We start from the raw sequence: 44,098 nt of genomic DNA, 5'->3' as shown, positions 1-44,098 counted from the left end.
CTCTCCCACGGGAAGAGGGAGTGAAAACCACAGCCGACCTTTCACCCCCGCCCCTCCGGGGAGAGGGAGGGGTGAGGGGCCGCCAAAGTCACCGCCGAATCATTAAAAGTAATAGCTGCTGGCGCTTATCCCGCCTGCGTTGGAGCCACAAATGAAGCAAGAAACCCAAGCCCATATCCACCCCCTGGCGCAGTTTGCTGCCACCTTGCAATGGAGCGATGTGCCCGCACCCGTGCAGCGCCGCGCCGAAGACCTGTGGGTGGACTGGTTCGGTTCCGTGCTGGCTGGCTGCAAGGCCCGCCCCGTAGCCAGCATCACGCGCTTTGCCTTGTCGCAGGGGCCCGCCAGCGGCCCGTCCGAGGTGATCGGCCACGGCGTCAGCACCAGCCCCATGATGGCCGCGCTGGCCAACGCCGCGGCCAGCCATGTGGCCGAGCAGGATGACGTGCACAACGGCTCAGTGTTCCACCCGGCGGCCGTGGTCTTCCCGCCCGCGCTGGCAGTGGCGCAAAGCATCGGCGCCAGCGGCGCGCAGCTGATGGCGGCCTGCGTGGCGGGCTACGAGGTGGGCATCCGCGTGGGCGAGTTTCTGGGCCGCAGCCACTACAAAATCTTCCACACCACCGCCACGGCGGGCACGCTGGCCGCGGCCGCTGCCGTGGGCCGTCTGCTGGAGCTGACGCCCGCGCAGATGCAGCACGCCTTTGGCTCGGCAGGCACGCAGTCGGCAGGGCTGTGGGAGTTCTTGCGTACCGCCGCCGACAGCAAGCAGCTGCACACCGCGCACGCCGCCGCCGCGGGGCTGACGGCGGCCTACCTGGCCAGGGATGGCTTTACCGGCGCGCAGGACATCTTCACCGGCCCGCAGGGCATGGCCGCAGGCATGTCCACCGACTCCAGCCCCGCCAGGCTGACGGACGGTCTGGGCACCCGCTGGGCCACGGCCGAGACATCGTTCAAGTGGCATGCCTCGTGCCGCCACACACACCCCGCGGCCGATGCGCTCTTGCAGGTGCTGCAGCAGCACGGCCTGCAGATCAGCGACATCGCACAGGTGACCTGCCATGTGCACCAGGGCGCCATCGACGTGCTGGGGCCGGTGGTCTCGCCCAGCACGGTGCACCAGAGCAAGTTCTCGATGGGCACGGTGCTGGCGCTGGCCGCGCGCTTTGGCCATGCGGGTCTGACCGAATTCGACGAGCAGTTTCTGGCGCCCGACACAGTGGCCCTGCGCGACAGGGTGCGCATGGCGCTGGACGCCGAGGTGGACGCCGCCTACCCACAGCGCTGGATCGGCAAGGTCACCGTGCAAACGACCGACGGCCGCAGCTTGCACGGCCGCGTGGACGAGCCCAAGGGCGACCCGGGCAACACCCTGTCGCGCGACGAGCTCACTGCCAAGGCGCTGCGCCTGGCGGCCTATGGCGGCGCGGTACCTGCCGCACAGGCCCAGGCTGCCGTGCAGCGCCTGTGGCAGGTGCAGGACTGGCCGCGCACGCAGCAATTGCTGGCCTGAGAGACTGATGGGTAATTGCCTCCCAGCCTCTGAGACGCTGGCGCAACTCCCCATAACCCCCATACCTGCGCGCGCCCCGACCCCGTAAGCTACGCGGGGCGCAGAACGGGCGCCCGTTCATCACAAACACCAAGCAGGAGACAGACCCCCCATGACAGCACGCTTCACCCCGACTTCCCGCCGCGCCGCATTCGGCGCCATCGCCGCCGCCTGCGCGGCACTGGCCCTGAGCGGCAACGCCCTGGCCAACACCTGGCCCGAGAAAACCGTCACCCTGGTCGTGCCCTACAGCGCCGGGGGCCCCACCGACGTGGTGGCGCGCCTGCTGGCCGTGCCCATGGGCCAGTCGCTGGGCCAGACGGTGGTGGTCGAAAACACCGTGGGCGCGGGCGGCACCATTGCACCAGCCCGCGTGGCCAAGGCGAAGAACGACGGCTACACCATCCTGATCCACCACATGGGCATGGCCACCGCCCCGGCGCTGTACAAGAAGCTGCCCTATGACCCGCTCAAGGACTTTGAATACATCGGCCAGGTGCTGGATGTGCCCATGACGCTGCTGTCACGCAAGGACTTTCCGGCCAGCAACTTCCAGGAACTGCAGGACTACGTCAAGAAGAACCCGGACAAGGTGTCGCTGGCCAACGCCGGCATTGGCGCCGTGTCGCAGCTGTGCGGCATGCTGTTCATGCACCAGCTGGGCGTGAAGCTGACCACCGTGCCCTACAAGGGCGCCGGCCCGGCCATGAACGACCTGATGGGCGGCCAGGTGGACCTGCTGTGCGACCAGACCACGCAGACCGCCCCCGTGATCCAGGACGGCAAGCGCGCCAAGGTGTTCGGCGTGACCACGCCGCAGCGCCTGTCGTCCATGCCGGACATCCCCACGCTGGATGAGCAGGGCCTCAAGGGCTTTGACGTGAAGGTGTGGCACGGCATGTATGCGCCCAAGGGCACGCCCAGGGATGTGATCGCCAAAATCAACAAGGCGCTGAACGTGGCGATCAAGGACGAGAACGTGAAAAAGCGCATCGCCGAGCTGAGCTCCGACCTCGTCTCGCCCGAAAAAGCCACGCCCGAAGGCCTGCGCAAGCACCTGGAAGTCGAGGTGGCGCGCTGGGACAAGGTGATCAAGGCGGCAGGCGTATCGGCCGAGTGAAGTGAAACAACCCCCTGAGGCGCTACGCGCCTTCCCCCTTCTCTCGCATCGCTTCGCGCTGCGGGAAGGGGGACGCAGCCAGCGCGGCGGGGCGGCCCTTGCGCGGCTGCCCTGGTGTGGGTTGCGCCAGTTTTAAGCGATGCAGGCGACACGCAGCGCAATGGAAAACCAACACATTGAGAAGAAAGCATCCATGTCCGATCCACTGCAGCAGGCCTGCTCCTTCCTCTTCGTTCCCCTGCGGGAAGGGGGACGCAGCCAGCGCGGCGGGGCGGCCCTTGCGCGGCTGCCCTGGTGTGGGTTGCGCCAGTTTTAAGCGATGCAGACGACACGCAGCGCAATGGAAAACCAACACATTGAGAAGAAAGCATTCATGTCCGATCCAGTGCAGCAGGGCTGCTCTTTCCTGTTCGTTCCCGCCACCCAGCCCGAGCGGCTGCCCAAGGCCCTGGCCAGCGGCGCCGACATGGTGATTGCCGACTGGGAAGACGCCGTGGCCCCCGCCGACAAGGAGCGCGCCCGCGCCGCCTTGCTGGCGGCCGTGGCCGCGCTGGCACACGCGCAGCGCGCGCGCCTGCTGGTGCGCATCAACAGCGAGGGTTCGCCCTGGTTTGAGGCCGATCTGCAAGCCCTGGCGCAACTGTCCGCTCTAGGACTGGCGGGCGCCGTGGTGCCCAAGGCCGAAAGCGCGGCCACCCTGCAGACGGTGGCGCAGGCCGCGGGCAGCCGCGCTGCGCTGGTGCCGCTGGTAGAAAGCGTGGCCGGTCTGGCCGCCGCCGACGCCCTGGCTGCCGCGCCGCAGGTGGCGCGCCTGGCGTTTGGCCACCTGGACTTTCAGGTGGATGCGGGCATGGCCTGCGCCCAAGACGAACAAGAGCTGCTGCCCGTGCGCATGGCGCTGGTGCTGGCCTCGCGCCGCGCCAACCTGGCCGCGCCCATCGACGGCGTGACGGTGGACACGCGCAACCCCGAGCGCATGGCAAGCGACGCCGCGCGCGCGCGGCGCATGGGCTTTGGCGGCAAGCTGTGCATCCACCCGGCGCAGGTGCCAGTGCTGCACGCCGCCTTTGACCCTGATGAAGCCGCCGTGGCCCACGCGCAGCGCGTGCAGCAGGCACTGCAGCAGGCAGGCGGCGGCGTGTGCGTGCTGGACGGGCGCATGGTCGATGCGCCGGTACTGGCGCAGGCGCAGCACACCCTGCAGCGCCATGCGCGCGCGCAGCAGCGCCTGGCCGTTACCGACTAACATGCCGCCCACCGCACACCGCACCTGCTTCGCTGACGGGCGGTGCGGGTGCCGCAATCGCCGCCCTTTGCCAACACCGACCCCACCGCGTTCGTGACACCCTCCCGCACCCGACCCCTATGGGTGATGCTGCTGGCCCTGCTGTCGGGCTTTGCGCTCAGCCAGGCTTACCGCACTACCACCGCCATCGTGGCCCAGGGCCTGCAGGTCGACTTTGGGCTGCAGGCCTCGTCGCTGGGGGCCTTTGCCGGCTTGTTCGGCTTGTCTTTTGGCATCGCGCAACTGCTGATGGGCATTGCGCTGGACCGCTACGGCCTGCGCCGCACCGTGCTGGCGGCCGCGCCGGTGGGCATTGCCGGCGCGGCCCTGTCGGCACTGGCGCCCAGCCAGGGCTGGCTGATGGCCGGGCAGGTGTTGATCGGCGTGGGCTATTCCCCCGCCTTCGTGGCCTGCACGCTGTTCATTGCACGCCATTTCGCGGCCGACCGCTTTGCCTTTTTCTCGGGCGTGAGCATGGGCGTGGGCGGGCTGGGCCTGCTGTTTACCGGCACGCCGCTGGCCTGGGTGGTGCAGCACTGGGGCTGGCGCACGGGCTTTGGGCTGCTGGCGGGCCTGAGCGTGCTGTCGTGGCTGGTGATCTACCGCGTGGTGCACGAGCCCGCCGACACCCAGGCCCTCCACCGCCCTGCCAGCAGCTGGGGCGAGGCACTGGCGGGCATGGGGCGACTGTTCACATTGCCGCACACCTGGGGCATCGTGATTCTGGGCATGTCGTGCTATGCGGCTTTTTTGTCGCTGCGCGGGCTGTGGCTGGGGCCGCTGCTCATCGACCGCCACGGCTTTTCGCTGGTGGACAGCGGCAACGTGGCGCTGGCGCTGTCGCTCATTGCCTTGTTCACGCCGGCCGCGTTTGGCCGCCTTGATCCCGGCGCGCGGCGCCGCCGCGCCTGGGTGGAGCGGGCATCGCTGCTGATGGCCGCCTTGTTTGCCACGATGGCCCTGGTGCACGACGCCAACGTCACCGTGGTGCTGATGATTGCGATGGGGCTGCTGTCGGGCTACAGCATCTTGCAGTACGCCGACGTGCGCTCGTCCTACCCCGCAGAACTGACAGGGCGTGCCCTGTCGCTCTACACCATGGCCATGTTTCTGGGCGTGGCCTTCATGCAATCGCTGACCGGGGCCGTGGCCGCATGGGCCGCAGGCGCGGGGCTGGAGCCCTACAGCGCCGTGCTGCTGACCATTGCCGCCTGGCTGGCGCTGGCCTCGCTGGCCTTTCGGTGGCTGCCCGAGTCACCGCTGCTGCGCCAGGACTGAGCGCCCCCGCCCTCAGCGTGAGCGCCAGACAGCCGGTGCGCCGGACTGGCCCAGGCGCTCCATCACCTCCCGGGTGTGCGCACCGGATGCGCAGGCATCGCCGGGCGCGTAGGCCACGCCGTCAAAGCGCGGCGCTGGTGCGGCCTGCAGCACGCCCTGGCGCTCGGCATACACGCCGCGCGCCTGCATGTGCGGGTGCGCTGCGGCCTCCACGGGGCTGAGCACGGCGCCAAAACAGGCGTCGGTGGGCTCCAGCAGCGCCTGCCAGTGCGCGCGCGGCTGCGCCAGAAACAGCGCCGCCAGCCGCGATCGGCGCACCGGCCAGGCAGCCTTGTCCCACTGCGGGCCGGTGAAGTCCGGATCGGCATCCAGCCCCAGCAGCTGCAGCAGCAGGGCGTAGAACTGCGGCTCCAGCGCACCCACGGTGATGTGGTGGCCGTCGGCGCACACGTAGGTGTCGTAGAAAGGCGCGCTGTCGTGGATGCTCTGGCCGCGCGCGTCGCCCACCAGGCCGCTTTGGCGCGCGCTCAGCATCAGGTTCAGCATGTGGGCGGCACCATCGACGATGGCCGCATCCACCACCGTGCCGCGGCCCGTGGCGCGCGCCTGCACGATGCCCGACAGCAGCCCCGTCATCAGGTACAGGGCGCCGCCGCCGATGTCACCCAGCACGGCAAAGGGCGACACCGGCCGCGCGTCCGCCGGGCTGCAGCCCCACAGCGCGCCGCTGACGGCGGCGTAGTTGGTGTCATGCCCGGCGCGCGGCGCCAGCGGCCCGCTCTGGCCCCAGCCGGTCATGCGCCCGTAAACCAGGCGCGGGTTGACGCGCAGGCACTCCTCAGGCCCCAGGCCCAGGCGCTCCATCACACCGGGGCGCATGCCCTCGATCAGCGCATCGGCCTCGGCCACCAGGGCCAGCACCAGCTGGCGGCCCTGCTCGGTCTTGAGGTCGGCAAACACCGAGCGCTTGCCGCGGTTGAGCAGCGCACCGGTGGTTTCGCGGCCCTGGGTTTCGCGCACCACGCTGATCACGTCCGCCCCCAGATCGGCCAGATGCATGGCGCAAAAGGGGCCGGGCCCCAGGCCGCCAATCTCCAGCACGCGCACGCTGTCCAGTACCTTCATGATGTCTCCTTGGTTCATGGTTGTTATGGCTTCAGGTCAGGCCCGAGGCACCGAGCACGCTCTCCACCGAGCGCACCAGCGTGCGCAGCCGCGGGCCCAGGTCTGTCTCCAGCCGGGCGTACATGGGGCTGAACACCGGCACCGATACGGCAAACACCCACAGCTCGCCGTCCAGCGGCTGCGACATGGGCACGGCAATCGATTCGATCTCGCGGTGCAGGTCGCCGTGGCTGCGGCAAAAGCCGTGGCGGGCGAAGTCCTCGCGCGCGTTCTCCAGGCGCTGCTGCAGCCACGCGGCGCGCTGCGGGTCACGCTGCTGCAGGTCTTGCAGGTAGGCCTTGCGATCATCGTCTGCCATGCCCAGCAGGTAGGCGCGGCCCGTGGCCGTGCGCGACAGCGAGGTGGACACGCCGATTTCCTGGCGGAACACCGTGTTGCCCATGCCGTTGGCCAGCTCCACCAGGCACAGCTGGCGCTTGTGGCCCACCACGATCTGCACCTGCCCTTCGGTCAGGTCGGCCAGCGCCTGCATGTGCGGGCGCGCAAACTGGCGCAGCGCCATGCGCGACAGCACGGGCGACGACAACTGCAGCAGGCCCAGGCCCGGCACGTATTTGGACAGGCGCTCCGAATAGCGCAGCAGGCCCAGCTCGCACAGCGTATCCGTCAGGCGAAACAGCGTGGGCTTCGGTAACCCGGTCAAGTCCATCAGCTCCTTGGCGCTGAGTTCCTGCGTCTTGTTGGAAAAGCAGCGCAATATGGAAACGCCACGCACCAGCGCGCTGACCAGTTTGCCGTCCGGATCTGCGTTCACGTTCACATCGACCTCAAAAAAGCGGCGATTTTCACCTGCCGTCGTGTCACGCGGTGGGCCACTGGAAGGGCATGGGCCTTTTCTCCAGAAAGCAGCGCACCGCCTCGCGGTGCTCGGGCGTGCCCATGGCCAGGGCCTGGGCGTTGGCCTCCTGCTCCAGCAGCGAGGGCAGGTCGCTCGCGGCCAACGCGAGCGATCGCTTGATCAGGCTCAGCGCCACGGGCGACGCGCCCACAAAGCTGCGCGCAATGGCCTGGGCGCGGGCCTGTAGCGCATCGGGCTCGACCAGCTCGGTGGCAATGCCCAGCTGCAGCGCCTCCTGCGCCGTCACCTCGCGGCCCGACAGCATCAGCTCGCGCGCGCGCTGCACGCCCACCACGCGCGGCAGGGTGTAGAACGCCGCGCAGTCCGGCACCACGCCCACGCGGATGAACGACATGGCAAAGCGCGCGCGGGTGCTGGCAATGATGAAGTCTGCCGCCAGCGCCAGGCTGAAGCCCGCGCCATAGGCCGCGCCATCGACGGCGGCGATCACCGGCTTGTCCAGCAGCATCAAATCTTTGAGCCAGTCGTGCAGGCTGGTCAGGCGCCGGCGCCAGCCGCCGTTGTCCAGGCCGCTGGCCGCTATGTTGCCCAGGTCGCCGCCAGAGCAAAAGTGCTCGCCCGCGCCCGTCAGCACCAGAGAGCGGATTGCAGGGTCGGCCTGCACCTGGCGCACCACTTCGGCCATTTCCACGCGCATGGCGGGGTCGAAGGCGTTGCGCTTGGCGGGGTTGTCCAGCACCAGCATGGCCACGCCGTCCTGCACGTCGAAGGCGATGCGCTCAAAAGATTGGCTCATGCCGCGCTCCGGGGCACGTAGGACGAGCGCATGTCGCGCCCGCCGCGCAGCGACGAGCCGCCGTCCACGGGGATGACGGCGCCCGTCACATAGCCCGCCTGCGGCGACGACAAAAACAGCGCCATGTGGGCAATGTCTTCCAGCGTGCCCATGCGCTGCAGCGGCACGCTGGCCACGGCATTGGCCAGCGCCTCGGGCGTGGGCGCCAGGCGGCGCATGCCCTCGGTGTCGCCGATCGGGCCGGGCGCGATGGCGTTCACGCGCACGCCCGCCTCGCCCCATTCCATGGCCAGCACGCGCGTCATCATGTCGATGCCGGCCTTGGCCGCGCAGGCATGCACCTGGTACATGGTGGGGTTGACGCCCTGCGGTGCCGAGATGTTGATGACGCTGGCGCCGGGCTTTTTCAGCAGCGGATAGGCCAGCCGCAGCACGTGGAAGGTGCCGTTCAGGTCGATGTCCACCACGGTCTTGAAACCGTTGGGCGACAGGTCGGCCGCGGGCGCGATGAAGTTGCCCGCTGCGCCGGAGATCAACACGTCGATCTCGCCAAACTGCGCGTGCGACCGGCGCAGCGCGGCCTCCACCGCCGCCGGGTCGCGCACGTCGGCGCTGATGCCCAGCGCCTGCGCGCCCAGCGCGCGCAGCGTGTCTGCCGCCTGCTGCACCTTGTCGGGCGAGCGGCTCATCACCGTCACGTTGGCACCAGCGCGCGCGAATGCCTGGGCAATGCCCAGGTTGATACCGCTGCTGCCGCCAGCCACGAAGACATGGCAGCCGGCAAAGGAAGGGCTTTCAGACATGGTCAGGTTCTTTCTGCGCCGCCTCTTGCGGCGGGCGCCAGTGGATTTGTCCGGTTGCGGATTGGGGGTAGTTCTTGGATGAGGGTGACCCTGTGCAGTGGCTGACCAGCGTCTCAGCCCACCTGCCGCGCCTGCCCGTCCCAGAAGCGGGCGCGCAAGGCTTTCTTGTCGATCTTGCCCAGCGGGGTCACGGGCAGCTGCGGCTCCAGCCACAGCTGCTTGGGCGTGTGCAGCGCACCCTTGCGCGCATGCACGAAGTCCATCAATGCCTGGGGCGTTGCGCTGGCGCCGGGCTTGAGCACCACCAGCGCGGCCACGGCCTCGCCCCATTTCGCATCGGGCATGGCGATGACGGCCGATTGCGCAACGGCGGGGTGCAGCGCCAGACAGGCCTCGACCTCGCTGGAATAGACATTGAAGCCGCCGGTGATGACCATGTCCTTGGCGCGATCGACCAGGTAGAGGTAGCCGCTCTCGTCGCGGCGCGCCATGTCGCCGGTGTGCAGCCAGTCGCCGGCAAAGGCTTCCTGCGTGGCTTCGGGGCGGTTCAGATAGCCCTCCATCACCAGCGGGCTGCGCACGCACAGCTCGCCCACTTCGCCCGTGGGCACCTCCTGCCCCTGCGCGTCCAGCAGCCGCACCTGGTTGCCCGGCAGCGGCCGCCCGCAGGACTGCAGGCGCTCCGCCAGGTCGTGCTCGTCCTTGCGCAGGTAGCTGATGGTCATGGGTGCTTCGGCCTGGCCATACAGCTGACCAAAGACGGGGCCAAAGCGCTCAATGGCCTCGGCCAGCCGCGCCGGTGCCATGGGCGACGCACCGTACAGCACATAGCGCAGGCTGGAGCGGTCCCAGCCGTCCAGCCCGGGATGGTCGAGCAGCCCGTAAATCTGCGTGGGCACCAGGAAAGTGGCCGTGATGCGGTGCTGCTGCACCGCCTGCAAAAAACGCTCGGGCTGGTAGCCGTCCAGCAGCACCAGCGTGCCGCCGCGCAGCAGCGTGGGCAGCACCATCGCGCCACCGGCGTGCGAGATCGGCGTGGCAATCAGAAAGCGCAGCTCCTCGGGCCATTCCCAGCAGGCCAGCTGCTGCAGCGTCATCGTGAGCGTGGTGCGGTGGCGGTGCACGACCCCCTTGGGCCGCCCGGTGGTGCCGCCGGTGTAGGTGATGCGGAAGATGTCCCCGGGCTGCGAGGCGATGGGCAGACCCGCGCCGCTGTGCGCTTCGCTGGCGGCGATCAGATCCTCTCCTGCATCGGACGGGCCCAGGCTGAGCACCCGGCGCAGCGGCGTTCCGTCCTGCTGCGCCCTGTGCTGCAGCGCCAGGCCGCGTTCCGCATAGCGCGGATCGACCACCAGGGCGGCAATGCCGGCGTCTTGCAGCACAAAGGCCTGGTCGTCCAGCGCGCCCAGCGGGTGCAGCGACGTCTGGCGCAGGCCCAGCCAGGCGCAGGCGATCAGCACCACCAGCGCCTCGGGCCGGTTGCCGGTAAGGATGGCCAGCCCGTCCTGGTGCCGCAGTCCCAGCGCCTGCAGGGCGCGTGCCATGCGGTGCGCGCGCTGGCGCAGCCCGGCATAGGTCCAGTGGCTGCCATCCGGCAACACCAGGGCCACGCGCTCCGGGAATTGTTCAAACGCCGCGCGGTAGGTCTCGGCCACCGTGGCGCCGGTGTGCAGTGCGGTCAAGGGTGTGTCCTCAATCCAGCTGCAGCTTCTGGCTGCGGATCAGATCGCCCCAGTCCTGGCGGTCGCGCTCCACCATTTGCGAGAACTGCTCGGGCGCCATGCCGCCGGGGCGGCCGCCCAGCTCGCGGTAGCGCTTGACCACGGCAGGGTCTTGCAGCACGGCGATGAGGTTGTCGGTGAGTTTTTTCACGACGGCTGGCGGCGTCTTGGCGGGCACGAAGAAGCCCATCCAGCCCACCTTGTCGAAGTCCTTCATGCCCAGCTCGGTCATGGTGGGCACGTCGGGCAGCTCGGGCTCGCGCTGGGCGCCGGTCACGGCCAGCGCGCGCAGCTTGCCGTCCTTGACGTGGCCCAGCGAGCCCGTGAGGTTGTCGAACATGAACTGCGTCTCGCCGCCCACGATGGCCAGGGTGGCCGGCGCCGAGCCCTTGTAGGGCACATGCACCACATCGACGCCCGCGCTCTGGCGCAGCAGCTCGCCCATCAGGTGGGTGGTCTGGCCCACGCCCGCCGACGAAAACGCCAGCTTGCCCGGCTCGCGCCTGGCGGCGGCGACGAGTTCCTTCAGGCTCTTGATGGGCGACTTGACCGGCACGACCAGCACATTGGCGAACGAGATCATGTCGGTCAGCGCAATGAAGTCCTCGGCCTTGTAGGGCAGCTTCTGGTAGGCGGTGTAGTTGATGGCATTGGAGCCGGTGTTGCCCACCAGCACGGTGTAGCCGTCCGCTGGAGCGCGCGCCACGATGCTGCTGCCCAGCGAGCCGCCCGCGCCCGGCTTGTTGTCCACGACGATGGGCTGGCCCAGCCGCTCGCTGAGCTTTTGCGCCATGAAGCGCACAGGCGTGTCCGTGGTGCCGCCGGCCGCGCCGGGCACGACGAAGGTGATGGGGCGCGTGGGCCAGGCTGCGTCGGCCCGCGCGGGCTGCGACGCCGTCAGGGCGGCCAGGCCCAGCAAGGTGGTGGCGCCCGCGAGGCGCAGCGCGTGGCGGCGGTGAGGGAAGGGCATGGTCTTGTCTCCTGGGGTCCTTGCGGCACTGCGGCCGCTTTTGCTATGAATTAAATAGCTGGTTGCGCTGGATGGATGGGCGTCAACGCCTCTTTTCCCATCAAACGCCCTTCCACACCGGCGCGCGCTTTTCCGCGAAGGCGGCAGCGCCCTCGCGCGCGTCCTGCGACGTGAACACCGGCGTGGTGATGGCGGCCTGGCGCTCGAACATCTCGGCCTGGGTCCAGTCGGCGGACTCCTGCGCCACGCGCTTGCTGGCAATCAGCGCCAGCGGGCCGTTGGCGGCCACGGCCTGGGCCAGCTCCAGCGCGGCGTCCAGCGCCTGGCCCTGCTCGACCAGGCGGTTGACCAGGCCGTGGGCATGGGCGCGGTCGGCGCCGAACATGTCGCCCGTCAGGATGGCTTCCATGGCGACGTGATAAGGCAGGCGCCTGGGCAGGCGCAGCAGCCCGCCAGCGGCGGCGGCCAGGCCGCGCTTGACCTCGGGCAGGCCAAACTTGGCCGTCTTGGCGGCAACGATCAGGTCGCAGGCCAGCACCACTTCAAAGCCTCCCGCCAGCGCATAGCCTTCAACGGCGGCAATCAGGGGCTTGCGCGGGGGCTTTTGCGTGATGCCGCAAAAGCCACGCCCTTCGATGGTGGGGCGCTTGCCCTGCAAAAAGCCCTTCAGGTCCATGCCCGCGCAAAACGTGCCGCCCGCGCCGGTGACGATGCCCACCTGCAGGGCCGGGTTGCTGTCCAGTTCATCCAGCGCCGCCGCCATGGCCTGGGCCATCTCCAGCGTGGCGGCGTTGCGCGCCTCGGGGTTGCTCAGCGTCATGATCTGCACGTTGCCGCGCACTTCGACCAGTACCGTGGAACTCATAAAAATCCTTTCAGTTGTTTGCCGCGTTGCAGGACTCGCGACCTTTGAAACTGGCGCCACCCAGACCAGGGCAGCAAGCCAAGGGCCGCCCCGCAGCGAGGGCTGCGTCCCCCCTCCCACGCGAAGCGTGAAGAGAGGGGGGAAGCGGCGTAGCCGCTCAGGGGGTGTCACCTCGGCGCCATGCGAATGGCCCCATCCAGCCGGATGGTTTCGCCATTCAGCATGGGGTTCTCCAGGATGTGCAGCGCGGTCAGCGCGTATTCGCTCGGGTGGCCCAGGCGCGCGGGGTGGGGCACGGAGGCGCCCAGCGACTGGCGCACGGCCTCGGGCAGCTTGGCCAGGATGGGCGTGTCGAACAGCCCTGGCGCGATGGTGCACACGCGGATCAGCTTGGATGCCAGGTCGCGCGCGGCCACGATGGTCATGCCGATCACGCCGGCCTTGGACGAGGCGTACGGAATCTGCCCGATCTGCCCCTCGTAACCCGCCACCGACGCGGTGAGCACGCAGGCGCCGCGCTCGCCATCAATCGGCTCGTTCTTGGCCATGCTCACAGCCGCCAGGCGCAGCGTGTTGAAGCTGCCGATCTGGTTCACGCGGATGATGTTGGTGTATTTCTCCAGCGAGCCGGGGCTGCCGTCTTTTTCGATGAGGCGCACCGGGCCGCCGATGCCCGCGCAATGCACCAGCGCGCGGAAGTTGCCGAAGGCCTCGGCCGCGGCAATGGCTTGCTGCATCTGCGCCTCATCGGCCACGTCGGCCTTCACATAGCGCAGGCGGCCGGGGTACTTTTGCTCCATCGCGGCGCCGCGTTCGTCGTTCAGGTCCACGGCGACGACTTGAAGGCCGCGCTCCAGCAGCGCGACGGCAGAGGCCTCGCCCAAGCCCGAGACTCCGCCGGTGACGAGGGCGGTCATTCCTTGTTGCAGCTTCATGCTTCTTTCCTCATTTTGGCTTCCAGCACCCGTCTATCAAGCGCTAGCAGCTATCAAATCAATAGTTACAGACGTTCGATGATGGTGGCGTTGGCCATGCCGCCGGCCTCGCACATGGACTGCAGGCCGTAGCGCTGGCCGCTGTCTTCCAGCGCGTGCAGCATGGTGGTCATCAGGCGGATGCCCGATGCACCCAGCGGGTGGCCCAGGGCGATGGCGCCGCCGCGCGGGTTCAGGCGTTCGCCGTCGGCCTTCAGCTCTTTTTGCCAGGCCATGGGCACGCTGGCAAAGGCCTCGTTGATCTCGTAGTGCTGGATGTCGTCCAGCGTCATCTTGGCCTTGGCCAGCACGCGCTGCGTGGCGGGGATGGGGGCCGTCAGCATGTACAGCGGGTCGTCGCCCACCACGTCAAAGGCCACGAAGCGGGCACGCGGGCGCAGGCCCAGTTGCAGCGCGCGCTGCTCACTCATGATGAGCATGGCGCTGGCGCCGTCGGTCATCTGCGACGCATTGCCGGCCGTGGTGCTCCACTGGATCTGCGGAAAGCGCGCCGACAGTTCCTGGCTCTCGAACACCGCCTTCAGGCCAGCCAGCTTTTCCTCCGTGGTGCCGGCGCGGATGGTTTCGTCCTGCAGCACGCGGCCGGCGGGCGTGTCGATGCCGACGATTTCACGGGCAAAGCCGCCGCCGGACTGCGCGGCGTGGGCGCGCTGGTGCGAGCGCGCGGCGTAGGCGTCCAGCTCGGTGCGCGACAGCCCCCACTTGGCGGCCACCAGGTCGGCCGACACGCCCTGGCCCACCAGGCCGGGGGCGTAGCGCGCGTCCATGCGCTCGCCGGTGATGTTCTTGCCCTGGCGCGAGCTGCCCATGGGCACGCGGCTCATGGACTCGACGCCGCAGGCGATCACGATGTCCTGCGTGCCCGCCATGATGGCCTGGGCCGCAAAGTGCACCGCCTGCTGGCTGGAGCCGCACTTGCGGTCGATGGTGGTGGACGGCACATGCGCGGGCAGCCCGGCGGCCAGCCAGGCCATGCGCCCGGGGGTGCCCGCCTGTTCGCCCGACTGGCTGACGCAGCCGCAGATCACGTCCTCGACCAGTCCGGGGTCGATCCTGTTGCGGGCCACCAGCTGCTCCAGCACCTGCGACAGCAGATCCACCGGGTGCACCTGGGCCAGTGCGCCGTCGGGTTTGGCCCGGGCCATGGGGCTGCGGATGGCATCGACGATGACGGGATTTTTCATGTTTACTCCAGAGGTTTTATGGAACCAATGATCCATTAAAACTACTTTTGCACGGGTTAGTTTGTGCTGAAGAGCGTGTTTACCCGGTGCTTACTGCGCTGTTCACCTGAAAAAATCCCATCGAGCCTTTGTTTTATGAGACAGAAATACCATCCATGGTGACCCGTCGCGCGCTTGCCGCCGATCGTGTCCCCGGCGATGCACCAAGGAGCAACGGGTGACAGGTACGCAGGATTTCTTTGGCCGGGCGGCAGCCGCCCCCGACCGCACGGTGCTGGTGATGGCCGAGACGGGCGAGCGCCACACCGCGGGCCAGGTGGCGCACAGCGCGCTGCGCATGGCGCAGTGGCTCCATGCCCAGGGGCTGCAGGCGGGCGAGCGCTTTGCGGTGGTGCTGGAAAACCGGGTGGAGATTCTGGCGCTGGCGCTGGCGGCGCGGCAGGCCGGGCTGTATGCCGCCGTGCTCAGCACGCACCTGACGCCGGCCGAGGTGGCCTACATCGTGCAGGACTGCGGGGCGCGGCTGGTGGTGGCGTCTGCCAAGACGCTGGGGCAGCTGGAGCAATCGCAGGAGGCCCGCCCACTGCCCTGCTGGACGGTGGACGAGGCCACGCCGCAGGCCGCGTCGCTGCCCGCCGCGCTGCAGGCCCTGCCCGCAGGGCAGGTGAGCTTTGCCGACCGCCCCATGGGCCGCGACCTGCTGTATTCATCCGGCACCACGGGCCGCCCCAAGGGCGTGCTCAAACCCCTGTGGCCCGCCGAGCTGCGCGGCCAGACCGACCCCGAAGCCCTGGGCACGGCGCGCCTCATGGGCGTGGGCGAGGACACGGTGTATCTGTCGCCCGCGCCGCTGTACCACGCGGCGCCGCTGCGCTACACGCTGCGCGTGCTGGAGCTGGGCGGGCAGGCCGTGATCATGGAGCGCTTTGACGCCGAGGCCGCGCTGGCGCTCATCGAGCGCTACCGCGTCACCCACAGCCAGTGGGTGCCCACGATGTTCGCGCGCATGCTCAAGCTGCCCGAAGAGGTGCGCCGGCGCTACGACCTCTCCAGCCACCGCGTGGCCATCCATGCCGCGGCGCCCTGCCCGGTGGACGTCAAGCGCGCCATGCTCGACTGGTGGGGCGACATCCTGCTGGAGTACTACGCCGGCTCCGAGGGCTGCGGCACCACGATGATCAACTCAAGCGAATGGCGCCAGCGCCCCGGCTCGGTCGGACGGCCCACCACGGGGCGGCTGCACATCGTGGGCGACGACGGGCAGGAGCTGCCCGCGGGCGAGATCGGGCAGGTGTATTTCTCGGGCGGCGGGCAGTTCAGCTACCTCAACGACGAAGAGAAGACGCGCCAGGCCATCAACGAGCGCGGCTGGATCACCTATGGCGACATCGGCCATGTGGACGCCGAAGGCTATCTGTACCTGAGCGACCGGCGCGCGGATTTGATCTTGTCCGGCGGCGTGAACCTGTACCCGCAAGAAATTGAAAACGCCCTGGCGCGCCACCCCGGCGTGCAGGAAGTGGCCGTGGTGGGCGTGCCCCACCCCGACTTTGGCGAGGTGCCGCTGGCAGCCGTGGTGCTGCGCCCGGGCGCCGATGAATCGCCGCAGACGGCCCGCGCCATTGCCGAGCAGGCCGCCGAGGTGCTGGCACGCATGAAGCTGCCCCAGCGCATGGTGTTTGTCGATGCGCTGCCGCGCCTGGAGACCGGCAAGCTGCTGCGCCGCAAGCTCAAAGAACGTTTTCGCGACGAGCCCCAGGCGGGCTTTGCCCTGAGAAGCTCCTGAAACCATAGCTGCAAGCGCACGCAATACCTGCGCCAGAGACCGATTTGACCCTTATCTTCTTACCCCGAGAACCTGACCATGCAAGACCTGATCCAGCGCACCGTTTACCGTGAAGACCATGAACATTTCCGCGAGCAGGTGCGGCGCTTTTTCGAGAAGGAAGTCGTGCCCTTCCATGCCGAGTGGGAGCGCCAGGGCATCGTGCCCAAGGAGGTGTGGCGCAAGGCCGGCCGCGAAGGCCTGCTCAACACCATGCTGCCCGAGCCCTACGGCGGCGGCGGCGACTTCGGCCATGCAGCGGTGCTGATCGAGGAAGTGGGCCGCACCAACGCCACGGGCCTGGGCTTTCCGCTGCACTCGGACATCGTCGCGCCCTACATCAACACCTATGGCACCAAGGCGCAAAAAGACCGCTGGCTGCCCCGGATGGCCGCGGGCGAGCTGATTGGCGCCATTGCCATGACCGAGCCCGGCGCGGGCAGCGACCTGAAGTCAGTGCGCACCACGGCCACGCTGGTCAAGAGCAGCGAGGGCGGCCATTACGTCATCAACGGCAGCAAGACCTTCATCACCAACGGCATCAATTCCGAGCTGGTCATCGTGGTCGCCAAGACCGCGCCCGAGCTGGGCGCCAAGGGCGTGTCGCTGATCGTGGTGGAAGAAGGCACGCCCGGCTTCAGCAAGGGCCGCAAGCTGGAGAAGATCGGCCTGATGGCGCAGGACACCTCCGAGCTGTTCTTTGACAACGTCCGGGTGCCGGTGGACAACCTGCTGGGCGAGCCCAACATGGGCTTCAAGTACCTGATGCACGAGCTGGCGCAAGAGCGCCTGGTGGTGGCGGTGCGCGCTGCCAGCTGCATCGAGACCTTTTTGCAAAAGACGATCGACTACACCCGCGAGCGCAAGGCCTTCGGCCAGCCGGTGTTCGATTTTCAAAACAGCCGCTTCAAGCTGGCCGAGGCCAAGGCGCAGGCCACCATGCTGCGCGTGTTTGTCGATGACTGCATCGCGCTGCACATGAAGCGCGAGTTGTCGCCCGAGCGCGCCGCCATGGTCAAGCTCAACGCCACGGCACTGCAAAACCGCCTGCTGGACGAGTTTTTGCAGCTGCACGGCGGCTACGGCTACATGACCGAATACCAGGTGGGCCGCGCCTGGACCGACGCGCGCATTGGCCGCATCTATGGCGGCAGCGACGAGATCATGAAAGAAATCATCGCGCGCACGCTGTAGTCCGAGCGCTTCCATTCCTGCATAAAACCCAAGGAGACACCACCATGGCATTCACCCGCCGCAAGACCCTCACCCACCTGTTGCCCCTGATCGCCCTGACCGCCACCTGCGGCATGGGCAGCGCACAGGCGCAAGGCGACTACCCCAGCAAGCCCATCCGCATCGTCGTGCCCTACCCCGCCGGCGGCGGCACCGACACCATCACCCGCCTGATCGGCGTGCAGCTGTCGCAGCGCCTGGGCCAGCCCGTGGTGGTCGAAAACAAGCCCGGCGCCAGCGGCATCCTGGGCAACGACACCGTGGCCAAGGCGCCGGGCGACGGCTACACCGTGCTCATGGGCATCACCGCCGTGGTGCAGGTGCCGGCGCTGTACAAGAAAGTGCCCTACAAGCTGTCGGACCTGACGCCGGTGTCGCAGGTGGCCAAGTCGGCCGACCTGCTGATGGTGCCGCGCAGCTCGGGCGTGACCACGCTGCAGCAGTTCGTGGACAAGGCCAGGGCGGCGCCCGGCACGCTCAACTTCGGCAGCTACGGCAACGCCACCACATCGCACATGAACGGCGAGCGCTTCAAGCAAAAAGCCGGCATCGACATCACCCACATCCCCTACCAGGGCTCGGGCCCGGAAGTGCAAGCCCTGCTGGGCGGGCAGCTGTCGCTGGCCTTCGTGGATGTCACTGCCGCCTATCCGCACATCAAGTCGGACAAGGTCAACATCCTGGCCATCACCGGCGCCCACCGCCACCCGGCGCTGCCGCAGGTGCCCACCATGACCGAAGCAGGCTACCCCGCCCTGGCAGCCAACGGCTGGTTTGGCGTGTTTGTGCCTGCCAGCACGCCCCGGGCCATCGTGGACAAGCTGAGTGCCGAGGTGGCATCCATCGTCAAGTCCCCCGAAGTGAGCAAGCGCCTGACCGACATGGGCCTGGTCCCCGTGGGCTCGCTGCCCGACGAATTCAAGGCCGAGGTGGAAAAAGACGCCGCCCACTGGAAGTCCGTGGCCGAGGCCACCAAGATTTCGATGGACTGAGAGGCCGGGAGTCTTTTGCCCATGCCCGCCTTGCGCGCCTTTCGTGCACGGGCAAACAACTATCAGCCTTTGAGCGCCATCGCACGCTTCACCCAATAACCCAACAGGAGACAAGCGATGACACAGGACATGCACGCCACCCAATGGAGCCGCCGCCAGTGGCTGGCCGTGGCCGCCAGCGCGGCAGCCGCCGGCCCGCTGGGCGCGCACGCGCAGGCGGCCCCCGCCGCCAGCTTTGCCACCCGCCCCGTGCGGGTGGTGGTGCCCTTTGCCGCAGGCGGCGCCACCGACGTCATCGCCCGCGTGCTGGGCGAGCGCATGGCGCAGCGCTTTGGCCAGTCGGTGGTGGTGGACAACAAGCCCGGCGCCGCCGGCCTGATCGCCGGCGAGGCGGTGGTCAAGGCGCCCGCAGACGGCATGACGGCGCTGCTGGGTACCACCTCGTCGATGCTGACCAACAAATACCTGTACAAAAAGACGCCCTACGACCCGCTGACCGACCTCACCCCTTTGGTGCGCGTGTGCCTGGCGCCCATCGTGCTGGTAGTCACAGCCGACACTCCGGCCCAGAGCCTGCAGGAGTTCATGGCCTGGGCGCGCGCCAGCAAAGGCCGGCTGACCTATGGCTCGTACGGCATCGGCTCGCACGGGCAACTGGCCTGCACCACACTCAGCGAAGTGGCGGGCGCCGACATGACGCATGTGGCCTACAAGGGCGAGGCGCCCATGGTGCAGGACTTGCTGGGCGGGCAGGTCAGGATCGGCATGGGCAGCCTGCTGTCGCTCAAGGCCCATATCGACAGCGGCAAGCTGCGCGCCCTGGCCGTGACCGGCCCGCGCCGCGTGCCCCTGGCGCCCGACACACCCACCTTTGCCGAGGCCGGCTACCCGCAGGATGCGCTGTCGCTGGTCGGCTGGCTGGCGATTGCCGGCCCCAGGGGCCTGCCCACCGACGTGGCCCGCCAGTGGGCCGCTGCCGCCAACCATGCCGTGGCCAGCCGCGAGGGTATGGCGCGCATCATCGCCGCGGGCTTCGTGCCGGTGGATGACGACACCCCCGAGAAATTCGCCCGGCTGTGGGCGCAGGAGGCACCCATCTGGGGCCGCCTGCTGCAGGCCGCGGGCGTGCAGCCCAGCTGAGCCGTGTGAAAAAAAGAAACCCACCGAGGTTACGGTGGGCTTTTGCGGCCGTTTCAGGCGACCAAGGCCTACGCCCCGGTTGCTGCTGGCTGGCGTGCAATCAGCTTGAAGCTGCCGGTCGCCAGCGCCACCAGGGTGCCGTCTTCGGCGCGCACCTCGCCACGCGCAAAGCTGATGGAGCGCCCGCGCCGCTCGCAACGCGCGGTGGCAATCAAATCACCGGTCCCTGCGGCGACGTAGTGCAGCGTCAGGTCGATGGTGGCCACGCCATAGGCGGCGGGGTCGTGCGCGCGCGCCGCCGCCGCCAGGGTGCAGTCGAGCAGCGTGGCGATGGAGCCCCCATGCACTTCGCCGCGGCTATTGGCCTGGTCGCGCTGGAAGCCCATGCGCACCTGCGCCATGTCGTTGCCTATGCGCTCGCCGCGCAGCGTCATGGCGCGCGCCATGGCCATGGGCAGGCCAAAAAACATATCGGGGGCCTCGCCGGCGAAGGGGCTCAGGGGGATGTCGGGGGTGGGAGCGTGAATTTTCATGTTTGCATGCGAAAGAAAGTTGCGCGTCAGAAATGTACGGCGCGCGCGGCCCGGCAGTGGATTCCCGCGAAGGCGGGGATCCACTGCCCCCGCAACGCAAGAACGATGAGGTGAGCCACCAGCCCTCGCCTCATAGCGCCGCAAGGCCATCCTGCACAAACTGCTCGCGCAGCTGGCGCTTGAGCACCTTGCCGATCTCGCTGCGCGGCAGGCGCTCCACCAGTTGCACCGCCGCCACGCGCTGGGTCTTGCCTACGCGGGTATTGAGCCAGTCGCGCAGCTCGGCGGCTGCGGGCAGCTGGCCCGGCCGCGCCACCACGTAGGCCACGGGGGTCTCGCCCCATTGTTCGCTGGGCACGCCGATCACCGCGCATTCGGCCACCTGGGGGTGCTGGCAAAGCACGCTCTCGATGTCGCTCGGATAGACGTTGAAGCCGCCGGTGATGATCATGTCCTTCTTGCGGTCGCCCAGCACGATGAAGCCGTCCGCATCCAGCCGGCCCACGTCGCCGCTGCGGATGAAGCGCTTGCCCTGGGCGTCGAACCATTCGGCCTCGCGCGTCTTGCCTTCCAGGCGGTAGTAGCCGCTCATCATGCCGGCCGAATGGCCCACGATCTCGCCTTGCTCGCCCGCGGGCAGCTCGCGCCCCTGCTCGTCGATGAAGCGCATGTCGGCGCCTTCGGCGGGGCGGCCCACGGTGTGCAGCTTGGTCGGATGATCGTGGCAGTGCAGCTCGCAGCGCACGCCGCCCTCGGTCATGCCGTAGTACTCGATGAGCCGGCCCGGCCAGCGCCGCAGCACCTCGGCCTTGAGCGCGGCGCTGAAGGGCGCGCTGGTGCAGAACTTGTGCTGCAGCCGGCTCAGGTTGGTGCGGTCAAAGTCGGGGCAGGCCATCAGGCGCTGGTATTGCACGGGCACCAGCATGGTGTGGGTGGCGCCGTGCTGCTCGGCCAGCTGCAGGTACTGCGCGGCGTCAAACTTGCGCATCAGCACCAGCGTGCCGCCCAGCGCCAGCGTGGGCAGGGCCGCCACCAGCGTGGTGTTGGAATACAGCGGCGTGGCGCACAGCGATACCGCATCGGGCCCGTAGCCGTTGGTGACGGCGCGGCGCACATGCGACCAGCGCATGGCCCAGGACTGCACGATGCCCTTGGGCACGCCAGTGGTGCCTGATGAATAGATCACGTTGAACGGCCAGTCGGGTTGCGGCGCGATGGTGGCGGGCGCCGCATCGCCCGCGGCCAGCCATTGCGACCAGGGCTCGCCGGCCTCGGGCGCATCGTCCAGCGCCACGCAGCGCAGCGCCGCCCCCGCTCCCACCCCGGCATGCAACGGCCATTGCGCGGCCACCTCGCGGTCGCGCAGCACCAGGCGCGCGCCGCAGTTGTCCAGCATGGCGCTCAGGTGCCCGGCCGTGGCCGAGGGCGCCAGCGGTGCCACGGCTGCGCCAGCGCGCAGCGCGCCAAGGTAGGCCAGCACATATCCGACAGAGGTGCCGGCGCAGATCGCCACCACATCGCCAGGCCCCAGGCCACCCTGCTGCAGGCTGCGGGCCACGCGGTTCATGCCCGCGTGCAGCGCGGCGTAGTCCAGGCGGTGCGTGTCCAGAATCAAGGCGGTATGGCGGGGGCGGTGCGCGGCTTGCTGCGCAATCAGTTCGGGCAGCGAGCCAAAGGGCTGGGCCAGCAGGTGTTCGATGTCGTGGAGCATGGAATCCAAAAATGCAGTGCAAAGGCGGGACGGCGCGTGCGCCCGTCCCGTCAGGGTTTATTCAAGCGACAGGCCGGCGGCCTTGACGATCTGCGCCCAGCTCCTGCGCTCCTGGGCAATGAAGGCGTCGTACTCGGCCGGGGTCTCGCCGCCGGGCACGCCGCCCAGGTCGGCGAAGCGCTGGCGCACCTCGGGCGTTTCCATGGCCTTGCGCGCCGCCTGCTGCAGCCGATCGACCACCGCATCGGGCGTGCCGGCAGGCGCCAGCAGGCCGAACCAGGCCGTCACCTGCATGGGCACGCCGGCCTCGGTCATGGTGGGCACGTCGGGCAGCTGGGCTGATCGCGTGCTGCTGGTGATGGCCAGCGCGCGGAACTTGCCGGACTTGATGTGCGGCATGGAGCTGGGCAGGTTGTCGATCATGAAGTCCACCTGCTGCCCCAGCAGCGCCGTCACGGCCGGGGCCGCGCCGGGAAAGGGCACCAGGGTGACGTCGATGCCGGCCTTCTGGCGGAACATCTCGGACGACATGTGCGGCGACTGCCCCACGCCCGAGGTGGACACGTTCAGCCGGCGCGTCTTGGCCAGGGCCACCAGGTCCCGCACGCTGCGCACGGGCGAGTCGGCATGCACCACCAGGATGTTGGGCACCGAGATCACGTTGGTGATGCCGCGCAGGTCGCTCTCTTTGTAGCTGAGCTGCTTGTACAGGCTGAAGTTGATGGCCACCGGGCCGATGTTGCCCATCAGCAGCGTGTAGCCGTCGGGCCTGGCGCGCGCCACCTGCGCGGTGCCGATGCTGCCGCCGCCACCGCCCTTGTTCTCGACGACGATGGCGGCGCCCAGGTCCTTGCCCATCTTCTCGGCCAGCACCCGCGCCGCTATGTCGGTGGTGCCGCCCGCGGCAGCGGGCACGACGATGGTGATGGGCCGATCGGGCCAGGCGGCCCAGGTGGTCAGGGGCAGTGCGGCCAGGCAAAGAGACAGGGACAGCAGGCGACGGCGCATGGGCATGGCGGTTCTCGGAGGTGAACAAAACAGGGTCACCACGATAAGAGGCCTTGCGCGCCGGGCACTCAGGGTTTCAGGGTAGATGCGCTTTGCGATTTGACAACCCGCACTTAGCCAGGCTGAAAGAGCAGCCGCGCTATGCAGCCGCAGCCGGCGCGCCCGGCGGCGCTGGCTGCACGCGCAGCGCCAGGCAAAAAGGCTGCACGCAGGCCGCGCGGCCCTGGTAGGGACAGCCGGGCGTGCGGCACAGCGAATCGCCCCGGCGGTGTGCGTCGTCCTCTTCCTCGGCACGCCACTGGCCGCTGGCCTGCAGCGCCGCCATGGCCAGCCAGGGGTCGGCTCGCACCTGCAGTGGCTCGCGCCCGTAAACCACGGCGGCTGCGGCAGAACCGGGCAAGGGCGCCAGCTCCAGCGACAGCAGCGCGCTGGTGCGCTGGCCCGCAGCGCCCGGGCTTTGCAGCACCAGCGCAAACACGCCCGGCGCCAGCGCCTGCATCGGGCCGGCAAAGCCCGCCGTCAGGCCCGCGGGCGCGCCTGGCACCGGCGGGGCTGCAGGCATGGCCGGCGCAACGGCCGCGGCGGGCGCGCCGAATGCCGCGGACCCGGACGGCAGGCGCAGCGTCAGCGTGAAGCCGCGCACACCGTCGGGCGTGTGCAGGCTGCCCTGGGCCACGCGCCAGATCTGCAGTGCGGGCATGGCAGGGCTGGCCGTGCCGCCTGCGCCTTGCGCGCCGCCCGCATCACCCGTATCGCCCGGCAAACCGGTACCGGGCGGCCAGGGCTGCGCCACCAGCACACGCGGCGCAGGGCCGGTGGACGCAGCCACCTGCTGCACCAGGGCATTGAACAGGCGCAGCAGCGGCGCATCGACGCCCTGGGCCGGCCACTGAACGGCAACGCCGCCAGCGCGCGCAGGAGCGCCACCGCCATCGCTTGCAGCCGGCCCCGGGGCCTGGGCTGGCATCGGCACCGGGGCTGATGCCAGCGCGTGCGGGCCGATCACGCCCGATGCGGCCCTGGCCGTCCCCGCCGATGCGGTCGCCAGTGCCGAAGTTGACAGGGCCGTTGCGACTTGCGCCTGCGCGGACAGGGTCAGGCGCTCACCCGGCGCTGCCGCTGCAGCACCGGGCGGCTGGGGCGATGCGCCTACCGGGTGCGCAGGCCCGCTCGCATCTGCGAGCGCCGTACCCGGCGCGGCCAGCAGCCAGTTCTGCTGCTGCAGCGCAGCCTCGGCCCGCACGCGTGCAACGGGGGCGTGCGGCGGACGAGGCGGGTCAATGGATGAAGCCATGGCGCACCCAGTGTCGCAGAGCCGCACCGGGCGCGAAATCCAGCTTCATATTTGCCAGAGTTTGATCTGGCGCAAGACCCCCTCACGCAAGAGCACAGTAGTGACAGTTATAAGACTTCTCGGGCGCTGAACAGGGAAATTGACCTCATTCATTGCGTTTACCAATCGAAACGCTTTTTAATGAATAACTGCACTATTTAGCGCTTGTCTACATTCTGGCGCTGGCGCGCGCAACCCAACACAGGCAGGGGCCTGCCCTGCTTTCACCCCCCAGTACATGATGCACCCCGCACACCACCAAGAATTGCGTCAGTCGCTCGGCTGGCTTTTCGTGCTGCTGGCCGGGCTGTGCCTGGTCTGGGCGCTGCCTGCTCCCAGTGCCGCACGCGGCCTGGCGGGTTACCTGCCGCTGCACACGATGCTGGAGGTTCTCTCCATCTCCATGGCGGCCATGGTGTTCGGCATTGCCTGGGTGACGCAGCAGTACCGCCCCAACGGGCGGGCGCTGATCCTGGGGCTGGGCCTGATGGGCGTGGGCCTGCTGGATTTGACCCACGCCCTGTCCTACGACGGCATGCCCGCCTTCATCACACCCAGCGGGCCCGAGAAGGCCATCAACTTCTGGCTGGCCGCCCGCCTGATGGCGGCCCTGGCCTTGCTGGGCGCCGCACTATGGCCGCGCGACTGGAACGGCCGCCTGGGGCCGCTGGCGCGCCGCGGCGGGCTGGCGGGCGTGTTGCTGACCGTGGGCGCTGTGCACTACGTGCTGCTGTTTCAGTCGCAATGGATGCCCCGCACCTTCATCGCCGGCGAGGGCCTGACAGACTTCAAAATCAACTTTGAATACGGCCTGATTGCCCTGTACCTGGCAGCGGGCCTGGGTTTTCTGACCCACCTGCGCCAGTCGCGCGAGTTTGGCCTGGTGCGCCTGGCGCTGGCTGCCTTCACCCTGGCTGCGGGCGAGTTTTTCTTCACGCTCTACGCCAACGTGACCGACCTGTACAACCTGGCCGGCCATTTGTACAAGTTCATCGCCTGCTGGTTTTTGTACCGGGGGCTGTTCGTGGAGACGGTGCATACCCCCTACCATGAACTGCGCGTCGCCGAGGCCCGCCAGCGTGCCACGCTGGACACGCTGCCCGATCTGCTGTTCGAGCTGAACCGCCAGGGCGTTTACCTGTCGATACACACCAACGAGCCCTCGACCCTTGCGGCGCCAGCCGCCGAGCTGCTGGGCAAATCGGTGGGGCAGATCATGCCCGCCGACAGCGCCGCCACCTGCATGCAGGCGCTGGCCGAGGCCGAGCGCAGCGGATCGGCGCGCGGCCAGCGCATCAGCCTGCAGCTGGCGACAGGGCTGCATCACTTCGAGCTGGCGGTCTCCAAAAAACCCGGCCTTGCAGGCCACGAAGACACCTACCTGATGCTGGCGCGCAACATCACTGCCACGGTGCTGGGCGAGCAGCGCATCCGCTTCGAGTCCCGCCTGAACGCCGCACTGCTGGACTTGCAGCAGCTCGACACCCACGCGCTGGAGGCAGACTTTCTGCGCCGGGGCGTGGAGCATGCCGCGCAGCTGACGGACAGCGCGATCTCGGTGATCTACCTGGTACAGGAAGGCGAGGACGGCAGCGAGATGGCCAGCTGCTCGGCCAGCGCCGCATGCGGCGACTGCGGGCCGTGCCAGTCCACCCTCTGGTCGCAGGCCCTGCGCGAGCGCCGCCCCGTGGTGCTGAATCAGATCGCCGCCTCGGCGTGCGGCGGCCAACCCCAGGCCCCGGAGGACCTGCAACGCCTGGTCAGCCTGCCCGTGGTGGCTGGCGGCAAAGTGCGCATGCTGCTGGGCGTAGCCAACAAGGCCAAAGACTATAGCGACCAGGATCTGCAGGCGCTGCAGACGCTGGCCGATGCCATTTGGCAGCGCACCATCCAGCGCCGCCAGGAGGCAGTGATCCACCGGCTGTCCGAGGCGCTGGAGCAAAGCCCGCACCAGGTGGTCATTACCGATGTGAAGGGCAGCGTCATTTACGTCAACCGGGCCTTCAGCAAGGTCAGCGGCTACACCGCGCAAGAAATCCTGGGGCAAAACCCCCGGATGCTGCAGTCCGGCCTGACACCCAGGAGCATCTATGAAGACATGTGGGGCAAGCTGCCCCAGGGCCAGCCCTGGCAGGGCGAACTGATCAACCGCCGCAAGAATGGCCAGGTCTACACCGAAAGCGCCTCGCTCTACCCGATACGCGATGCGGCGGGACGGGTGACGCATTACGTTGCCCACAAGGAAGACATCACCCCCCAGCGCGAAGCCGAAGAGCGCATCCGTGCGCTGTCCGACTACGACACGCTGACGAGCCTGCTCAACAAGAAAGCCTTTGACGAGCAGCTGGATGCCGCCATCGAAGCCGCCAGCGCTGTGCAGGGCAGGCTCTCGGTGGTGTGGATGGATCTGGACAACTTCAAGGTCATCAACGAAACCATGGGCCACCGGGCGGGCGACGAGCTGCTGGTGGCGCTAGCCAAGCGCCTGCGCAGTTGCATGGGCCCAAAGATCGCGCTGGCGCGCTACTCTGGCGACACCTTCGCGGCCATCGTGCCCGATGCGGATCAGGCTTCGGTGGCGCTGCTGGCGCAGGACGCACTGGCGCAACTGCAAACGCCGCTGGCGGTGCAGGGCAATCAGGTGTCGGTCAGCGCATCCGCAGGCATTGCCGTGTACCCGGGCGATGCCGAAGCCGCCAGCACCCTGGCGGCAGCCGCAGAGGTGGCCATGTACCGCGTCAAGCAGGACGGACGCAACGCGCTGCGCTTTTTCGCGCCCGAGATGCAGGCGCACTCGCAACGCTCGCTGGAGCTGGCGGCCGGCCTCAAGGACGCGGTGCGCAAGGGCGAGCTGTTTCTGGTCTACCAGCCGCAGCGTGCGCTGACCACCGGCGAGCTGGTGGGCGCCGAAGCGCTGCTGCGCTGGCACCACCCCAAGTGGGGCCTGGTGTCGCCGGCCGAATTCATACCGATCGCCGAGCAAAACGGCACCATCGTATCCATCGACATGTGGGTGGTGGAGCATGCCGCCCGCCAGCTGCGCCAATGGGACGACGCCGGCCTGCCGCCGCTGGTGATGGCGGTCAACGTATCGGCGGCGCAGTTTGCCCGGCCCCAGCTGGTCGAAGACCTGCAGGCCATCATGCAGCGCGTGGGCGTGTCGCCCCAGCGCATCGAGGTGGAGCTGACGGAGGCCGTGGCCCTGAAGAACCCCGTGCTGGCCGAGTCCACCCTGCGCGGCCTGCACCAGGTGGGCTTCAGGGTGTCGCTGGACGACTTCGGCACGGGCTATTCGTCCATGAGCTACCTCAAGCGCTACGCCATCGACACACTCAAGATCGACCAGTCGTTCGTGCGCGAGCTGGCCGACGAGGCCAGCAACCAGGCCATTGTGAAGGCCATCATCAAAATGGCGCAAAGCCTGCACATGACGACGATTGCCGAAGGCGTGGAAACCGCCGAACAGGCCACCCTGCTGGACACCTTTGGCTGCGACCACATGCAGGGCTACTGGTACAGCCGCCCGCTGGAGCCTGCCGCCTTCGAGGACTTTGCGCGCAGCAACGCCATGCCCGCCAAGGACGACGACGCGCTCGCCCTGGCGATCTGATAGCCCGGCCGCACTAAGCGCCCGGCGCCCCTGCGCCGCACACCCGCAGCACCTCTTCGCCGTAGGCCTGCAGCTTCTTCGCTCCCATGCCGCTGATGCCCTGCAGGTCTTGCAGTGTGGCCGGGGCGCGCTCGGCAATCGCCGCCAGCGTGGCGTCGTGAAAGATCACATAAGCCGGAAGGTTGTGCTCTCGCGCCACCTCGGCGCGCCAGGCCTTCAGGTTGATGAAGCGCACCTGCGCCTGCTGCCCCAGGCTGGCGGCGGCCGCGGGCGGCGCGCTGGTGCGGCGCGACTTTCTGGCTGCAGCCGCTGCCGTGGCCTCGCGCAGCAGCACGCGCTGCTCGCCACGCAGCACGGGGCGCGAGCCAGCCGTCAGCGCCAGCGTGTCAAAACTGTGCCCGCCCTCCGTCGCTACCTTGTGCAGGCCCACGGCGCCAGCAGCCAGCAGCTGGCGCAGCACGCCGCGCAATTGCGCCTCGGTGTAATCCTTGCCCAGGCCAAAGGTGGACAGCTTTTCATGGCCGAACTGCGTGACCTTGTCCGTCACCTTGCCGCGCACGATGTCCAGGATGTGGCCCGTGCCGAAAGTCAGCCTACTGGCCTCGTGCACGCGATAGATGGTCGATAGCAGCTTGCGCGCGGCGTCGGTGCCGTCCCACACCGCGGGCGGATTCAGGCAGTTGTCACAATTTCCGCAGGGTTGTGAGGCCTCGCCAAAGTACGCCAGCAGCCGCACGCGCCGGCAGTCGGTGGCCTCGGCCAGGCCCAGCAGCGCATCCAGCTTGCCGCGCATCACGGCCTTGAAATCCTCGGCCGCGGGGCTCTCGTCGATCATGCGGCGCTGGTTCACCACGTCCTGCAGGCCATAGGCCATCCAGGCGTCGGCGGGCAGACCATCACGGCCGGCGCGGCCCGTTTCCTGGTAGTAGCCCTCGATGTTCTTGGGCATGTCCACATGGGCGACAAAGCGCACGTCCGGCTTGTCGATGCCCATGCCAAACGCAATGGTCGCCACCATCACGATGCCGTCCTCGCGCAAAAAACGGTCCTGGTGGCGCTGGCGCACCTCGGGTGGCAGGCCCGCGTGGTAGGGCAGCGCATTCAGGCCAGCCTGGCACAGCGTGTCGGCCAGCTCCTCCACGCGCTTGCGCGACTGGCAATACACCACGCCCGCATCCTCCGGGTGCTCGCGCTCGATGAAGCGCAGCAACTGCGTGGTGGCATCCTTTTTTTCCTCGATGCGGTAGCGGATGTTGGGCCGGTCAAAGCTGCTGACGAACTGCCGGGCGTCTTGCAACTGCAGGCGCTCGACGATGTCGGCGCGCGTGAGCGCATCGGCCGTGGCCGTCAGCGCAATGCGCGGCACGCCGGCGTAGCGCTGGTGCAGCACCGTCAGCTGGCGGTACTCGGGCCGAAAGTCGTGGCCCCACTGGCTCACGCAATGCGCCTCGTCGATGGCAAACAGGCTCAGCTGCCCGCGCGCATGCAGGTCGTCGAGCAGGCCCAGAAAGCGCTCGGTCGTCACGCGCTCGGGCGCGGCGTACAGCAGCGTGATCTCACCACGCGCCAGGCGCCGCTCGACGTCCAGCGTCTGCTGCCAGTCGAGCGTGGAGTTGAGAAACGCCGCATCCACCCCCGCCTCGTGCAACGCGCCCACCTGGTCGTGCATCAACGCAATCAGCGGCGAGACCACCACCGTCACACCCCGCCCCGCATCGCGCCGAACGATGGCCGGCACCTGGTAGCACAGGCTTTTGCCGCCGCCCGTGGGCATCAGCACCAGCGCATCGCCGCCGTCGATCACATGGTCAACGATGGCCTGCTGCGGGCCACGGAACTGCTCGTAGCCAAAGACATCGTGCAGGACGAAATGGGCGGGGGACAAGCTGGATGACTCTCTTTTGGATAGCTGCTGGCGCTTATTCAATAGACGCTGGATACGCTTTCTGCCGATGAAACGCGGTCATGCGGATCGCCCGGACATGGCGCAAAGCCCGTTATTGTGCGCCTGCCACCGGGGCTGGCCCCGGCTTCCTACAATCGCCCCCATGACCCTGCCCCACTACACCCGCGCGCAAGCGCTGCCCGCCATGCTTGAGCAGCGCATCGTCATCCTGGACGGTGCCATGGGCACGATGATTCAACGCTTTCGGCTGACCGAGGCCCACTACCGGGGCGAGCGTTTCAAGGACTTTGCGCGCGACGTGAAGGGCAACAACGAGTTGCTGAGCCTGACGCGCCCCGACGTGATTCGCGACATTCACGAGGGCTATCTGGCCGCCGGCGCCGACCTGATCGAGACCAACACCTTTGGCGCCACCACCATCGCGCAGGACGACTACGGCATGGCCGATCTGGCCTACGAGATGAACCTGCAAAGCGCCCGGCTGGCGCGCGCGGCCTGCGACAAGTTCAGCACGCCCGACCAGCCGCGCTTTGTGGCGGGCGCTCTGGGCCCCACGCCCAAGACGGCCAGCATCAGCCCCGACGTGAACGACCCCGGCGCGCGCAACATCAGCTTCGAGCAGCTGCGCGCGGCCTACCTGCAGCAGACGCTGGCGCTGATCGAGGGCGGCGCCGACGTGCTGCTGGTGGAGACGATTTTTGACACCCTCAACGCCAAGGCGGCGCTGTTTGCGATTGACGAGGCGTTCGAGCAGACCGGCGAATGCCTGCCCATCATGATCAGCGGCACCGTGACCGATGCGTCGGGCCGCATCCTGAGCGGGCAGACCGTAACCGCCTTCTGGCACAGCGTGCGCCATGCCAACCCGCTGTCGGTGGGCCTGAACTGCGCGCTGGGCGCGGCGCTGATGCGCCCCTACATCCAGGAGCTGGCCCGCGCCGCGCCCGACACCTTCATCAGCTGCTACCCCAACGCCGGCCTGCCCAACCCGATGAGCGACACCGGCTTTGACGAAACGCCTGAGGTGACCAGCCGCCTGGTGCACGAGTTTGCGGCCGAGGGGCTGGTCAACATCGTGGGCGGCTGCTGCGGCACCACGCCCGACCACATCGGCGCCATTGCCCGCGCCGTGGCGCCGGTGGGCGCGCGGCGGCTGTTTCAGGCCGAAGCGGCCTGAGGGCCAGGCGCCCGCGTCCAGTCATCGCAATGGAATGGACATGGCCCCATGCGACAGCCTGAGCACCAACTGACCGCCGCACGCCCCACGGCAGCAGCGCTGGCCGTCTGCCTGGCACTGTGCGGCTGCGCTGCACCGAACCCGACCCCTTCGTCAGCGACCGAATCACCCCCCGCCGCAGACGCCCGCGCCCGCTACGACGCCGACCTGCAGGCCTGCCGCAGTCGCGCCCAGCAGGTGGGCGTGCTGACCGAGGCGCTGGACGCCGTGGTGCAGGGCGCTCTGGTGGCGGGCTTTCTGGCGTGGGGGCTGGCGCGCAGCGACACCGGCGTGCGCGACTGGGCGCTGGCGGGCGGTGCGATGGCTGGCGCGTCCCAGGGGCTGCAGGCACTGGAGCGGCGGCGCCAGCTGGTTGCGCAGTGCATGGCGGGCTTGGGCCACCGGCTCGCGCCGCCGGCCACCGCTGCCTATGCGCCCCAAACCTTGCCGCACGGGTATGCCGCCCCGCCAGCCGCAACGCGGCCTGTCGGTGCCGACGCCTTCAGCGCCGAGCGCCTGGCGCGCGCGCAGGCCTGCCACGCCCAGCCGGTGGCCACGCTGGCGGCCAAGGGGCCAGGCTTTGAGACTTACACCGTGCCTTGCAGCAACGGCGACGCGCTGGCCGTTCGCTGCGAGTTCGGCAATTGCCGCGTGTTGCGCTGATTTGCTACTTTATTAATAGCATTTGGCGCTTGATTTAATGGGGCCAGGTGCTAAAAAAGCCCCATTTTTTGGGTGCTGCAGGCATTTGCAGCACTTGGCGGGCGTGCCAAAGCGTATCGACAGCCGTCTGCAGGCAAAAAATCACAATAAAAACCGCCTCCAGCCCTTATCAATAAAGCGCTGACAGCTATGCTTACAGTAGCAACGCAGTCCCGATCGCGCTGCGCCACAATGCGGCATGCTCACTTTTCAAGACATCCAGCAAGCCGCCGATCGCCTGCACGGTCAGTTGCTGCACACGCCCTGCCTGGAGTCGCGCACGCTGTCGCAGATCGTGGGCGCGCAGGTGTTCCTCAAGTTTGAGAACCTGCAGTTCACCGCCTCGTTCAAAGAGCGCGGCGCCTGCAACAAGCTGAGCCTGCTGACGCCGCAAGAGCGCGCGCGCGGCGTGGTCGCCATGAGCGCGGGCAACCATGCCCAGGGCGTGGCCTACCACGCGCAGCGACTGGGGCTGCGGGCGGTGATCGTCATGCCGCGCTTTGCGCCCGCGGTGAAGGTGGACCGCACCCGCGGCTTTGGCGCAGAGGTGGTGCTGCACGGCGACACGCTGGAAGAAGCCCGCGCGCACGCCTACCAGCTGGCCGATGCGCAGGGCCTGACCTTTGTGCACCCGTATGACGACGAGGCCGTGGCCGCCGGCCAGGGCACGCTGGTGCTGGAGATGCTGGCCGCCCAGCCCGACCTGGATGCGCTGGTGGTGTCGGTGGGCGGCGGCGGACTGCTGGCGGGCATGGCCACGGCGGCGCGCGCCATCAAGCCGGGCATCGAAATCGTGGGCGTGCAGACGACGCGGTTTCCGGCAATGGTCAATGCCATCAAGGGCACGCACCACGCGCAGGGCACGTCATCGATTGCCGAGGGCATTGCCGTGGGGCAGCCGGGGCAGATGACGCGGCAGATCATTGCCCGCCTGGTGGACGACCTGCTGCTGGTCGATGAGGGCGACATCGAGCAGGCGGTGCTGATGCTGCTGGAGATTGAAAAAACCCTGGTCGAGGGCGCGGGCGCCGCCGGGCTGGCGGCGCTGGTGCGCCACCCCGGGCGCTTTGCCGGCAAAAAGGTGGGGCTGGTGCTCAGTGGCGGCAATATCGACCCGCTGCTGCTCGCGGCCATCATCGAGCGCGGCATGGTGCGCTCGGGACGGCTGGCGCGCATCACCGTCAGCGCGCGCGATGTGCCCGGCATGCTGGCGCGCATCACGGCCATCGTGGCCGAGACGGGCGCCAACATCGAAGAGGTGCACCACCAGCGCGCCTTCACCCTGCTGGCGGCGCAGAACGTGGAGATCGAGCTGGTGCTGCAAACCCGCGGCCAGGCGCATGTGCAGCAGGTGCTGGACATGCTGCACGCGGCGCAGATGCAGGCGCAGCTGCGCTAGTGCAGCGCGGCGCGCTGGCATCGCAGCCGCCACGCATGCGGGTTATGCCCGTGCCCGCGGCCGCGGCGCTGTGGCTAAACTTTGGCGCATCACAGGCAACCGCCACCACAGGAGACCCGCCCCATGGCCCATGACCACCACATTGCCCCCAACGCCGCCGACGTCGAGGCCGCCCAGGCCACCGACGCCGCCGAATCCGTGGTGCACCTGATCCCCGTGGTGATTCCGGCGGTGGGTGCGGCGATGATGTTTCTGCTGGCTTTCATTGCCGTGCATATGGCTTGAACGTAGCAGCACGCCTGCGCCCCCCGATGACCTGCAAGCCCCGCCCCGGCGGGGCTTGTTTTTTTGGCAATCCGGCAGCCGCTTGCGCCACAGCGACCGCAAAGGCCTCCTGCACCACCGCAGCATAAGCCGCATAACCTCATGCGTCTTTTGCATTATTTTGCCCACTGACGGAAAGACAAACCGGGGGCATCTTCATAGAATCGTCACTTTTGCCGGGTTGCCCGGGTGCCATTGCCAGCGCCCCCAACCCCGGCTCACGCAAACCCAGCTGTTTTTTCAAAGACAAGGCAGCCTCTTGCCGCGCAGACGCGTTGCACTGCGCACCGGCCCGCCGTCTTTCAAAAGACTGTTTTTTCAACTTCAAAGCGCCCTCCGATGAACGCACCCACCATGCAAGGCCTGAACATTCAGGCGCCCGCTTACGTCAAAAACGCCCGGCTGATCGCCTGGGTGGCCGAGATGGCTGCTCTATGCAAGCCCGACAGCATCTACTGGTGCGACGGCTCGCAGCAAGAGTACGACCGCCTGTGCCAGCAGTTGGTCGATGCCGGCACTTTCAAGAAACTCAACCCCGCCAAGCGCCCGGGCAGCTTTCTGGCCTGGTCCGACCCGTCGGACGTGGCCCGCGTGGAAGACCGCACCTACATCTGCTCCGAGAAGCAGGAAGACGCAGGCCCGACCAACAACTGGATGGCCCCTGCCGAGATGCGCGCCACCCTGCAGCCGCTGTTTGACGGCTGCATGCGCGGGCGCACCATGTACGTGGTGCCCTTCAGCATGGGCCCGCTGGGCAGCCACATTGCCCACATCGGCGTGGAGCTGACAGACAGCGCCTACGTGGCCGTGAACCAGAAGCTGATGACCCGCATGGGCAAGGCCGTGTACGACGTGCTGGGCACCGACGGCGATTTCGTGCCCTGCATGCACACCGTGGGCGCGCCGCTGCAGCCCGGCGAGAAGGATGCCACCAGCTGGCCCTGCAACCCCAAGGTCAAGTACATCGTCCACTACCCCGAGACGCGCGAGATCTGGTCCTACGGCTCGGGCTACGGCGGCAACGCGCTGCTGGGCAAGAAATGCCTGGCGCTGCGCATCGCCTCCACCATGGGCCGCGCGGCCTCGCAGGAACCCGCTGGCAACCCGGGCTGGCTGGCCGAGCACATGCTCATCCTGGGCGTGACCAGCCCGCAGGGCAAGAAGTACCACGTCGCAGCCGCCTTCCCCAGCGCCTGCGGCAAGACCAATTTCTCCATGCTGGTGCCGCCCGAAGCCGGCTTTGCGGGCTGGAAGGTGACCACCATCGGTGACGACATCGCCTGGATCAAGCCCCACGCCGACGGCAAGATGTACGCCATCAACCCCGAAGCCGGCTACTTTGGCGTGGCTCCCGGCACCAACATGCACACCAACCCCAACTGCATGCGCAGCCTGGACAAGGACGTGATCTTCACCAACGTCGCTCTGACCGACGACGGCGACGTGTGGTGGGAAGGCATGGAGAAAGACCACGGCGGCGCGCTGCCCGACCACCTGATCGACTGGCAAGGCAAGGACTGGACGCCGCAAATCGCCAAGGAAACCGGCGCCAAGGCCGCGCACCCCAACTCGCGCTTCACCGTGGCCGCCACCAACAACCCGGCCCTGGACCCCGAGTGGGACAACCCCGCTGGCGTGCCCATCGACGCCTTCATCTTCGGCGGCCGCCGCTCCACCACCGTGCCGCTGGTGACCGAGGCGCGCAACTGGACGGAAGGCGTCTATATGGCCGCCACGATGGGCTCCGAGACCACCGCCGCCGCCTTTGGCGCGCAGGGCGTGGTGCGCCGCGACCCGTTCGCCATGCTGCCGTTCTGCGGCTACAACATGAGCGACTACTTCCAGCACTGGCTGAACATCGGGCGCAATCTCGAAAGCACAGGCCACAGCCTGCCCAAGGTCTTTTGCGTGAACTGGTTCCGCAAGGACGAAGGCGGCAAATTTGTCTGGCCCGGCTACGGCGACAACATGCGCGTGCTCAAGTGGATGCTGGACCGCATCGAGGGCCAGGCCCAGGGCCAGGAGACGATGTTCGGCGTGGCCCCGCAATATGCCGAGATCAACTGGACCGGCCTGTCGTTCAGCGCCGACCAGTTCAACACGGTGACCAGCATCGACAAGGCCGCCTGGACCGAAGAGCTGAAGCTGCACGCCGAGCACTTCGACAAGCTGGCCTACCACCTGCCGCAAGAGTTGCTGGCCACCAAGGCCGCACTGGAAAAGCGTCTGGCTGCCGCCTGAGTCTGACGCCGCGCACCGCGGGCGGCATCAGTCGCCCGCAGGTCACGCAGCCCCCGGCCCCGCAGCCACCCCCCCGTGGCGCGGGGTTTTTTCTTGTGTGACCAGCATGGGCGCACCGCAACAAAAAGGGCACCCGAAGGTGCCCTGGCGTTCCGGGGTGCCCGGCAAGCGGGCGCCGGTTCAGGCGTAGCGGCGCATGTCCTCGACGGCAATGCCGTTCATGGCGCGGCTCAGGTCAGCCATGACGCGGGCATCGTGCAGGGCGGCGTTCCAGGTCTTCTCGTCGTCGGCCTCTCGCTGGCGTGCCTGCATCCAGGCCCGGCGTGCGGTGCGCAGCGCCACCACCGCATTCCTGGCTGGCGCGGACAGCAGCGCCGGGGCCGTAAACGCGATCGCCCACAGCACCATCCATCCGGCGACCAGGTGGCCGTCGCCCCAGGCGTCCACCATCTGGTTGGCCGCCACCAGCAGGGCCGACACCAAAGCGGCCACCAGCAAAGACGCCGCGCCACGCGCGCCGTCGAAGCGGGCCACGATCTGGCGCAGGTGATTCACGCCGCCCTCGATGCGGGCAATGCCGCGGTGCTCGGGGTGAAAGTCGATGTGTACAAACTTGGTCATGATGAAAACCCTTTGATGCCGCTTGTGGCGAAATTGCCGGGCGATGTCGCAATCCTAGGGTTTACCCTGTGCATTGTCTAATTTATATGTTGAATCATCGACATTCATATGCTTGATGATGCAGACCCCGCCCCGCTGAACTTCCGCACCCTGGATCTGAACCTTCTGCGGGTTTTTGATGAAGTGATGGCGGAGCGCAACCTGACCCGCGCGGCCGAGAAACTGGCCATCACCCAGCCGGCGGTCAGCAATGCGCTGCGCCGCCTGCGCGAGGCCGTGGGTGACGAGCTGGTAGTGCGCCGCGGCAACGGCGTGGAGCCCACGCCGCGCGCTCTGGCGCTATGGCCCACCGTGCGCCAGGCGCTGGCGCAGCTGCAGGAGTCGCTGGCGCCGGGGCACTTCGACCCGGCCACGGCGCAGACCACGTTTGTGCTGGCCATGGCCGATGCCACAGGCGCCACGCTGATTCCGCCGCTAATCGAAATCGTGGAACGCGAGGCGCCCGGCATCTCGCTGCGCGTGGTGCCGCTGACCACGCGCGACCCACGCCGTCTGCTGGACGACCAAAGCATTGATCTGGCGGTGGGCTACTTTCCGGCGGTGCTGACCGACCTGACCGCGCGGGCGCAGTCCGACAGCCTGGTGGCGCACGACAGCGCACGCCTGTACGAGGGCCAGTACGTCTGCGCGATGCGCGCAGGCCACCCGCTGGCAGGCGCGCTGCTGACGCTGGACCGGTTTTGCGCCGCGCGCCATCTGCTGGTGAGCTTTTCAGGCAAACCCTATGGCTTCATCGACGAGGCGCTCACCGCGCTGGGGCGCGACCGGCGCATCGTGCTCACCGTCAACCAGTTCTTCACCGCCGGCCGCGTGGTGGCTACGTCGGATCTGCTTACCGTACTGCCGCATCACTTTGTCGGCGTAGCCAATGCAGGCGGCGAGCTGATCTGGCGCCCGCTGCCCATGCCCTTGCCCGCCGTGCACGTGGACGCGCTGTGGCACCGCCGCCGCAGCCTGGACCCCGCCCACCGCTGGCTGCGCAATGCCGTCGCGCGCAGCGCGCAACATGCCGGCGCCCATCACGCGCCAGAGTTTCCTGCACCCTGACACCCCATGAAGCTGCAACTGCTGTCCGACCTGCACCTGGAGGTGCACCCCCACTTCAGCCCCAGCCCGGCCCCGGGCGCCGACTTGCTGGTGCTGGCCGGCGACATCGGCTCGTACCAAAGCGGCTCGCAGCTGACGGACGACGACTTCGGACTGGCGCGCTTTTCACCCCTGCCGCAATACGCCGGCTGGCCCACGCCGGTGGTGTTCGTGCCCGGCAACCACGAGTACGACATGCAGGACTTCGACGCGGCCCACGACCGCCTGCGCCGCACCTGCGACCGCCTGGGCCTGATCTGGCTGGAGCGCGCCAGCGCGGTGCTGCAAGGCGTGCGCCTGGTGGGCACCACGCTATGGAGCGACTTTGACGCCCTGGCCGACCACGGCGCCATCACCGACCTGGGCCAGCGGCTGCGCCAGCGCGAGAAAGCCTTTCGCGCGGCCAATTACTACCTGGCCAAAACCGGCACCACCCGCGGCGGCGCGCCGTTTCTGGCGCCACAGGTGCGCGACCAGGCCCTGGCCTGCCAGGCCTGGCTGCGCGAGGCCCTGGCCCAGCCTCATGACGGCCCCACAGTCGCCATCACGCATTTCGCGCCCAGCCTGCGCAGCGCCGACCCGCGCTACGGCCTGGTGCCCGGCACCGCCGGTTTTTGCAGCGCCCTGGACGACTGCCTGCCCCATGCCCGCCTGTGGCTGCATGGCCACCTGCACGCGCCCAGCGACTACCTGGCCCAGGGCAGCCATGCCGACGGCACGCCCTGGTCCTGCCGCGTGGTGGCCAATCCGCTGGGCTACGCCCGCAAAGCGGAACAGGCCGGCTTTCTGCCGCAGTGCGTGCTGACCGTATGATGCTTATGGGCGTCAGGAGGCTGTCAGATTCAAGGCGCCAAAGGCAACAGGCAAGCCCCGGCCAGCACCGCTCTGGCCGGGTTTGCAGCCGGTGATTTGCGGTTTGGACAGCCTCCTGCGCCCAAGGTCGGCGCACGACGGAACCACGAGCCAGGCCTGGGGCTGCCTCCCGGGCCACAGGCGCGGACGCTGATTAGACTGATACCCCGTTACCGGAGAACCTTACATGAACATCCTGCTCGCTGTCGACGGCAGCAAATACACCAAGAAAATGCTGGCCTACCTGGCTGCGCATGACGAAATGCTGGGCACCAATCACGCCTACACGGCCATCACGGTGCAGCCGCAACTGCCCCCGCGCGCGCGCGCTGCGCTGGGCAAGGAAGTGGTAGAGAAGTACTACGCCGAAGAGGGCGACAAGGTGCTGGCACCCGTGGTCAAGTTCATGGGCCGCCACGGTGTGGATCTCAAGACCGTCACCAAGGTGGGACATGCCGGCGAGACCATCGCCAAGGTGGCCGAGTCCGGCAAGTTCGACCTGGTCGTCATGGGCACGCATGGCCACGGCTCGCTGGGCAAACTGGTGATGGGCTCGGTCAGCACGCAGGTGCTGGCCAACTGCGACGTGCCGGTGCTGCTGGTGCGCTGATCAGCCCGCCAACGCGACGGGCCCTGGGGTCAGGCCGCTCAGGCAGATGTCCATGACCCAGTCGATGATGCGCTCGTCGGCATGGCCCAGGTCGCGCAGCATGTACAACATGGGGTCTGCGCTGCGTGCCAGCAGCGCGCACAAGATCACTTCGGGCGGCAGATCACGGCGCAGCGCGCCCTCGGCCTGGGCCTGCACGACCCAGCCCCTGATGCGGACATGCACCTGCCGCATCGCCGCCTGGTAGGCGTCGCAGTCGCGCAGCGCCTGGGCCAGCGCGGAGCTGCGGCCAGGCAAAAGCGGCACCTCTTCGGTCAGTTGCCGATGCAGGGACCAGCGCAGCAGCGCCTGCAGGCGCTGCAGGGCGGTCAGCTCGGCGGGTAGCCCGTCCATCACGCGCTGCAGGCGCTCCACCACATGCACCATGGCGGCGGCGCACAGGTCGTCCTTGCCGGCAAAGTGCTTGTACAGGCTGGCCTTGGCAATGCCCGCGTGGGCGGCCACCTCGTCCACCGTCATGGTCTCGAAGCCTTTTTCGCCCAGCAGACGGCTGGCAGCCTCGACGATGGCATCCTCGCGCGCCTGGTGCATCTGCGCCTTGAAGGACGGTCGGGGCAAGGGCAAGGTATTCATGCGCTGCATGTTAGCCAGCCTTGGGTAACCGGGGAGCCGATAACCCTATCGGCGCCGCATCCCCATCGGCGCGGCGGCGGACGGATAATGGCAACCCGCATTTGACTGCCGCGCCGCCTTCTGAGCGCCTTCCCCCCTCGTGAACAGCTCCCCGCCCCGTCCGTCCGCCAGCCCCCTGACAGCCAGCCAGCCGCCTGCTTTTGCCCCGCGCGAGTTTCGCGACGCGCTGGGCATGTTCGCCACGGGCGTGACCATCGTCACGGCTTGCGGCGCCGATGGGGCGCTGTTCGGCTTGACGGCCAACTCGTTCAACTCGGTGTCGCTCGATCCGCCGCTGGTGCTGTGGAGCCTGGGGCACAAATCCTCTTCGCTGCAGGCATTCACCAGCGCCACGCATTACGCCATCAATGTGCTGACGGTGAACCAGCGCGCGCTGGCCGAGCGCTTTGCCACGCGCGGCATCGACCGCTGGGCCGGCGTGGCCCACCGGCCCGGCCTCAGCGGTGCGCCCGTGATCGAAGGCGCGGCGGCGGTGTTCGAGTGCGCCAACCGCAGCCAGTACGTGGAGGGCGACCACACGATCTTCGTGGGCCAGGTAGAGCACTGCAGCCACCGGGAGGGCGCCTCGCCCCTGCTGTACCACGGCGGCGTGTTCTATACCGAGCACGCGCTGGGCCGCCTGTCGGCCAGCGCGGCGGGCCCGCTGGACAAGTAGCCGCCAGGGCTGTGGCCCGGGCGCTTGCCCCAAGTGCTTACTTGGCCGCCGTGTCGGGCAGCTCGATCTTGACTTCGAGCACTTCCAGGTCGTCCTGGCGCTCGAAGTTCACCTTCAGATCCTCGGCATTGATCTTCACGTACTTGGAGATCACCGCCACCAGTTCGCGCTGCAGTGCGGGCAGGTAGTCGGGCTGGCCGACGCCGCGGCCGCTGCGCTCGTGCGCCAGGATGATCTGCAGGCGCTCCTTGGCCACCGAGGCCGTCTTTTTCTTCTCCCCCAGCAGGAAGGACAGCAGGGACATGGCCATTACCTCCCGCCGAAGATGCGCTTGAAGAAGCCGGGCTTGACCGCCTCGATGAAGCGCAGGGGCTTTTCCTCGCCCAGAAAGCGCGCCACCACGTCCTTGTAGGCCTCGGACACGTCGGTGCCCGCCAGGTGGATGGCCGGCAGGCCCTGGTTGGAGGCCTGCAGCACGCTTTCGGACTCGGGGATCACGCCGATCAGCTGGATGCGCAGGATGTCCTGGATGTCCTCCAGGCTCAGCATCTGGCCGTCTTCCACGCGGTGCGGGTTGTAGCGCGTGATCAGCAAATGCTCCTTGATGGGCTCGCCGCCCTCGATGGCGCGGCGGGTCTTGCTGCTGAGCATGCCCAGGATGCGGTCGGAGTCGCGCACGCTGGACACCTCGGGGTTGGTCACCAGCAGCGCCTCGTCGGCAAAGTGCATGGCCATCAGCGCGCCGCTTTCGATGCCGGCGGGCGAGTCGCAGACGATGTAGTCAAAGCCCATGTCGGACAGGTCTTTGAGCACCTTTTCCACGCCGTCCTGCGTCAGCGCTTCCTTGTCGCGCGTCTGGCTGGCGGCCAGGATGAACAGGTTGTCGCACTGCTTGTCCTTGATGAGGGCCTGGTTCAGGTTGGCCTCGCCCTGGATCACGTTGATCAGGTCATACACCACGCGGCGCTCGCAGCCCATGATGAGGTCCAGGTTGCGCAGGCCGACGTCAAAGTCGATGACGGCGGTCTTGTGGCCGGCGAGCGCCAGGCCCGATGCGAAGGCGGCACTGGTGGTGGTCTTGCCCACGCCCCCCTTGCCGGAGGTCACGACGACGATTTTGGCCATGTTCTGAGAGGTCCTTGCGTTGCGGTCTGTGGAGTAAGAAAGGGAAATACGGTCACAGCGGCTCGATGAGCAGCTTCTCGCCGTCCAGCCGCACCTGGGCCGGCTTGCCGCGCACGTTGTCGGGCAGCTCGGTCTCGGTGGTGCGGTAAATGCCTGCCACGGAGACCAGCTGCGGCTCCATGCAGGTGCTGAAAATACGGGCGCTGGTGTCGCCGCGGGCGCCAGCGATGGCGCGGCCGCGCAGCGGCGCGTACACGTGGATGTTGCCGTCGGCGATCACCTCGGCGCCAAAGCTCACCATGGCCAGCACCACCAGGTCCGAGCCGCGCGCATACACCTGCTGGCCCGAGCGCAGCGGCTTGTCCACCACCACGGTGCCCGGGGCCGGCACGGGCACTTCGCGCACCACCTCCACCTCGCGAACCACCTCGTGGATCACCTCCCGCGGGGGCTGCACGCGCGCGTGCTGCACGTCGGGCGCGGCAATCAGACCCGCCACTTCATGGGCCGCCTGCATCTGCGCGCCGCTGCCACCGCGCACCGCCACCGGCCGGGTGCGATGGCTGCGCAGCGTCTGCACCAGTGCGGCAAAGTCGATGGGCTGCGGCTCGTCGTGAACGGCCGACAGGTCGATCACCACCGGGTCATTGTCAAAAAATTCGGGGTCGTCGGCCCTGCGGGCGGCCAGCTCGGCAGCGATGACGGAAACATCAACGGTCTTGAGCACCACGGCCACCACGGGCAGCTGGGCGCTCTTGAGGTCTAGGAGGGTGCGGGCGTGGCCCGCCGTGTCAACGGCCATGGAGCGGATCGGGGTGGAAAGGCAGGCGCCGCGCCGCGGCCCCTGGAAGCCGCAAAGTGTACCCGCGCTGCGCCGCTGCCACCGAGTCAGGAAGTGCGGCAAAAACAGGCGCGCCCCAGGCCAGGGCAGCCGTGGATCTGGCTTCGCCAGTCCACCGGCTGCGTCCCCCTTCCCGCCGCGCGCAGCGCGGCGAGAGAAGGGGCTGAGGGGCGCGGCTCCAAGCCTGCCTGCGCAGGGTTGGACGTCCCCGAAGAGCTGCCGCCTCTGGCGGCCGCGCCGAGGCGCGTCAGCGTCTCAGGGGGTTGTCAGAATTTCGGAATGCGGATGCGGCTGATCATCAGCGAGCCCGACAGCGCAAACAGCAGCACCAGCGGATGCAGCGTGAAGCCCGCAATCAGCACCTTGCCCAGCCACAACTGCTCGCGCACCGCGCCCTGGCTGGCGGCCAGCGCCAGCAGGCCCACCAGCACGATGGAGGTGGGAATGGGCGTGCCCTCGAAGTGCCTGACCTTGCCGCCCTCGTCCGAGAGCGTCTCGGCCGTGACGTTGTAGCGCGCCAGGCGCGACACGCCGCAGGCCACGAAAAAGGCCAGCACCACGCGGTCGTACAGGCCCTGCATGCCGCAGGCGTAGGCGATGATGGCCGGGGCCACGCCGAACGAGATCACGTCGGCCAGCGAATCCAGCTCGCGCCCCATGGCCGAGGTCTTTTGCCGCCAGCGCGCGACGCGCCCGTCCAGCACGTCGAACACCAGCGCCGCCAGCACCAGCGCGCAGGCAAAGTACACATGGCGCACGTCCGACGTTTCCAGGTAGGTCATCGACGAGAACAGCGCCCCCACGCCGCACACCGCGTTGCCCAGCGTGAACCAGTCCGCGAGGTGGAACTCGCGGATCATCGAGAAGCGTTTGTGGGGAGATGCCATGGCGGCATTATCAAGCGCCTGCCCCGGCTTTTTCGTGTACGCGTTGGCTGATAAGGCGCGCGCCCCGGGTCACTGAAAGCGCGGCGCGCGCTTTTCAATGAAGGCGGTGACGGCTTCGCGGTGGTCGGCCGTCTTGTGGGCGATGGCCTGGTAGCCGGCCGACAGCTCCAGCAGCGACGCCAGCGTGGCGCCCTGCCCCTCGCGCAGCAGCCGCTTGGTCATGCGCATCACGGCGCCGGGATTGGCGGCGATTTTTTCGGCCAGCGCGCGCGCCGTGGGCAGCAGCTGCTCGGCCGGCACCACGCGGCTGACCAGGCCGCAGGCCAGAGCCTCCTGGGCACTGATGGCATCGCCGGTGAAGGCCATCTCTGCGGCCTTGGCCATGCCCACGGCGCGCGGCAGCAGCCAGGCGCCGCCGTCGCCGGGCACGATGCCCACGCGCACGAAGCTCTCGGCAAAGGTGGCCGTGTCGGCGGCGATGCGGATGTCGCACATGCAGGTCAGATCCAGCCCCGCGCCAATGGCCGGGCCGTTGACGGCGCAGATCACCGGCACGTCCAGCTGGTGCATCGCCAGCGGGATCTGCTGGATGCCCTGGCGGTATTCCTCGCGGATCAGGTCGGGCGTGAGCGCGTCGTCAAAGAAGCGCTTCATGTCCTTGACGTTGCCGCCCGAGCTGAACACCGGTCCGGCGCCGGTCAGGATGATGACCTTGACGCTGGCGTCCTTGCGCACGGCGTCGCACAGCTGCACGAACTCCTGCACTGCCGTATTGCCGGTGAGCGCGTTGCGCGTCTCGGGCTGGTTCATGGTGGCGGTGAGGATGCCGCCGCCCTGTTCGATGGTCAGAAATGTCATGGTGTCTCCCTTATCAAAAATAATAGCTGCTAGCGCTTGATTTACCTGGGCTAGAGGCGTTTTTGGCTTGCCTGATGGCGG

The 44,098-nt window shown here is 68.2% G+C and carries 40 protein-coding genes; 18 read left to right on the top strand and 22 right to left on the bottom strand.

The window, feature by feature from the left end:
• Positions 1 to 151 precede the first annotated feature (151 nt).
• The 4 genes from AB7E35_RS10050 to AB7E35_RS10035 all read left to right on the top strand — a co-directional run bounded on the left by AB7E35_RS10050 (position 152) and on the right by AB7E35_RS10035 (position 5,238).
• On the top strand, positions 152 to 1,516 hold the full coding sequence (locus AB7E35_RS10050) for an MmgE/PrpD family protein (protein WP_428163675.1): 1,365 nt from the start codon (positions 152 to 154) through the stop codon (positions 1,514 to 1,516).
• Between the two features lie 151 nt (positions 1,517 to 1,667).
• Entirely contained in the window at positions 1,668 to 2,675 is a 1,008-nt protein-coding gene (locus AB7E35_RS10045; protein ID WP_428163674.1) for a tripartite tricarboxylate transporter substrate binding protein BugD, read from the top strand.
• A gap of 373 nt (positions 2,676 to 3,048) precedes the next feature.
• Entirely contained in the window at positions 3,049 to 3,921 is an 873-nt protein-coding gene (locus AB7E35_RS10040; protein ID WP_428163673.1) for an HpcH/HpaI aldolase/citrate lyase family protein, read from the top strand.
• A gap of 126 nt (positions 3,922 to 4,047) precedes the next feature.
• On the top strand, positions 4,048 to 5,238 hold the full coding sequence (locus tag AB7E35_RS10035) for an MFS transporter (protein ID WP_428163677.1): 1,191 nt from the start codon (positions 4,048 to 4,050) through the stop codon (positions 5,236 to 5,238).
• Positions 5,239 to 5,250: 12 nt separating this feature from the next.
• Here the strand turns inward: AB7E35_RS10035 and AB7E35_RS10030 are convergent, their stop codons facing one another.
• From AB7E35_RS10030 to AB7E35_RS09990, 9 genes are all read right to left on the bottom strand, one after another.
• A complete protein-coding gene (locus tag AB7E35_RS10030; protein ID WP_428163676.1) occupies positions 5,251 to 6,363 on the bottom strand; it encodes a CaiB/BaiF CoA transferase family protein in 1,113 nt (370 codons plus the stop codon).
• 31 nt (positions 6,364 to 6,394) lie between these two features.
• Positions 6,395 to 7,183: an IclR family transcriptional regulator gene (locus AB7E35_RS10025; RefSeq protein ID WP_428163672.1), complete on the bottom strand. Its 789-nt coding sequence runs from the start codon at positions 7,181 to 7,183 to the stop codon at positions 6,395 to 6,397.
• A gap of 40 nt (positions 7,184 to 7,223) precedes the next feature.
• On the bottom strand, positions 7,224 to 8,018 hold the full coding sequence (locus AB7E35_RS10020) for an enoyl-CoA hydratase/isomerase family protein (RefSeq protein WP_428163671.1): 795 nt from the start codon (positions 8,016 to 8,018) through the stop codon (positions 7,224 to 7,226).
• Positions 8,015 to 8,821, bottom strand: a complete 807-nt coding sequence (locus AB7E35_RS10015; protein WP_428167491.1) for an SDR family oxidoreductase — start codon at positions 8,819 to 8,821, stop codon at positions 8,015 to 8,017. Before AB7E35_RS10015 ends, AB7E35_RS10020 begins: the two co-directional genes overlap by 4 nt.
• A 113-nt stretch (positions 8,822 to 8,934) precedes the next feature.
• Complete coding sequence (locus tag AB7E35_RS10010) at positions 8,935 to 10,503, bottom strand: AMP-binding protein (RefSeq protein ID WP_428167490.1); 1,569 nt, start codon at positions 10,501 to 10,503, stop codon at positions 8,935 to 8,937.
• Between the two features lie 10 nt (positions 10,504 to 10,513).
• On the bottom strand, positions 10,514 to 11,512 hold the full coding sequence (locus AB7E35_RS10005) for a Bug family tripartite tricarboxylate transporter substrate binding protein (protein WP_428167489.1): 999 nt from the start codon (positions 11,510 to 11,512) through the stop codon (positions 10,514 to 10,516).
• Positions 11,513 to 11,612: 100 nt separating this feature from the next.
• On the bottom strand, positions 11,613 to 12,377 hold the full coding sequence (locus AB7E35_RS10000; RefSeq protein ID WP_428163667.1) for a crotonase/enoyl-CoA hydratase family protein: 765 nt from the start codon (positions 12,375 to 12,377) through the stop codon (positions 11,613 to 11,615).
• Positions 12,378 to 12,544: 167 nt separating this feature from the next.
• The gene (locus AB7E35_RS09995) at positions 12,545 to 13,312 is read right to left on the bottom strand and encodes an SDR family NAD(P)-dependent oxidoreductase (RefSeq protein ID WP_428167488.1); all 768 of its coding nucleotides are present in this window, start codon (positions 13,310 to 13,312) and stop codon (positions 12,545 to 12,547) included.
• 65 nt (positions 13,313 to 13,377) lie between these two features.
• On the bottom strand, positions 13,378 to 14,556 hold the full coding sequence (locus tag AB7E35_RS09990; protein ID WP_428163665.1) for a thiolase family protein: 1,179 nt from the start codon (positions 14,554 to 14,556) through the stop codon (positions 13,378 to 13,380).
• 217 nt (positions 14,557 to 14,773) lie between these two features.
• On the opposite strand from AB7E35_RS09990, the gene AB7E35_RS09985 reads away from it, so the two are divergent.
• The 4 genes from AB7E35_RS09985 to AB7E35_RS09970 all read left to right on the top strand — a co-directional run bounded on the left by AB7E35_RS09985 (position 14,774) and on the right by AB7E35_RS09970 (position 19,746).
• The gene (locus AB7E35_RS09985) at positions 14,774 to 16,342 is read left to right on the top strand and encodes an AMP-binding protein (protein ID WP_428163664.1); all 1,569 of its coding nucleotides are present in this window, start codon (positions 14,774 to 14,776) and stop codon (positions 16,340 to 16,342) included.
• Positions 16,343 to 16,420: 78 nt separating this feature from the next.
• Complete coding sequence (locus tag AB7E35_RS09980; protein WP_428163663.1) at positions 16,421 to 17,575, top strand: acyl-CoA dehydrogenase family protein; 1,155 nt, start codon at positions 16,421 to 16,423, stop codon at positions 17,573 to 17,575.
• A 44-nt stretch (positions 17,576 to 17,619) separates the two neighbouring features.
• The gene (locus AB7E35_RS09975) at positions 17,620 to 18,606 is read left to right on the top strand and encodes a Bug family tripartite tricarboxylate transporter substrate binding protein (RefSeq protein WP_428167487.1); all 987 of its coding nucleotides are present in this window, start codon (positions 17,620 to 17,622) and stop codon (positions 18,604 to 18,606) included.
• A 117-nt stretch (positions 18,607 to 18,723) separates the two neighbouring features.
• Positions 18,724 to 19,746: a Bug family tripartite tricarboxylate transporter substrate binding protein gene (locus AB7E35_RS09970; protein WP_428163661.1), complete on the top strand. Its 1,023-nt coding sequence runs from the start codon at positions 18,724 to 18,726 to the stop codon at positions 19,744 to 19,746.
• A 68-nt stretch (positions 19,747 to 19,814) separates the two neighbouring features.
• On the opposite strand, the gene AB7E35_RS09965 is transcribed toward AB7E35_RS09970, so the two are convergent.
• The 4 genes from AB7E35_RS09965 to AB7E35_RS09950 form a co-directional block, all read right to left on the bottom strand.
• Positions 19,815 to 20,279, bottom strand: coding sequence for a PaaI family thioesterase (locus AB7E35_RS09965; RefSeq protein ID WP_428167486.1), 465 nt, complete (start codon positions 20,277 to 20,279; stop codon positions 19,815 to 19,817).
• A 130-nt stretch (positions 20,280 to 20,409) separates the two neighbouring features.
• Positions 20,410 to 21,990: a class I adenylate-forming enzyme family protein gene (locus tag AB7E35_RS09960; protein ID WP_428167485.1), complete on the bottom strand. Its 1,581-nt coding sequence runs from the start codon at positions 21,988 to 21,990 to the stop codon at positions 20,410 to 20,412.
• 57 nt (positions 21,991 to 22,047) lie between these two features.
• Positions 22,048 to 23,004, bottom strand: a complete 957-nt coding sequence (locus AB7E35_RS09955; protein ID WP_428163658.1) for a Bug family tripartite tricarboxylate transporter substrate binding protein — start codon at positions 23,002 to 23,004, stop codon at positions 22,048 to 22,050.
• 133 nt (positions 23,005 to 23,137) lie between these two features.
• Complete coding sequence (locus tag AB7E35_RS09950) at positions 23,138 to 24,292, bottom strand: hypothetical protein (RefSeq protein WP_428167484.1); 1,155 nt, start codon at positions 24,290 to 24,292, stop codon at positions 23,138 to 23,140.
• Positions 24,293 to 24,569: 277 nt separating this feature from the next.
• Here AB7E35_RS09950 and AB7E35_RS09945 point away from each other — a divergent pair, with 277 nt between their 5' ends.
• Positions 24,570 to 27,941 carry an EAL domain-containing protein gene (locus AB7E35_RS09945; RefSeq protein WP_428163656.1) on the top strand — a complete coding sequence of 1,124 codons (3,372 nt, stop codon included), beginning with the start codon at positions 24,570 to 24,572 and terminating at the stop codon, positions 27,939 to 27,941.
• A gap of 13 nt (positions 27,942 to 27,954) precedes the next feature.
• Here the strand turns inward: AB7E35_RS09945 and recQ are convergent, their stop codons facing one another.
• Positions 27,955 to 29,826 carry a DNA helicase RecQ gene (gene recQ, locus AB7E35_RS09940; RefSeq protein WP_428163655.1) on the bottom strand — a complete coding sequence of 624 codons (1,872 nt, stop codon included), beginning with the start codon at positions 29,824 to 29,826 and terminating at the stop codon, positions 27,955 to 27,957.
• A gap of 163 nt (positions 29,827 to 29,989) precedes the next feature.
• On the opposite strand from recQ, the gene AB7E35_RS09935 reads away from it, so the two are divergent.
• The 4 genes from AB7E35_RS09935 (at position 29,990) to AB7E35_RS09920 (ending at position 33,449) form a co-directional block, all read left to right on the top strand.
• On the top strand, positions 29,990 to 31,024 hold the full coding sequence (locus AB7E35_RS09935) for a homocysteine S-methyltransferase family protein (RefSeq protein ID WP_428163654.1): 1,035 nt from the start codon (positions 29,990 to 29,992) through the stop codon (positions 31,022 to 31,024).
• 48 nt (positions 31,025 to 31,072) lie between these two features.
• Positions 31,073 to 31,726, top strand: coding sequence for a glycine zipper family protein (locus AB7E35_RS09930; protein ID WP_428163653.1), 654 nt, complete (start codon positions 31,073 to 31,075; stop codon positions 31,724 to 31,726).
• Positions 31,727 to 31,964: 238 nt separating this feature from the next.
• The gene (locus tag AB7E35_RS09925; protein ID WP_428167483.1) at positions 31,965 to 33,164 is read left to right on the top strand and encodes a threonine ammonia-lyase; all 1,200 of its coding nucleotides are present in this window, start codon (positions 31,965 to 31,967) and stop codon (positions 33,162 to 33,164) included.
• A gap of 123 nt (positions 33,165 to 33,287) precedes the next feature.
• Positions 33,288 to 33,449, top strand: coding sequence for a hypothetical protein (locus AB7E35_RS09920; RefSeq protein ID WP_428167482.1), 162 nt, complete (start codon positions 33,288 to 33,290; stop codon positions 33,447 to 33,449).
• 139 nt (positions 33,450 to 33,588) lie between these two features.
• Here the strand turns inward: AB7E35_RS09920 and AB7E35_RS09915 are convergent, their stop codons facing one another.
• A complete protein-coding gene (locus AB7E35_RS09915) occupies positions 33,589 to 33,816 on the bottom strand; it encodes a hypothetical protein (protein WP_428167481.1) in 228 nt (75 codons plus the stop codon).
• 11 nt (positions 33,817 to 33,827) lie between these two features.
• Here AB7E35_RS09915 and AB7E35_RS09910 point away from each other — a divergent pair, with 11 nt between their 5' ends.
• Positions 33,828 to 35,729: a phosphoenolpyruvate carboxykinase (GTP) gene (locus tag AB7E35_RS09910; RefSeq protein ID WP_428163650.1), complete on the top strand. Its 1,902-nt coding sequence runs from the start codon at positions 33,828 to 33,830 to the stop codon at positions 35,727 to 35,729.
• A gap of 180 nt (positions 35,730 to 35,909) precedes the next feature.
• On the opposite strand, the gene AB7E35_RS09905 is transcribed toward AB7E35_RS09910, so the two are convergent.
• Entirely contained in the window at positions 35,910 to 36,350 is a 441-nt protein-coding gene (locus AB7E35_RS09905) for a hypothetical protein (protein ID WP_428163649.1), read from the bottom strand.
• Between the two features lie 108 nt (positions 36,351 to 36,458).
• Between AB7E35_RS09905 and AB7E35_RS09900 the strand changes: the two genes are divergently transcribed.
• The 3 genes from AB7E35_RS09900 to AB7E35_RS09890 all read left to right on the top strand — a co-directional run bounded on the left by AB7E35_RS09900 (position 36,459) and on the right by AB7E35_RS09890 (position 38,958).
• The gene (locus AB7E35_RS09900; protein WP_428163648.1) at positions 36,459 to 37,457 is read left to right on the top strand and encodes a LysR family transcriptional regulator; all 999 of its coding nucleotides are present in this window, start codon (positions 36,459 to 36,461) and stop codon (positions 37,455 to 37,457) included.
• Between the two features lie 6 nt (positions 37,458 to 37,463).
• Positions 37,464 to 38,309, top strand: coding sequence for a metallophosphoesterase (locus AB7E35_RS09895; protein WP_428163647.1), 846 nt, complete (start codon positions 37,464 to 37,466; stop codon positions 38,307 to 38,309).
• Positions 38,310 to 38,535: 226 nt separating this feature from the next.
• The gene (locus AB7E35_RS09890; RefSeq protein ID WP_428163646.1) at positions 38,536 to 38,958 is read left to right on the top strand and encodes a universal stress protein; all 423 of its coding nucleotides are present in this window, start codon (positions 38,536 to 38,538) and stop codon (positions 38,956 to 38,958) included.
• Here AB7E35_RS09890 and AB7E35_RS09885 read toward each other — a convergent pair whose 3' ends face one another.
• Positions 38,959 to 39,591 (bottom strand): TetR/AcrR family transcriptional regulator, encoded by a 633-nt coding sequence (locus AB7E35_RS09885; protein ID WP_428163645.1) that lies wholly within the window; start codon positions 39,589 to 39,591, stop codon positions 38,959 to 38,961. It abuts the gene before it with no gap.
• Positions 39,592 to 39,730: 139 nt separating this feature from the next.
• Between AB7E35_RS09885 and AB7E35_RS09880 the strand changes: the two genes are divergently transcribed.
• Complete coding sequence (locus AB7E35_RS09880; RefSeq protein ID WP_428163644.1) at positions 39,731 to 40,306, top strand: flavin reductase family protein; 576 nt, start codon at positions 39,731 to 39,733, stop codon at positions 40,304 to 40,306.
• 37 nt (positions 40,307 to 40,343) lie between these two features.
• Here AB7E35_RS09880 and minE read toward each other — a convergent pair whose 3' ends face one another.
• From minE to AB7E35_RS09855, 5 genes are all read right to left on the bottom strand, one after another.
• On the bottom strand, positions 40,344 to 40,610 hold the full coding sequence (gene minE, locus AB7E35_RS09875; protein ID WP_047350226.1) for a cell division topological specificity factor MinE: 267 nt from the start codon (positions 40,608 to 40,610) through the stop codon (positions 40,344 to 40,346).
• A gap of 5 nt (positions 40,611 to 40,615) precedes the next feature.
• Positions 40,616 to 41,431, bottom strand: a complete 816-nt coding sequence (gene minD, locus AB7E35_RS09870; RefSeq protein WP_428167480.1) for a septum site-determining protein MinD — start codon at positions 41,429 to 41,431, stop codon at positions 40,616 to 40,618.
• Between the two features lie 52 nt (positions 41,432 to 41,483).
• Positions 41,484 to 42,233: a septum site-determining protein MinC gene (gene minC / locus AB7E35_RS09865; protein WP_428163642.1), complete on the bottom strand. Its 750-nt coding sequence runs from the start codon at positions 42,231 to 42,233 to the stop codon at positions 41,484 to 41,486.
• A gap of 305 nt (positions 42,234 to 42,538) precedes the next feature.
• The gene (gene pssA, locus AB7E35_RS09860) at positions 42,539 to 43,159 is read right to left on the bottom strand and encodes a CDP-diacylglycerol--serine O-phosphatidyltransferase (RefSeq protein ID WP_428167479.1); all 621 of its coding nucleotides are present in this window, start codon (positions 43,157 to 43,159) and stop codon (positions 42,539 to 42,541) included.
• A gap of 69 nt (positions 43,160 to 43,228) precedes the next feature.
• On the bottom strand, positions 43,229 to 44,017 hold the full coding sequence (locus tag AB7E35_RS09855; RefSeq protein WP_428163640.1) for a crotonase/enoyl-CoA hydratase family protein: 789 nt from the start codon (positions 44,015 to 44,017) through the stop codon (positions 43,229 to 43,231).
• Positions 44,018 to 44,098 lie beyond the last annotated feature (81 nt).

This window comes from Diaphorobacter sp., assembly GCF_050251835.1.
Classification (GTDB): domain Bacteria; phylum Pseudomonadota; class Gammaproteobacteria; order Burkholderiales; family Burkholderiaceae_C; genus JBFXIE01.
Note: the sequence above shows the minus strand (reverse complement) of the source record. Positions and strands in the feature narration are given on the sequence as shown.

Excerpts from the sequence above, each read along its gene's own strand:
- AB7E35_RS10050 (WP_428163675.1), top strand. The coding sequence starts at position 152 with ATGAAGCAAGAAACCCAAGCCCATATCCACCCCCTGGCGCAGTTTGCT.
- AB7E35_RS10045 (WP_428163674.1), top strand. The coding sequence starts at position 1,668 with ATGACAGCACGCTTCACCCCGACTTCCCGCCGCGCCGCATTCGGCGCC.
- AB7E35_RS10040 (WP_428163673.1), top strand. The coding sequence starts at position 3,049 with ATGTCCGATCCAGTGCAGCAGGGCTGCTCTTTCCTGTTCGTTCCCGCC.
- AB7E35_RS10035 (WP_428163677.1), top strand. The coding sequence starts at position 4,048 with ATGCTGCTGGCCCTGCTGTCGGGCTTTGCGCTCAGCCAGGCTTACCGC.
- AB7E35_RS10030 (WP_428163676.1), bottom strand. The coding sequence starts at position 6,363 with ATGAAGGTACTGGACAGCGTGCGCGTGCTGGAGATTGGCGGCCTGGGG.
- AB7E35_RS10020 (WP_428163671.1), bottom strand. The coding sequence starts at position 8,018 with ATGAGCCAATCTTTTGAGCGCATCGCCTTCGACGTGCAGGACGGCGTG.
- AB7E35_RS10015 (WP_428167491.1), bottom strand. The coding sequence starts at position 8,821 with ATGTCTGAAAGCCCTTCCTTTGCCGGCTGCCATGTCTTCGTGGCTGGC.
- AB7E35_RS10005 (WP_428167489.1), bottom strand. The coding sequence starts at position 11,512 with ATGCCCTTCCCTCACCGCCGCCACGCGCTGCGCCTCGCGGGCGCCACC.
- AB7E35_RS10000 (WP_428163667.1), bottom strand. The coding sequence starts at position 12,377 with ATGAGTTCCACGGTACTGGTCGAAGTGCGCGGCAACGTGCAGATCATG.
- AB7E35_RS09995 (WP_428167488.1), bottom strand. The coding sequence starts at position 13,312 with ATGAAGCTGCAACAAGGAATGACCGCCCTCGTCACCGGCGGAGTCTCG.
- AB7E35_RS09990 (WP_428163665.1), bottom strand. The coding sequence starts at position 14,556 with ATGAAAAATCCCGTCATCGTCGATGCCATCCGCAGCCCCATGGCCCGG.
- AB7E35_RS09980 (WP_428163663.1), top strand. The coding sequence starts at position 16,421 with ATGCAAGACCTGATCCAGCGCACCGTTTACCGTGAAGACCATGAACAT.
- AB7E35_RS09975 (WP_428167487.1), top strand. The coding sequence starts at position 17,620 with ATGGCATTCACCCGCCGCAAGACCCTCACCCACCTGTTGCCCCTGATC.
- AB7E35_RS09970 (WP_428163661.1), top strand. The coding sequence starts at position 18,724 with ATGACACAGGACATGCACGCCACCCAATGGAGCCGCCGCCAGTGGCTG.
- AB7E35_RS09965 (WP_428167486.1), bottom strand. The coding sequence starts at position 20,279 with ATGAAAATTCACGCTCCCACCCCCGACATCCCCCTGAGCCCCTTCGCC.
- AB7E35_RS09960 (WP_428167485.1), bottom strand. The coding sequence starts at position 21,990 with ATGCTCCACGACATCGAACACCTGCTGGCCCAGCCCTTTGGCTCGCTG.
- AB7E35_RS09955 (WP_428163658.1), bottom strand. The coding sequence starts at position 23,004 with ATGCCCATGCGCCGTCGCCTGCTGTCCCTGTCTCTTTGCCTGGCCGCA.
- AB7E35_RS09950 (WP_428167484.1), bottom strand. The coding sequence starts at position 24,292 with ATGGCTTCATCCATTGACCCGCCTCGTCCGCCGCACGCCCCCGTTGCA.
- AB7E35_RS09945 (WP_428163656.1), top strand. The coding sequence starts at position 24,570 with ATGATGCACCCCGCACACCACCAAGAATTGCGTCAGTCGCTCGGCTGG.
- AB7E35_RS09935 (WP_428163654.1), top strand. The coding sequence starts at position 29,990 with ATGACCCTGCCCCACTACACCCGCGCGCAAGCGCTGCCCGCCATGCTT.
- AB7E35_RS09930 (WP_428163653.1), top strand. The coding sequence starts at position 31,073 with ATGCGACAGCCTGAGCACCAACTGACCGCCGCACGCCCCACGGCAGCA.
- AB7E35_RS09925 (WP_428167483.1), top strand. The coding sequence starts at position 31,965 with ATGCTCACTTTTCAAGACATCCAGCAAGCCGCCGATCGCCTGCACGGT.
- AB7E35_RS09920 (WP_428167482.1), top strand. The coding sequence starts at position 33,288 with ATGGCCCATGACCACCACATTGCCCCCAACGCCGCCGACGTCGAGGCC.
- AB7E35_RS09910 (WP_428163650.1), top strand. The coding sequence starts at position 33,828 with ATGAACGCACCCACCATGCAAGGCCTGAACATTCAGGCGCCCGCTTAC.
- AB7E35_RS09905 (WP_428163649.1), bottom strand. The coding sequence starts at position 36,350 with ATGACCAAGTTTGTACACATCGACTTTCACCCCGAGCACCGCGGCATT.
- AB7E35_RS09900 (WP_428163648.1), top strand. The coding sequence starts at position 36,459 with ATGCTTGATGATGCAGACCCCGCCCCGCTGAACTTCCGCACCCTGGAT.
- AB7E35_RS09895 (WP_428163647.1), top strand. The coding sequence starts at position 37,464 with ATGAAGCTGCAACTGCTGTCCGACCTGCACCTGGAGGTGCACCCCCAC.
- AB7E35_RS09890 (WP_428163646.1), top strand. The coding sequence starts at position 38,536 with ATGAACATCCTGCTCGCTGTCGACGGCAGCAAATACACCAAGAAAATG.
- AB7E35_RS09885 (WP_428163645.1), bottom strand. The coding sequence starts at position 39,591 with ATGAATACCTTGCCCTTGCCCCGACCGTCCTTCAAGGCGCAGATGCAC.
- minE (WP_047350226.1), bottom strand. The coding sequence starts at position 40,610 with ATGTCCCTGCTGTCCTTCCTGCTGGGGGAGAAGAAAAAGACGGCCTCG.
- minD (WP_428167480.1), bottom strand. The coding sequence starts at position 41,431 with ATGGCCAAAATCGTCGTCGTGACCTCCGGCAAGGGGGGCGTGGGCAAG.
- minC (WP_428163642.1), bottom strand. The coding sequence starts at position 42,233 with ATGGCCGTTGACACGGCGGGCCACGCCCGCACCCTCCTAGACCTCAAG.
- pssA (WP_428167479.1), bottom strand. The coding sequence starts at position 43,159 with ATGGCATCTCCCCACAAACGCTTCTCGATGATCCGCGAGTTCCACCTC.
- AB7E35_RS09855 (WP_428163640.1), bottom strand. The coding sequence starts at position 44,017 with ATGACATTTCTGACCATCGAACAGGGCGGCGGCATCCTCACCGCCACC.